The sequence below is a fragment of the Streptomyces sp. NPDC046203 genome, from assembly GCF_040646255.1.
Taxonomy (GTDB): Bacteria; Actinomycetota; Actinomycetes; order Streptomycetales; family Streptomycetaceae; genus Streptomyces.
Genome location: NZ_JBEYZX010000026.1, coordinates 1 through 57671, shown reverse-complemented (window position 1 = coordinate 57671; position 57671 = coordinate 1). Strand labels below are relative to the sequence as shown.

46 protein-coding genes (1 of these 46 running past the window's edge) are annotated in these 57671 nt (G+C 72.9%); 35 read left to right on the top strand and 11 right to left on the bottom strand.

What is annotated here, in order from left to right; translation table 11 throughout:
* From ABZ990_RS19585 to ABZ990_RS19570, 4 genes are all read left to right on the top strand, one after another.
* Positions 1-166 carry the final stretch of an ArsR family transcriptional regulator gene (locus tag ABZ990_RS19585; protein WP_361232705.1) on the top strand. The gene continues 815 nt to the left of window position 1, outside the view, so 166 of the gene's 981 nt are visible here — the last part of the coding sequence; the start codon falls outside the window, past its left edge; its stop codon occupies positions 164-166.
* 363 nt (positions 167-529) lie between these two features.
* On the top strand, positions 530-1630 hold the full coding sequence (locus ABZ990_RS19580) for a hypothetical protein (RefSeq protein WP_361232702.1): 1101 nt from the start codon (positions 530-532) through the stop codon (positions 1628-1630).
* 211 nt (positions 1631-1841) lie between these two features.
* Positions 1842-2642, top strand: coding sequence for a TIGR04222 domain-containing membrane protein (locus ABZ990_RS19575; RefSeq protein ID WP_361232794.1), 801 nt, complete (start codon positions 1842-1844; stop codon positions 2640-2642).
* A gap of 31 nt (positions 2643-2673) precedes the next feature.
* Positions 2674-3372, top strand: a complete 699-nt coding sequence (locus ABZ990_RS19570; protein ID WP_361232700.1) for a GNAT family N-acetyltransferase — start codon at positions 2674-2676, stop codon at positions 3370-3372.
* On the opposite strand, the gene ABZ990_RS19565 is transcribed toward ABZ990_RS19570, so the two are convergent.
* Positions 3320-4945: an AMP-binding protein gene (locus tag ABZ990_RS19565; RefSeq protein ID WP_361232697.1), complete on the bottom strand. Its 1626-nt coding sequence runs from the start codon at positions 4943-4945 to the stop codon at positions 3320-3322. The genes ABZ990_RS19570 and ABZ990_RS19565 overlap by 53 nt on opposite strands.
* A complete protein-coding gene (locus tag ABZ990_RS19560; RefSeq protein ID WP_361232694.1) occupies positions 4942-6645 on the bottom strand; it encodes an AMP-binding protein in 1704 nt (567 codons plus the stop codon). The genes ABZ990_RS19565 and ABZ990_RS19560 overlap by 4 nt, the downstream gene beginning before the upstream one ends.
* A gap of 121 nt (positions 6646-6766) precedes the next feature.
* On the opposite strand from ABZ990_RS19560, the gene ABZ990_RS19555 reads away from it, so the two are divergent.
* From ABZ990_RS19555 to ABZ990_RS19535, 5 genes are all read left to right on the top strand, one after another.
* On the top strand, positions 6767-7576 hold the full coding sequence (locus ABZ990_RS19555; RefSeq protein ID WP_361232692.1) for a LuxR C-terminal-related transcriptional regulator: 810 nt from the start codon (positions 6767-6769) through the stop codon (positions 7574-7576).
* Positions 7577-7838: 262 nt separating this feature from the next.
* Entirely contained in the window at positions 7839-8846 is a 1008-nt protein-coding gene (locus ABZ990_RS19550; RefSeq protein WP_361232689.1) for a hypothetical protein, read from the top strand.
* Positions 8847-8855: 9 nt separating this feature from the next.
* The gene (locus ABZ990_RS19545) at positions 8856-10559 is read left to right on the top strand and encodes a cytochrome P450 (protein ID WP_361232686.1); all 1704 of its coding nucleotides are present in this window, start codon (positions 8856-8858) and stop codon (positions 10557-10559) included.
* Positions 10556-12070: a cytochrome P450 gene (locus ABZ990_RS19540; RefSeq protein ID WP_361232683.1), complete on the top strand. Its 1515-nt coding sequence runs from the start codon at positions 10556-10558 to the stop codon at positions 12068-12070. The genes ABZ990_RS19545 and ABZ990_RS19540 overlap by 4 nt, the downstream gene beginning before the upstream one ends.
* 111 nt (positions 12071-12181) lie before the next feature.
* Entirely contained in the window at positions 12182-12727 is a 546-nt protein-coding gene (locus ABZ990_RS19535; RefSeq protein ID WP_361232680.1) for an EF-hand domain-containing protein, read from the top strand.
* Positions 12728-12878: 151 nt separating this feature from the next.
* Here the strand turns inward: ABZ990_RS19535 and ABZ990_RS19530 are convergent, their stop codons facing one another.
* Positions 12879-13856: a helix-turn-helix domain-containing protein gene (locus tag ABZ990_RS19530; RefSeq protein ID WP_361232677.1), complete on the bottom strand. Its 978-nt coding sequence runs from the start codon at positions 13854-13856 to the stop codon at positions 12879-12881.
* A 127-nt stretch (positions 13857-13983) separates the two neighbouring features.
* Between ABZ990_RS19530 and ABZ990_RS19525 the strand changes: the two genes are divergently transcribed.
* On the top strand, positions 13984-14952 hold the full coding sequence (locus ABZ990_RS19525) for an NADP-dependent oxidoreductase (RefSeq protein WP_361232674.1): 969 nt from the start codon (positions 13984-13986) through the stop codon (positions 14950-14952).
* Positions 14953-15047: 95 nt separating this feature from the next.
* Here the strand turns inward: ABZ990_RS19525 and ABZ990_RS19520 are convergent, their stop codons facing one another.
* On the bottom strand, positions 15048-15671 hold the full coding sequence (locus ABZ990_RS19520; RefSeq protein WP_361232671.1) for a histidine phosphatase family protein: 624 nt from the start codon (positions 15669-15671) through the stop codon (positions 15048-15050).
* Between the two features lie 106 nt (positions 15672-15777).
* The gene (locus ABZ990_RS19515) at positions 15778-16350 is read right to left on the bottom strand and encodes a hypothetical protein (protein WP_361232668.1); all 573 of its coding nucleotides are present in this window, start codon (positions 16348-16350) and stop codon (positions 15778-15780) included.
* Between the two features lie 228 nt (positions 16351-16578).
* Between ABZ990_RS19515 and helR the strand changes: the two genes are divergently transcribed.
* Both helR and ABZ990_RS19505 read left to right on the top strand, forming a co-directional pair.
* Positions 16579-18774 carry an RNA polymerase recycling motor ATPase HelR gene (gene helR, locus ABZ990_RS19510; RefSeq protein WP_361232666.1) on the top strand — a complete coding sequence of 732 codons (2196 nt, stop codon included), beginning with the start codon at positions 16579-16581 and terminating at the stop codon, positions 18772-18774.
* Positions 18775-19067: 293 nt separating this feature from the next.
* On the top strand, positions 19068-20060 hold the full coding sequence (locus ABZ990_RS19505; protein WP_361232663.1) for a DUF4157 domain-containing protein: 993 nt from the start codon (positions 19068-19070) through the stop codon (positions 20058-20060).
* A gap of 15 nt (positions 20061-20075) precedes the next feature.
* Here ABZ990_RS19505 and ABZ990_RS19500 read toward each other — a convergent pair whose 3' ends face one another.
* Positions 20076-21440 (bottom strand): hypothetical protein, encoded by a 1365-nt coding sequence (locus ABZ990_RS19500; protein WP_361232661.1) that lies wholly within the window; start codon positions 21438-21440, stop codon positions 20076-20078.
* A gap of 277 nt (positions 21441-21717) precedes the next feature.
* Between ABZ990_RS19500 and ABZ990_RS19495 the strand changes: the two genes are divergently transcribed.
* The 4 genes from ABZ990_RS19495 (at position 21718) to ABZ990_RS19480 (ending at position 27336) form a co-directional block, all read left to right on the top strand.
* Positions 21718-22347, top strand: a complete 630-nt coding sequence (locus ABZ990_RS19495; protein ID WP_361232658.1) for a response regulator transcription factor — start codon at positions 21718-21720, stop codon at positions 22345-22347.
* A gap of 276 nt (positions 22348-22623) precedes the next feature.
* Positions 22624-24615: an HYR domain-containing protein gene (locus ABZ990_RS19490; RefSeq protein WP_361232655.1), complete on the top strand. Its 1992-nt coding sequence runs from the start codon at positions 22624-22626 to the stop codon at positions 24613-24615.
* Positions 24616-24622: 7 nt separating this feature from the next.
* A complete protein-coding gene (locus ABZ990_RS19485) occupies positions 24623-25312 on the top strand; it encodes a DUF4255 domain-containing protein (protein ID WP_361232652.1) in 690 nt (229 codons plus the stop codon).
* A gap of 29 nt (positions 25313-25341) precedes the next feature.
* A complete protein-coding gene (locus tag ABZ990_RS19480; RefSeq protein WP_361232792.1) occupies positions 25342-27336 on the top strand; it encodes an AAA family ATPase in 1995 nt (664 codons plus the stop codon).
* Here ABZ990_RS19480 and ABZ990_RS19475 read toward each other — a convergent pair whose 3' ends face one another.
* Both ABZ990_RS19475 and ABZ990_RS19470 read right to left on the bottom strand, forming a co-directional pair.
* Positions 27337-28017, bottom strand: coding sequence for a hypothetical protein (locus ABZ990_RS19475; RefSeq protein WP_361232649.1), 681 nt, complete (start codon positions 28015-28017; stop codon positions 27337-27339).
* Between the two features lie 3 nt (positions 28018-28020).
* The gene (locus ABZ990_RS19470) at positions 28021-32031 is read right to left on the bottom strand and encodes a hypothetical protein (RefSeq protein ID WP_361232646.1); all 4011 of its coding nucleotides are present in this window, start codon (positions 32029-32031) and stop codon (positions 28021-28023) included.
* 400 nt (positions 32032-32431) lie between these two features.
* Here ABZ990_RS19470 and ABZ990_RS19465 point away from each other — a divergent pair, with 400 nt between their 5' ends.
* From ABZ990_RS19465 to ABZ990_RS19385, 17 genes are all read left to right on the top strand, one after another.
* Complete coding sequence (locus tag ABZ990_RS19465; protein WP_361232643.1) at positions 32432-34009, top strand: phage tail sheath subtilisin-like domain-containing protein; 1578 nt, start codon at positions 32432-32434, stop codon at positions 34007-34009.
* Between the two features lie 10 nt (positions 34010-34019).
* Positions 34020-34463 (top strand): phage tail protein, encoded by a 444-nt coding sequence (locus ABZ990_RS19460; RefSeq protein WP_361232641.1) that lies wholly within the window; start codon positions 34020-34022, stop codon positions 34461-34463.
* Positions 34463-35011 carry a hypothetical protein gene (locus ABZ990_RS19455; protein ID WP_361232638.1) on the top strand — a complete coding sequence of 183 codons (549 nt, stop codon included), beginning with the start codon at positions 34463-34465 and terminating at the stop codon, positions 35009-35011. Before ABZ990_RS19460 ends, ABZ990_RS19455 begins: the two co-directional genes overlap by 1 nt.
* A complete protein-coding gene (locus ABZ990_RS19450) occupies positions 35008-35151 on the top strand; it encodes a DUF6760 family protein (RefSeq protein WP_361232635.1) in 144 nt (47 codons plus the stop codon). Before ABZ990_RS19455 ends, ABZ990_RS19450 begins: the two co-directional genes overlap by 4 nt.
* An 18-nt stretch (positions 35152-35169) precedes the next feature.
* On the top strand, positions 35170-36897 hold the full coding sequence (locus tag ABZ990_RS19445; protein WP_361232632.1) for a hypothetical protein: 1728 nt from the start codon (positions 35170-35172) through the stop codon (positions 36895-36897).
* Between the two features lie 110 nt (positions 36898-37007).
* The gene (locus tag ABZ990_RS19440; RefSeq protein WP_361232629.1) at positions 37008-37448 is read left to right on the top strand and encodes a phage tail protein; all 441 of its coding nucleotides are present in this window, start codon (positions 37008-37010) and stop codon (positions 37446-37448) included.
* Positions 37449-37452: 4 nt separating this feature from the next.
* A complete protein-coding gene (locus ABZ990_RS19435) occupies positions 37453-38322 on the top strand; it encodes a LysM peptidoglycan-binding domain-containing protein (protein WP_361232626.1) in 870 nt (289 codons plus the stop codon).
* On the top strand, positions 38322-40172 hold the full coding sequence (locus ABZ990_RS19430; RefSeq protein WP_361232624.1) for a VgrG-related protein: 1851 nt from the start codon (positions 38322-38324) through the stop codon (positions 40170-40172). The genes ABZ990_RS19435 and ABZ990_RS19430 overlap by 1 nt, the downstream gene beginning before the upstream one ends.
* A 110-nt stretch (positions 40173-40282) precedes the next feature.
* Positions 40283-40570 carry a PAAR domain-containing protein gene (locus ABZ990_RS19425; protein WP_361232621.1) on the top strand — a complete coding sequence of 96 codons (288 nt, stop codon included), beginning with the start codon at positions 40283-40285 and terminating at the stop codon, positions 40568-40570.
* Between the two features lie 8 nt (positions 40571-40578).
* A complete protein-coding gene (locus ABZ990_RS19420) occupies positions 40579-40983 on the top strand; it encodes a GPW/gp25 family protein (RefSeq protein ID WP_361232619.1) in 405 nt (134 codons plus the stop codon).
* Positions 40980-43136 carry a putative baseplate assembly protein gene (locus ABZ990_RS19415; RefSeq protein ID WP_361232616.1) on the top strand — a complete coding sequence of 719 codons (2157 nt, stop codon included), beginning with the start codon at positions 40980-40982 and terminating at the stop codon, positions 43134-43136. Before ABZ990_RS19420 ends, ABZ990_RS19415 begins: the two co-directional genes overlap by 4 nt.
* A 5-nt stretch (positions 43137-43141) precedes the next feature.
* The gene (locus tag ABZ990_RS19410) at positions 43142-43702 is read left to right on the top strand and encodes a phage tail protein (RefSeq protein ID WP_361232614.1); all 561 of its coding nucleotides are present in this window, start codon (positions 43142-43144) and stop codon (positions 43700-43702) included.
* 506 nt (positions 43703-44208) lie between these two features.
* The gene (locus tag ABZ990_RS19405; protein WP_361232611.1) at positions 44209-45000 is read left to right on the top strand and encodes a discoidin domain-containing protein; all 792 of its coding nucleotides are present in this window, start codon (positions 44209-44211) and stop codon (positions 44998-45000) included.
* Between the two features lie 448 nt (positions 45001-45448).
* Complete coding sequence (locus ABZ990_RS19400; RefSeq protein WP_361232608.1) at positions 45449-45808, top strand: hypothetical protein; 360 nt, start codon at positions 45449-45451, stop codon at positions 45806-45808.
* Between the two features lie 226 nt (positions 45809-46034).
* Positions 46035-47072: a questin oxidase family protein gene (locus tag ABZ990_RS19395; protein WP_361232606.1), complete on the top strand. Its 1038-nt coding sequence runs from the start codon at positions 46035-46037 to the stop codon at positions 47070-47072.
* Positions 47073-47332: 260 nt separating this feature from the next.
* Complete coding sequence (locus ABZ990_RS19390; protein ID WP_361232603.1) at positions 47333-47674, top strand: STAS domain-containing protein; 342 nt, start codon at positions 47333-47335, stop codon at positions 47672-47674.
* Positions 47675-47937: 263 nt separating this feature from the next.
* Positions 47938-48279, top strand: a complete 342-nt coding sequence (locus ABZ990_RS19385) for an STAS domain-containing protein (protein ID WP_361232789.1) — start codon at positions 47938-47940, stop codon at positions 48277-48279.
* Positions 48280-48837: 558 nt separating this feature from the next.
* On the opposite strand, the gene ABZ990_RS19380 is transcribed toward ABZ990_RS19385, so the two are convergent.
* The gene (locus ABZ990_RS19380) at positions 48838-49839 is read right to left on the bottom strand and encodes a SigB/SigF/SigG family RNA polymerase sigma factor (RefSeq protein WP_361232600.1); all 1002 of its coding nucleotides are present in this window, start codon (positions 49837-49839) and stop codon (positions 48838-48840) included.
* A 237-nt stretch (positions 49840-50076) separates the two neighbouring features.
* Here ABZ990_RS19380 and ABZ990_RS19375 point away from each other — a divergent pair, with 237 nt between their 5' ends.
* Together ABZ990_RS19375 and ABZ990_RS19370 are read left to right on the top strand one after the other, a co-directional pair.
* Positions 50077-50772: an ATP-binding protein gene (locus ABZ990_RS19375; RefSeq protein WP_361232597.1), complete on the top strand. Its 696-nt coding sequence runs from the start codon at positions 50077-50079 to the stop codon at positions 50770-50772.
* A gap of 148 nt (positions 50773-50920) precedes the next feature.
* Positions 50921-54103 (top strand): HAMP domain-containing protein, encoded by a 3183-nt coding sequence (locus ABZ990_RS19370; RefSeq protein ID WP_361232594.1) that lies wholly within the window; start codon positions 50921-50923, stop codon positions 54101-54103.
* 126 nt (positions 54104-54229) lie between these two features.
* Here the strand turns inward: ABZ990_RS19370 and ABZ990_RS19365 are convergent, their stop codons facing one another.
* Both ABZ990_RS19365 and ABZ990_RS19360 read right to left on the bottom strand, forming a co-directional pair.
* Complete coding sequence (locus ABZ990_RS19365) at positions 54230-56740, bottom strand: SpoIIE family protein phosphatase (protein ID WP_361232591.1); 2511 nt, start codon at positions 56738-56740, stop codon at positions 54230-54232.
* A 255-nt stretch (positions 56741-56995) separates the two neighbouring features.
* A partial coding sequence (locus ABZ990_RS19360) for a rhodanese-like domain-containing protein (RefSeq protein WP_361232588.1) occupies positions 56996-57671 on the bottom strand: 676 nt, incomplete at its 5' end.

The window sequence follows — 57671 nt, the reverse complement described above, 5'->3', positions numbered from 1 at the left end:
TCAGCTGGTGGCCCTGACCGGGCAGGGGCTCGGGTCGGTGGGACGGCATCTGAAGGTGCTGCTCGACGCCGGTCTGGTACGGCGGCGCCGGGCGGGCCGCTCGGTCCTGTACGACCGGACCGAGGCGGGCACCGTACTCGTCCGGGCGGCGTCGGGCGACTTCTGACATCCCGCCCGCACTGGGGAACGGGCGGCCCGGAGCGACCGGATCGCGGCGGGCGCGTGGCCGGGCTCGGTGATGTCGCCGATTCCGGCGACTCCACCCTCCGGAAGCTGCGTTCCGTGATACGGAAGCACTGGGAATAGGGTGCCGAAGCGGCGTCAAGAGACGGCCCCGGCGGGCGGGTGAACCCGCGAAGCTCCCCGCACCCGGCACCCCCGGCCCCGTCCGGGCCGCACCCGGTGCCGCGTGATGGCCGAACTCGCCCCCTCACGGGCCCGGATTGGTGGACGATGGGAACGCACGTCGCGAAGGGGGTTTGGTGTGGGTGAATCGGTCCAGGTGCACTGTCCGGAATGCCTTCGCACGGTGGTGTACGCGGCTGTCGCCTTCCCCTGCGCGTGCGGCGCGCCGGTCGCGCCCGCGCTGATCGGAGGCGTCACGGCCGCGGCGATCACGCACCGCACCTGGTCGGACGAATGGGTCACCGTGCGCTGCGCGCTCTGCTCCCGTGCCTCCGACTGGCCGCACCCGGAGGTGGGCTGCCCGTGCGGGGCGGTCCTGCGGGTGCCGGTCCGGGGCGCGGCGGAACCGGGCGCGCGCGAGGACGGACCGCCGGATCCCGGGGCGTACGGACCGGAGGCGGACGCGCCGGTCATCCGCGCCCCCGGCGCGTACCCGGCCGAGACGCACCCGTCGGACGCCTGCGCCCCGGGCGCGTACCCGCCCGACGGACGCGAACCCGATGGATGCGAAACGGACGGGTGCGAACCGGACGGGTACGCGCCGGGAGCGGCTCGGCCCCGGGCCTTCCCGGGGGCCTTCGCGCCGGGGATGTCCGGGCCCTGCGAGTACGGACCGGACGCGCGCGAGAGCGGGCCCTCCGGGCGGGCGGCTGACGCCGGTGGCCGGACCCCCGAGTCCACGGCCGAAACCGATACCGATGTCAACGCCGACACCCACGCCGACGCCGAGCGCGCGTCGGCGGCCGGTCCGGGTGCCGGCGCCGGCGGCTCCGGGGCGACCGGCCCGGACGCGCCGGAGCTCGACGGCTTCGCCGCGGAGGACGACGGCGCCGCCGGTCCGCGCGCGGTGTTCCGGCCGGTGACGATCCGGACCGCGCGGGACGCGGTCGCCGCCTCCGCCGGATATCTGCGCTGGCTCGGCTTCCGCGAGGTCGTCCAGCCGGAGGAGCGCGCGACCACGGCCGTGGACCTGCGCGGCCCGGGCCTCGTCGCGCAGGTGGACCCGAGCACCCGCCCGACCGGGCTGCGCGCGGTGGAGTGCCTGTGGCTCAACGGGCTCAGCAACTCGGCCGTGAGCGTCTGCTTCGCCCTGGCCGGCTACACCCCCGAGGCACACGAACGCGCCGAGAGCCTCGGCGTCCCGCTGTTCGTCCTCGACCTCACGGGCACCCCGCAACCCGTCACCACCCACGCCGGGGAACTCGTCTCCACCGGAGCCCCGTGACCTGCCCCATGACCTGCCACGTGACCTGCCCCGACCGTTCCCCCGACCGGTTCCTCAGGCGGTTCATCGGCCGGCTCCTCAGCCGATCCCCCGACTGATCCGCCGCCCCACCCAACCCGTCCCGAACCCCCGTACCTCCCTGAGGATTTCGGCCATTCACGGGTGACGACCGGCCCTCCCCCGGGCACAACACCATCGGGGGGTGAACACCATGACAACGGGGATGTGGTGGTTCCTTGGCGCGGCTCTGGTTCAACTGGTCCTGGCGGCCCTGCTTTTGCGTACCCGCAGCCCGGAGCGGCCGGAGCTGCCACCGGAAGCACTGGCGATGCTGCGCGGCGGCCCCCGCGCGGCCGTGACCGTGGCCCTGGTCGCCCTGCACCAGCGGGGCGCGGTGGCGGCCGGCCGCCGGGGGACGATTCGCGCCAACGGTGGGGCCGGCCGCACCCGCGACCCGCTCCAGCTCGGGGTCCACCGCTCGCTGCACCGCGCCCTCGCCCTACGGGTTCTGGCCACCCGCCCCAAGGCCCGGCAGGCGCTCGACGCGCTGAGCACCGAGCTCGGCAGAACGGGTCTGCTGCGCTCGCCGGGACGGCTGCGCGCGGCCCGTGTCCTACTGTCCTGCGTGCCGGTCACGGTGGGTGCGGGCATCCTCGTCACGGTGCCGCCGAACCGCGCGGCGGGTCCTGCGCTCGCGCTCGGCGCCCTGCTGGTGGCCCTGGCCGCCGCCCTGCTCTGCGTACCGCCCACCACCCGGGCCGCCCGCCGGCTGCTGAGCGGCCTGCGGGACCGCTACCCGCTGCCGGAGCACCGGCGCGAGGTGCCGGACGCGCGGGACGTGCTGCTGTACGTGGCACTGTACGGGGACCCGGCGCTGGCCCTGTTCCTGCCGCATTTCTCCCGCGACAGCGGCCTCCTGGGGCGCCGGGACGGGAGCGAGGACGGATACGCCGGCGGGCTCGGCTGGAACCCGGAGAACGGGCCCTCCTGTACGGGCGGCACGCCGGACTGAGGGCGGCCCGCGCGGCGCGCCATACTGACGTATGCGCATCCGAGCGGCCGAAGCGGCCGAACTGACCGTCCTCCAGGACATCGAACGCGCCGCCGGCGAGGCTTTCCGCCCGCTCGGCATGGCCGCCATCGCCGATGACGACCCCCTGCCGCTGGACGTCCTCGCGGGCTATCGCGACGAGGGCCGGGCCTGGGTGGCGGTGGACGGAGCCGACCGGCCCGTCGGGTATCTGCTCACGGACACCGTGGACGGCGCCGCCCACATCGAGCAGGTGTCGGTGCACCCGGACGCCGCCCGGCGGGGCGTCGGCCGGGCGCTGATCGACCATCTCGCGGGCGCCGCCCGGGAGCAGGGCCTGACGGCGCTGACGCTGACGACCTTCACCGAAGTCCCGTGGAACGCCCCGTACTACGCCCGGCTCGGCTTCCGCCGGGTCGGCGAGGGCGATCCCGCGCTCACCGACGGTCTGCGGGCGATCAGCCAGGCCGAGGCCGCGCACGGACTGGCCGTCTGGCCCCGGGTCTGCATGCGCCGCGAGATCGCGGCCCAGCGCACGGAGACCGCGCCCGGGACCGTCGCCACCGCCACCACTGGGAAACCGGCCGGCCCCGGAGCCGCCACGGTCTCCGCCGTCGTCCCCGGTGCCGCCACACCCCCCGCCACCGTCACCGCCCGCGTCACCCCGCCGCGTACCGCTCCCGCAGTTCCACCTTCCGCACCTTCCCGCTGACCGTCATCGGAAACTCCGGCAGGATCTCCAGACGTCTGGGGATCTTGTAGTGGGCGAGGCGGCCTCGGCAGAAGTCCGTGATCTCGTCGAGCGTGGGCGGATCGGCCGGGTCGCGCGGGATCACGCAGGCCAGGATCTCCTCGCCGTACCGGTCGTCGGCGACCCCGACGACCTGCACGTCGGCGATCTTGGCGTGTCCGTAGAGGAACTCCTCGATCTCGCGCGGGTACACGTTCTCGCCGCCCCGGATGATCATGTCCTTGATCCGGCCGACGATCCGCACACAGCCGTCCTCGCGCATCTCCGCGAGGTCCCCGGTGTGCATCCAGCGGCCCTCGTCGACGACCTCGGCGGTCTTCGCCGGTTCGTCCCAGTAGCCGAGCATCACGCTGTAGCCGCGGGTGCGCAGTTCGCCCGCCGTCCCGCGCGGCACGGTCAGCCCGGTGGCCGGGTCGACGACCTTCACCTCGACGTGCGGCATGACCCGGCCGACGGTGCCGGTGCGCCGTTCCAGGTCGTCGTCCCGGCGGGTCTGGGTGGAGACCGGCGAGGTCTCCGTCATGCCGTAACAGATCGACACCTCGGCCATGTTCATCTCGGCGACGACCCGCTTCATCACCTCCTCGGGGCACGGTGAGCCCGCCATGATGCCGGTGCGCAGGGTGGACAGGTCGTAGGAGGCGAAGTCGGGCAGGTTCAGCTCGGCGATGAACATCGTCGGCACCCCGTAGAGCGAGGTGCACTGCTCGTCCTGGACGGCGCGCAGGGTCGCGGCGGGGTCGAAGGACGGGGCGGGGATGACCATGCAGGCGCCGTGCGAGGTGATGGCGAGGTTGCCCATCACCATGCCGAAGCAGTGGTAGAAGGGCACCGGGAGGCAGACCCGGTCCTGCTCGGTGTAGGCGATCATCTCGCCTACGAAATAACCGTTGTTGAGGATGTTGTGGTGGGAGAGGGTGGCGCCCTTCGGGAAGCCGGTCGTCCCCGAGGTGTACTGGATGTTGACCGGTTCGTCGCAGGACAGTCCCTCCGGCTTCACGCCGTCCGGGGCCCGGCGGGTGAGGAACGCGTCCCAGGTCGGGTCGCCGAAGTAGACGGTCTCGCGCAACTCCGGGCAGGCCGGGCCGACTTCACCGACCATGGCCCGGTAGTCGCTGGTCTTGTGGGTGAGCGAGGCGAACAGCAGCGAGATCCCTGCCTGCCGCAGGACGAACTCCAGCTCGTGGGCGCGGTAGGCGGGGTTGACGGTGACCATCACGGCGCCGATGCGGGCCGTGGCGTATTGAACCAGGACCCACTCGGCGCAGTTGACGGCCCAGATGCCGACCCGGTCGCCCTTGCGTACGCCGCTGCCGAGCAGCGCGCCGGCCAGCCGGTCGACGTCGGCGCCGAAGGCCGCGTACGTCCAGCGGCGCCCCGAGGCCACCTCGACCAGGGCCTCGCGCTCGGGCCAGGCGGCGACGGCGCGGTCGAGGTTGGCGCCGATGGTGTCGCCGAGCAGGGGTGTGGTGGACACCCCGTGCGCGTACGAGAGTTCGGCCGGCGCGGCTCCCCGTACTCCTGCGGCGCTCATACGACGTCTCCCTCGGCGTACTCGGTGCCGGTGGTCCCGTCGGCGGTGAGCTTGCGCAACTCGACCCGGCGGATCTTGCCGGAGACCGTCTTCGGCAGATCGGCGAACTCGATCCGTCGGATCCGCTTGTACGGGGCGAGGACCTCGCGCGAGTGCGCGAAGAGCGCCTTCGCCGTCTCGGGGCCGGGCTCCCAGCCGGCCGCGAGGACGACGTAAGCCTTGGGTACGGCGAGCCGCAGCGGGTCGGGCGCGGGCACGACCGCGGCCTCGACGACGGCCTCGTGCTCCAGCAGGGCGCTCTCCAGCTCGAACGGGCTGATCTTGTAGTCGCTCGCCTTGAAGACGTCGTCCGCCCGCCCGATGTACGTGATGTAGCCGTCGGCGTCCCGGGCGCCGATGTCGCCGGTGCGGTAGTAGCCGACGGCCATGGCCTCGGCCGTACGCTCCGGGTCGCCGTGGTAGCCGGTCATCAGGCCCACCGGACCGGCCGACAGGTCCAGGCAGATCTCGCCCTCCCCGACGTCGGCCCGGCCGCTGACCGGGTCGACCAGGGTGACCCGGTAGCCGGGGCTGGGCCGGCCCATCGAGCCCTCCTTGAGCGGCTGGCCGGGGCTGTTGGAGACCTGGACGGCGGTCTCGGTCTGGCCGAAGCCGTCGCGGATGGTGCGGCCCCAGGCGCGCCGTACCGTCTCGATGACCTCGGGGTTGAGCGGTTCGCCGGCCGCGACGACCTCGCGCGGCGGGGTGGCGAGCTGGGCGAGGTCGGCCTGGATCAGCATGCGCCAGACGGTCGGCGGGGCGCAGAAGCTGGTGACGCCGTGCCGGGACATCTCGGCCATCAGCCGGGCCGGGTCGAAGCGCGTGTAGTTGTGGATGAAGACGGTCGCCTCGGCGTTCCAGGGGGCGAAGAGGTTCGACCAGGCGTGCTTGGCCCAGCCGGGCGAGGAGATGTTGAGGTGGACGTCGCCGGGCTTCAGGCCGATCCAGTACATGGTGGCGAGGTGGCCGACGGGGTACGAGGTGTGGGTGTGCTCGACCAGCTTGGGGCGGGCGGTGGTGCCGGAGGTGAAGTAGAGCATCAGCGTGTCGTCCGCGCGGGTGACACCGTCCGGCGTGAACTCCGCGGCCGCGCCGTACGCCTCCTCGTAGCGCAGCCAGTCCGCCTCCGGGTCCTTCAGGCCCACGGCGATCCGGGTGTAGGCGCCGGGCACGTCGTCGAACTTGGCGGTGTCCTCGGCGCGGACCAGGACGTGCCGGGCCTGGCCGCGGTCCACCCGGTCGCGCAGATCGACGGGGCCGAGCAGCGGTGTGGCGGGGATGACGACGGCGCGCAGCTTCATCGCGGCGAGCATGGTCTCCCACAGTTCGGTCTGGTTGCCGAGCATGACGATCATCCGGTCGCCGGCCCGGACGCCCTGGGCCCGCAGCCAGTTCGCGACCCGGTTCGAGCGCTCGGACATCGCGGCGAAGGACACCTTCGTCTCGGTGCCGTCCTCCTCGACGATGTGCAGGGCGGTGCGGTCGTTGCCCGCGGCGATGACGTCGAACCATTCGAGCGCCCAGTTGAACCGGTCGGGGCGGGGCCAGGCGAAGCCCGCGTACGCCGTCGCGTAGTCCTCGCGGTGCTCGAGGAGGAAGTCACGGGCGGCCCGGAACCTCTCCGTCGCCTCCGTGGGCTCCGCCGCGCTCGTTGCCGTCATGTGTCCTCCTCGTTGCGGGACCGATCCCGGACATCGTGTAATCAGTGACCCAGGTCTCACCACCCCCGTTCGGGGGTGGTCCGGCGGCCGGCTCCGGCCGGCCGGGGAGAAGGAGCGCACGGTGCCCGAGCAGGTCGAATCGGCGGAGGTGCGCGCCGCGCTGCTGCGGCTGCGCCGCTCCACGGGCCTCCAGGTGGTGTTCGGGGGGCTGTCGCAGGACGGGCGCGTGATCCGGATCGCGGAACTGAGCGGCGCGGTGACGCCCGCGCTGCGCGGGCTGGCCGTGTCCACCGGTTCCGGTCTCGGCGGGAAGTGTCTGGCGCTGTCGCGGCCGTGCGCGGTCACGGACTACGCCTCCGCCCGGCACATCACCCACGAGTACGACCGTCCGGTCCTGGTGGAGGGCCTGCGGTCGGTGATGGCGGTGCCCCTCGTCGTCCGCCGTGAGGTGCGCGGGGTCCTGTACGGCGCGCTGCGCGACGCCCTGCCGATCGGCGAGCGGGTCTTCGACGCGGCGGTGGCGGCGGCCCGGGACGTGGAGCAGGCGCTGGCGGTACGGGACGAGGCGCGGCGGCGGGTGGCGGAGCGCGAGGAGATGCGGCTGGCCTACGGCGAACTGCGCGAGCTGGCGCCCAGGGTGGGCGATCCGGAGCTGCGGGCGCGGCTGTGGGCGGTGTGCGGCCGGCTCGAATCGGCCTCCGGCACTCGGCCGGAGCCCGGGGGCGAGGCTCCGGCGGTGGCCCTGACCCCGCGCGAGACGGATGTCCTCGCGATGGTCGCCGCGGGGGCGACGAACGCGGTCGCGGCCGGGCGGCTCGGCCTCAGCCCGGAGACGGTGAAGGGGTATCTGCGCTCGGCGATGCGCAAGCTGGGCGCCCACACCCGACTGGAGGCGGTGGTCTCGGCACGTCGCGCGGGTCTGCTGCCCTAAGCTGTGACTTTTCGGGCCCTTCCGGGTCCGGCCCGGTGCGGGAGCCTCGCGTCACCCCGGACGGCGGCGTCCGGCCCGTGATCCGGGGATTCCGGTTCCGCTTTCTTTCCGACCTGCATGTTCACCCGAAAAGCAGACCGGCGTCATTTATGCGCACTCAATCTCGCTCGATCGGGTGGACTCGTCGGCGTGGCGTTGCGGTAGGGCTCTCCGACTGAAGAGTCTTCACGGTGCAGTGTTCTCCGGATGAAGGGCTCGGGCCGTGACGTACGAGGGCGTGGTCTTCACCACCCCGTGGCCGCTGCGGAGCAATCCGCACCTGGAACAAGCGCGAGAGCGCGCGATCGACTGGATGCGGGACTTCGGACTGCTCCAGGGCGAGGGCGCGGTCGACGACTTCGTCGCATGGCGGCTCCCGGAGGTGGCGGGCTTCTTCTACCCGCACGCCGGCGCCGACGACGCCGCGACCGCCGCGCAGATGATGGGCTGGTACTTCCTCCCCTTCGACGACCAGCTCGACGGAGAGCTGGGCCGCGACCCACGCCGCGTCGCGGCCGTCTGCGGCGCGCTCATCGACACCGTGCACGGCCTCCCCGACGGGGAACGTCATCCGGCGCCCACCGTACGGGCGTTCGCGGATCTGTGGCCCCGGATGACGCACGGCATGTCCGCCGGGCTGCGCAACCGGGTGGCCTACCACTGGAGCGCGTACTTCTCCTCGCAGCTCACCGAGGCCGTCGACCGCGCCGACGGCCGCGTCCTTTCGGACCTCGACACCTACTTCCCGCTGCGCGCGGCCACGACCTGCGCCTTCGGCCAGAACGACCTGGGCGAGCACTGGGGCGGCGCCGAGGTCGCCCCGGCCGTCTGGCACGACCCCGTGCTGCACCGGATGCGCCGGCTCGGGGCCGATCTCGTCGCGTTACGGAACGACTCGATGTCACTGCGGCACGAGGACGTCACCGGCGGCCACAACGCCATCCACGTCATCGAGCGCACCCGCTCCTGCTCCCGGAGCGAGGCGCTGGCATACGGCTCCCGGCTCGCCCAGCGCAAGGTCGACGAGCTCGTCGAACTGGAGGAAACGGACCTGCGACGGCTCGCCCGCGCCCTCGAACCCGCCCAGTGCGAGGCGGTGTTGGGGTACGCGGAAATCATTCACGACTGGATCGTCGGCGACTACGAGTGGGAGGGGATCTCCGCCCGGCACCACGAGCACCGTGTGCTGCCGGACTGGGCGAACGACCTGCTGGTCGGGGCGGAGAACTGAGGTACGGACATGGCGACGACGACCGACACCACCACCGCGGCGGCCTCCGGAGGAGGGGCCGCCCCCGCGATCCCGAAGGTGCCCGGCGCCCTGCCGCTCCTGGGGCATCTGCGACAACTCCTCACCGACCCCACCGGGTTCCTGAACTCCCTTCCCGCGCACGGCGATCTGGTGGAGATCCGGCTCGGACCGCGCCGTACGTACGTGGTCTGCACCCCCGAACTGGTCGCCCCGGTCCTGCTCACCGGACGGCAGGAGTTCGACAAGGGCGGCCCCTTCTTCGAGAACATCGCCGTCTTCTTCGGCGACGGACTCGCCACCTGCCCGCACGCCAAGCACCCCCGGCTCCGCCGCTTCACCCAACCCGCCTTCCACCCGCACAAGTTGGTCGACTACGCGGAGCTGGCCGGCCGGGAGATCGAGGCGGTCACGGCGGCCTGGCGCGAGGGCGAGGTCCTCGACGTGTACCGGGTGATGCAGGAACTCGCGCTGCGCATCACCGTGTCGACCATGTTCGCCTCCTGGTTCAGCGAGGAGGACACCGCGGACGGCGGTGCCGAGGCCAGCGCCGAGGGCGCGGGGGCTGTCGGCGGTGCGGGGACGGCGGGCGAGGGCGCACCGGCGATGGGCGGCACGGGGGCCGAGGAACGGATCCGGGACACCCTGCGCGATGTGGACACCCTGGTGAGCGGGGCGTTCCTGCGGATGGTCGCGCCCGGCATCCGGCATGTGCCGCTGCTGCCCACCAACCGCCGCTACGAGAAGGCGCGCCGCTCGTTCTACGCGCGGATCGACGCCACCATCGCCGCGTACCGGAGCGACGGCCGCGACCGGGGCGACCTGCTGTCGATGCTCCTCACCCCGGACGAGGAGGGCGCGTCCCTCACCGACACCGAGGTGCGGGAGCAGGTGATGACGATGTTCATCGCGGGCATCGGCACCACGGCGGCCATGCTCTCCTGGTCCCTGCACCATCTCGCGGTCCACCCCGAGCTGGACGCGGCCGTCGCCGCCGAGGCACGGGCCGTCCGCGGCGGGGCCACCACGCGCCACGAGCAACTGTCCCGGCTCACGACCCTGTCCCATGTCGTCACCGAGAGCTTCCGGATCACCCCGGCGGCCTGGCTGTTCAGCCGGACCACGATCCACGACACCGAGCTGGGCGGCCATCGCGTCCCGGCCGGCGCGGACATCCTGATCAGCCCGTACCTTCTCCACCACCGCCCCGACCTGTTCCCCGACCCGGAGCGCTTCGACCCCGAGCGGTGGAGCGGCGACCCGCAGAGCTGGGTGAAGGCCGAACGGGCCCTGACGATGATCCCGTTCGGCACCGGCTTCCGTAAGTGCGTCGGCCGGGACTTCTCCGTCAACAACATCACCCTGGCGCTCGCCACCATGCTCGCCGACTGGCGGCTCACCCCCGAGGACGCGACCCCGGTGACGATCAGCGGCCGCAGCATCATCGAGCCGCGCAACCTGCGGCTGCGGGTGCGGGCCCGCCCCGCAGCCGAGACCGGGCGCGAAAGCAGAGCCGGGGACGGGGCGGGAGCGGGGGCCGTGGCCAAGGCCGCTGCCGGGGACGGGACTTGTCCTCGGGCCGGTTCGGCCACGGGCACGGACGCTTCCGCCTCCGGCACTGCCGACGAAGGCTCCGGTACCGCTACCGGCAGCGTGCGCGAGGACGGGACGGCCGCCATGGAGGAGGCCCGGTGACCGCCACCCCGGACGGGCCACCGGACGCGGCCCCGTCACCGGGCGCGGTGGCGAAGGGCACGCCCGTCCCCACCGCGCCGGGCGCCCTGCCGCTGCTCGGTCACGCCCTCCCGCTGCTGCGCGACCCCGTCGGCCTGTTGCAGTCGATCCGCGCGTACGGCGACATCGTCCGGGTCCGGATCGGACCGGCGCAGGTGTACGTGCTCAACTCCCCCGCCCTGGTCCGGCAGGTGCTGGCCGCGGACGTGGAGACGTACCGCAAGGGCACCTTCAACGAGCGGTTCCGCCCCTACCAGGGGGACAGCCTCTTCACCATCGACGGCCCCGGCCACCGGCGCCGCCGCCGGGTCGTCCAGCCCGCCTTCCACCGGGACCGGCTGAAGACGTACGCCGAGGTCATGCGGGAGGTCGCCGCCACCCGCTGCGCGGGCTGGACCGAGGGGCGGCCGATCGATGTCGGCGCCGAGATGTACGCGCTGACCAGCGAGGTCGTGGCGCGTGTGCTGTTCGGCGGCGAGATCGGCAGCGAGCGGATCGCCCGGATCCAGCGCTGGCTCCCGGTGTTCGTCCGGGGCATGGGCCGCAAGGTCGTCACCCCCGCGGGCTGGCTCGACCGGCTGCCGATCCCGGCCAACCGGCGCTTCGACGCGGCCCAGCACGGGCTGCGCACGCTGGTCGACGGGCTGGTGCGCGAACAGATCGCGGCCCGGGGCCCGGTGAGGGAGTCCGGGAAGGCGGGCGAGGCAGGCGAGGCGGGAGGCGAGGGACGGCAGGGCGGGCGGGGTGGCCGCGAGCGGGGCGATCTGCTGTCCCTGCTCGTCGGCTCGCGGGACCCCGAGAGCGGCCGGCCGCTGAGCGCCACCCAACTGCGCGACGAGACCATGACCTTCATGACGGCGGGCATCGAGACGGTGGCCACCACGCTCACCTGGCTGCACCACGAACTCGCGGTCCATCCCGAGGTGCGCACCCGCCTCCTCGCCGAGGTCGACACGGCGCTCGGTGGCCGGCCCGCCGGTTTCGACGACCTGCCGTCCCTGCCGTACACCCGCAGCGTCGTCCGCGAGACGCTGCGGCTGCACAGCCCGGCGTGGATGCTGACACGCCGCCCCACCGCCCCGGTCAGACTCGGTACGGCGCTGCTGCCCGCCGGGGCCGAGCTGCTGTTCAGCCCGGCCACGCTGCACCGGGATCCGGCGATCTATCCCCGGCCGGCCGAGTTCCTGCCCGGCCGTGAGCACGAAGAGTCCGGCACTGCCCCGTGCGGCCACGGCGGCGACCGGCCCGCGGACGCCGCGCGCCCGCCGTATCTGCCCTTCAGCACCGGCCCGTACAAATGCGTCGGCGACCACTTCGCCCTCACCCAGCTCGCCCTCACCGTGGCGACCCTCGCCCAGCGGTGGCGGCTGGAATCCGCCTCCGCCCGCGCGCCCCGTGAGATCGCCGGCGCCGCGCTCTCCCCCGACCGTGTGGTGATGACCCCGCGGCAACGGGATCACCAAGCCGTCTGATCCCTGTTCCTCCCCCCGCCCCACACAGAGGCCGACCGACCCGCCCGAAATCCGGAATCCCGGATTCAGATCGGGACTCTAGAAAGACCCTCGAATGCAAAGGAACACCAAGTGCTCGGACAGGTACAGAAGTCCAACATCGACCGGGTCTTCGACACTCTCGACATCTCCCGTGACGGGGTCCTCGGCGCCGACGACTTCCGGACCATGGCCCAGCGGATGAGCGCGCTGCGCGAACACATGGAGCCGCGCCTGCTCGCCGAGATCCAGGGGACTTTCGCGGCATGGTGGGAGACCATCCGCCATGCCGCAGACGTCGAAGGCAATGGCCAGATCACCCGTGAGGAGTTCACCGCCGCGTCCGCCCGCGGCCTCGACCAGGATCCCGAGTACGTGGACAAGATGATCCGGGTCTCGGAGGTGACGTTCCGCGCGGCCGACGAGGAGGGGGACGGCCTGCTCACCCGTGCGCAGGTGGAGCGGATCTACCAGGCCTTCGGTGTCGACGAGGCGCTCAGCGCCGAGACCTTCCGCCGTATCGACCTCAACGGTGACGGGTCCGTCAGCATCGAGGAGTTCGTGAGCGCCGCTCGCGACGTCTGGACCAGCAACGACCCCAAGGCGCCCGGAACGGCCATGTTCGGCTCCGTCGCCTGACGTCCCGTCGATTCACCTTCCGGCGCTCCGGCGCCGGCTCTCTCAGGTGGCCCCGACACCCTCCTGGTGCCGGGGCCACCGCCCTGTCCTCCGGCTGCGCGAGCACGGACCGCCGCCTGGTTCGGCACGGCCATCTGACCCGGTACTCGCTTCAGACGGCTGGGGCCGTGGTGGCAGGGCGGAAGGTGCGGCGGTATGCCTGCGGGGTGACCCCGACAACGGCGTGGAGGTGCCGGCGCAGGGAGACGCCGGTGCCGAACCCGGCGCGGTGCGCTACGAGGTCGACGGGCCAGTCGGTGGTCTCCAGGTAGCGGCGCGCCAGGTCGACGCGTTGGCGGATCAGCCATTGGCCGGGGGTGATGCCGGTCTCGTCCCGGAAGCGGCGCGTGAAGGTGCGCACGCTCATGTGGGCGTGTGCGGCCAGGTCGGCCAGGGTGAGGGATTCGGCGAGGCGTTCCATGGCCCACGCCTGGGTGGGGGCGGTGCCGGTGGCCGTCGGGTCGGGGACGGGGCGCTGGATGTACTGGGCCTGTCCGCCGTCCCGCCAGGGCGGCACCACGCAGGAGCGGGCGACGTCGTTGGCGATCCGGCTGCCGTGGTCGCGGCGGACGAGGTGCAGGCACAGGTCGATCCCGGCGGCGACGCCGGCGGAGGTGAGAACGTCGCCGTCGTCGACGAACAGTACGTCGGGGTCGATGCGGACGGTGGTGAACATCCGCTGGAGGCGCTCCGCTTCGCGCCAGTGCGTGGTGGCGGGACGGTGGTCGAGGAGCCCCGCGGCGGCAAGGACGTAGGCGGCGGTGCAGATGCCCACGATCCGGGTGCCGGGGCGGATGGCGGCCAGGGCGTCGCGCAGTGCCGCGGGCAGGCGGCCTTCCTCGCGGATGGCACCAAGGGCGTGGGAGGGCGGGATGACGACGGTGTCCACGCCGGCCAGCAAGGAGGCGTCATGCGTGACGGTGAGGCCGTAGTCGGCTTCGACCCGTACCGGGCCACCGTCGAGGCTGCATGTGGTCACGGTGTAGAGGGGGTTGCCCGCCCGGTCGCGGGCGGCCCCGAAGATACGGGCGGGGATACCGAGCTCGAAGGGTACGACGCCTTCCAGTGCCAGAACGCCAACGTGGTGCATGGCCGGATCCTTTCAGCCCATGGCCATCACGCCACTACTGGGGGCCCTTGGGTCCCGGCAGTCTGACGACATGCCCGAGAGAACCGGCACGGACCACAAGAAAAGCACTCGGAAAGAGAACGTCGTCATGCCCCAGACCACCACCGCCCCCACCATGCGCGCTGTCTCCCAGGACACCGCCGGAGCCTCCGACGTCCTCAAGGTCGTCGAGACCGAGCGCCCGGAGCCGGGCCGGGGTGAGATCCTGGTCCGGGTGCACGCGGCAGGTGTGAACCCGGCCGACTGGAAAACCCGGGAGCGAGGGGTGTTCGCCGACGGGACGCGGCTTCCCTTCACCCTGGGATTCGACGTCTCCGGTGTGGTCGAGGAGACCGGCGACGGTGTGACCCTCTTCCAGCCGGGCGACGAGGTCTTCGGGATGCCACACTTCCCGCACCCGGCCGGCGCCTACGCCGAGTACGTCACCGCCCCGACCCGCCACTTCGCTCCCCGCCCCGAGGGCCTGAGCCACATCGAGTCGGGCGCCCTGCCGCTGGCCTCGCTCACCGCCTGGCAGGCCCTCGTCGACACCGCGGACGTTCGACCCGGCCACCGCGTCCTCGTCCACGCCGCCGCGGGCGGCGTCGGCCACCTGGCCGTCCAGATCGCCAAGGCCCGCGGCGCCCATGTGATCGGCACGGCCGGCGCCGCCAAACACGACCTGCTGCGCTCCCTCGGCGCGGACGAACTGATCGACTACCGCACCCGGAACTTCGCCGAGACCGTCCGTGACGTCGACGTCGTCCTGGACACCCTCGGCGGCGCCAACTGGGCCCGGTCCCTGCGCACCCTGCGCCCAGGCGGCAGGCTGGTCTCGATCCTGCCTCTGGACGACACCTTCCCCTGGAAGGAGGCCGAAGCAGCCGGGGTACGGGCGGAGTTCATGCTGGTCGAGCCCGACCGGCAGGGCCTGCGGGAGATCACCAAGCTGGTCGAGGGCGGCCGCCTGCGGGTGATCGTCGACGCGGTCTTCCCGCTGGAGGACGCCGCCGGCGCCCATGCGCGGGGCGAGACCGGCCGTACTACCGGAAAGATCGTCCTTTCCGTGACTTCGTGACGGCCGTCCTCACCCTCCACCTCGCCTGCTCGAACTGAGGTGGGAAAGGGCTCCGTGTCAGGGATTTCTTTCGGATCTCGCCGGGCGCTCGCGGGTCAGACGTGGAGTTCCGGCGGGAATCCCGTCCAGCGCAGCTCGGCGGGGAGATGGCCTGAGTCGTTGAAGAGCAGGACCGAGGAGGGCCGGCCGGGCGCGTAACGGATCACGGTCAGGGCCGCGTTGGCGTGGTCGACCCCCATCCAGCGCCAGCGCGGGGCGTCGAGCGCGGCCCGGACGAGCCAGCCGACGAGGAAGTTGTGGGTGACGACCAGTTCATGGCGCGGCTCGTCTCCGGCGACGGGCCCCGTGAACGCGGCGAGCGCCGCCGCCGCGAGCCCGGGTCCCCGCTCCTTCTCCTCGGCCGGGACCCGCGCCAGAAAGGCCAGCAGGGCGTCGGCCGCTTCCGGCGGCAGCTCTGCCCGCGCCGGTGTGTACGGGACGTAGTCCCCGGCCACCTCGGAACGGCGCAGAGGTACGCCGTCGAGCTGCTCGCCGACCAGCCGTGCGGTCTGCTCGGCGCGGGCGAGCGGCCCGTGGTGGACCGCCGCCAGCGGGACCCCGCGCAGCCGCTCCCCGAGCAGGACGGCCTGCCGGCGGCCCGCCTCCGTCAGTCCGCTCTCGTCCGGCGTCGCCTCGGCGTGCCGGGCGAGATAGAGGTAGCGGGCGGCCGTACGGGGCATGGGCGGATCCTTCGGCGGCGTCGGTCGTGGGGACGCACGGAGGGACGCGGGCTCGGGAGGGACGGTTCCGCTGGAGTGGGAGGGACGGGGGTTCCGCCGGCCCTCGTCAGGCAGGTGCCGGGGCGGTGGGTGCCGGGCCGGTGGGCGCCTCCCCAGCCGGCTCCTCCCCGGCGGGCGCCTCCCCGGCGGGAACAGGAGGCCGGTGGACGAGCCGGCGGGCTTCGGCGACGACGGCGGCGTCGAGCTCCGCCGGCGCGGCATCGCCGTACTCGATCCAGCCGTAGCGGTCGTTCAGCTCGGCGAGCCGACGGGCCAGGGGCAGCCCATGACCGCAGAGCCGGTGGACGCGAAACGCCAGTTCATCGGGGCTGAACTCGCCGGCGAGCATCCGGGTGGCCAGGGCCCGTACGGCGGCTTCCCGCCCGGAGAGACTGTCCCTGGGGTGGAAGGCGAGACCCAGTTCCTCCAGTGCCGGGGGAAGCAGGTCCGGGACGTCGTAGTCGGCTTCGCCACGGGTACAGGCGGCGAGGGCACGCAGGGCGGGACTGTCGAGTCCGGCGACGAGCGCGTCGCAGGCGGCGTCGACGAGGTCGCCGGAGCGGATCTCGCCGATGCTCCACAGGACGGCACGGTCCTGGAGGGTGTCCGCCGCAGAGGCGGTCGATACGGCCGGGGTCATCCGGCCATGATCCGGGGACCGGGGGGCCTGGGCCAGGCGTTTTCCACGCCGCCCTCGTCCGTCCCCGGGAAGCTCTGGGGAAGTACCCGGGCAAACGAAAGGCGAGCAGGTGCCCTCACCTCTCGCCGTGCTCAACGTATAGCATGAGGGGGGCCTTGCCGCAAGGCCCCCCTCGTCCCGCAGAATCGCACGCCGAGGCCCGACCTGCGGATCACGGGAGTTTCCCCCTTGCCTGTCACCACTTCCTTCGCCCTGTCCGACCAGCTGTCCCCCAAGGCCGACCCGGCGCTGATCGGCGACGACGAGCGTCATTTCACGGCCCTCGCGTCCTGTCTGGACGAGAGCGTCGCCGAGGTGTCCGACCGCCTCGACCTGCTGCGCAAGGCGCCCGGCGGGGCCGGGCGGGAGGCCCTGGAGCGCGACCAGGAGATCCACCGGCTGACCGCGCGGCTGCGTACGCTGCACCGTTTCGGGCTGGATCTGTGCCTGGGCCGGATGGTTCCCGCCGACGGTTCCGGCACGGTGTACGTCGGGCGGATCGGGCTCACCGACAGCACCGGGCGGCGGCTGCTGCTCGACTGGCGCGCCCCGGCCGCCGAGCCGTTCTTCGCGGCGACCCACGCCCGGCCGATGGGGCTGGCCAGCCGCCGCCGGTACCGCTGGAGCGGCGGCCTGGTCGGCGACTACTGGGACGAGGTGTTCACCGCCGACGGGCTCGACGGGCACGCGGCGCTCGACGACCAGTCCGCGTTCATCGCGAGCCTCGGCGGCAATCGCTCGGAGCGGATGCGGGACGTGCTCGCCACCATCCAGGCCGATCAGGACGCGATCATCCGGGCCGGTTCGCGCGGTGCGCTGGTGGTGGACGGCGGCCCCGGCACGGGCAAGACCGTCGTCGCCCTGCACCGCTCGGCGTACCTCCTGCACGCCGATCCGCGGCTCGGGCAGCGGCGCGGCGGTGTGCTGTTCGTCGGCCCGCACCAGCCGTATCTGGCGTACGTCTCCGATGTCCTGCCCGGTCTCGGCGAGGACGGGGTGCGCACCTGCACGGTGCGGGACCTCGTCGCCGAGGGCGCGGTGGCGGTGCCCGAGTCCGACCCGGAGGTGGCCCGGCTGAAGGCGTCGCCGGAGCTGGTGCGCGGCATCGAGAAGGCCGTCCGCTTCTACGAGGAGCCGCCGGGCGAGGACATGACGGTCACCACCCCGTGGGGCGCGGTGACGCTGGCGGCCTGGGACTGGGCCGAGGCGTTCGACGCCCCCGATCCCGGCACGCCGCACAACGAGGCCCGGGGCCGGATCTGGGACGAGCTGGTCGCGATCCTGCGGGACAAGCTGGACGCCCGCGCCGCCGACCGCCCGTACGACGGCTCCGAGGACGGCGAGGACGAGGCCGAGGGCGGCGTTCCGGAGGCTCTGCTGCGGCGGGCGCTGCTGCATGACAGGGCGCTGGTCGGCACGTTCGACCGGGCCTGGCCGCTGCTGGAGGCCGCCGATCTGGTCGGCGATCTGTGGTCGGTGCCCGCCTATCTGCGGCTGTGCGCGCCCTGGCTCGCCCCGGAGGAGGTCCGTGCGCTCCAGCGCACAGACCCGCAGGCGTGGACGGTGTCCGACCTGCCGTTCCTCGACGCGGCCCGGCAGCGGCTCGGCGACCCCAAGGCGTCGCGGCGGCAGCGGCTGCGCGAGGCGGAGGCCGCGGCCGAACGCGCCCGGGTGGCGCGGGTCATCGACGAGATCGTGCGGGCCGACCCCGACGGCGAGGGTGCGGTGACCATGCTGCACGGCCGGGACCTCCAGGAGAGCCTGATCGACCAGGCGGCCCTCACGAGCGACCGACTGCGGCCGCTGGACGGGCCGTTCGGACACATCGTGGTGGACGAGGCACAGGAACTCACCGACGCGGAGTGGCAGATGCTGATGCGGCGCTGCCCGTCCCGCAGCTTCACCATCGTCGGCGACCGCGCCCAGGCCCGGCAGGGTTTCACGGAGTCGTGGCGGGAGCGGCTGGAGCGGCTCGGCTTCGACCGGATCGAGCAGACGTCGCTGAGCATCAACTACCGCACTCCGGAAGAGGTGATGGCCGAGGCCGAGCCGGTCATCCGGGCCGCGCTGCCGGACGCGAACGTGCCGGCGTCGGTGCGCGCCTCGGGCATTCCTGTGCTCCGCGGTCCGGTGGCGGACCTGGAGTCGGTCCTCGACGGCTGGCTGGCCGAGCATGCCGAGGGGGTCGCCTGTGTCATCGGCGCTCCGGAATTCCGTGAGCGGCCCCGGGTCCGGTCGCTGAGCCCGAGGCTGGCCAAGGGACTGGAGTTCGATCTGGTCGTCCTGGTCGAGCCGGAGCGGTTCGGCACGGGGGTCGCGGGCGCGGTGGACCGCTATGTGGCGATGACCCGGGCCACCCGGCAGCTGGTGATCCTGGCCTCCTGACGCCCTGGCGTCCTCACGCCCTGACGTCCTGGCCTCCTGCCGCCCCGACCCGTCGGCCGGGGGAATGCCCGGGCGGGGCCGGACCGGACCGGACGGGAACGTCCGGTCCGGAGGCGTACAGGCCGGGGCGCCTCCCGCCGCACCCCGCCCCGGCCTGCCCGAACGGGCAGCGCTTCGTGCACCCGGCGGTCGGGGGCCGGGCTGGACGGGGCACCGGCCGGGTGGCCAGGCTGGGGTGCGGGGTGGCCGCGCAGCCGCCCGGAGTGCCGTCCGTCACCCTCGGGGAGCCGACGATGAGCGCGTACGACCAGGACCACCCGCACGACCACGATCACGAGCACCACGATCACGAGCACGAGCAGTACGACCACGGGCAGCACGGCCACGACCCGGGCCACGGCCTCCAGGCCGAGCGGGAGCGCGACGCCGGCCGGGGGCCGGACGGGGACCTCGACACCGGCGGCACCCGCGACGACGGGCCCAGGACCGCCCGGCTCTTCGAGGCCGCCGCAGCGGGCCGTACGGATGTCGTCGGGGCGTCCGGCCTCGGCGTACTCCAGCGTGCCGCGGGCAACGGGGCGGTCGGCGCCCTGGTGCAGCGCAGCCGTGCCACCGCCGCGGAGGAGACCGAGGGCGCCGAAGGCGCCGAGCCGGCCGGAACGCGGGGCGCGCGGTCGCCCGTGCACGACGTGCTGGCCTCGGGCGGCGGACGGCCGCTCGACGCGGACACCCGGGGGGACATGGAGGCGCGGATGGGCGCCGACTTCTCCGACGTACGGATCCACACCGACGCGGCGGCCGACGCGTCCGCCAAGGGCATCGGGGCGCACGCGTACACGGTCGGCAGCGATGTGGTGTTCCAGCGGGACGCGTACGATCCGGCGTCGCCGCAGGGGCGGACGACGCTGGCGCACGAGCTGACCCATGTGATCCAGCAGCGCGACGGGCCGGTCGACGGCACCGAGGCGCCGGGCGGGATCCGGGTGAGCGATCCATCGGACCGCTTCGAGCAGGAGGCCGTCGCCAACGCGGAGCGGGTGACGGCCGATCCGGCCCCCGTACAGGATTCCGCCGCCGTACCGGATTCCGCCGCCGCGCCCGATCAGGGTGCGGCGGCTTCCGGCCCCGCGCCGGTGTCCGCCGCCCCCGCCGTCCCCGCCGTCCCCGCCGTCCAGCGGGCGGCGACGGAGGACGAGGACGAGCAACCGGCCGATGTGCAGGGTTCGTTCGTTCAGCGGGCGGCGGAAGGCGGTGCCGAGGACGAGGAGGAGGCGCCGCCCTCGTGAACCGCCCCCGGAAGGTCAGGGCTTGACGTCCTGCATCGTGCCGCCGACGAACAGGGACTCGGAACAGCGGTCGGGCGCGGGGGCGTTGACCGGTCGGCCCACCTTGCGGCAGTCGACGGTCATGGTCACCCGGCCGCCGGCGGGCACCATGATCGGGGTGACGAAGTGGTAGTCGGAGTCACGGAAGTTCTCCAGGGCGAGGCTGAGGACACGGGCGCCGCGGTTGACGGTGACGACGACGGTTCCGGCGTCGCCCTGCGGGTTCTGGACCACGATGTCGGTCAGCTGGAAGGTCTTCCCGGCGGGCACGGTGAGCGCCGTGTCGCTGCTCGCCCCACCGCCGACGCCGTCCTTGACCTGTACCTCGGCGTTGGTCGGCGCGGGCGCCGGGAGCGCCCCGGCGGCGCCGGCGGAGGCGGAGGGCTTCGCCCCCGGGCCCGCCGACGCTCCGCCGCCGCCCGCGCCCCCGGTCTGCCCCGCGCCGCCCGTAGCGCCCGCAGCGCCCGCGCCGCCGGTCTGCCCCGTGCTCTGTCCGCCGCTCTGTCCGCCGTTCTTGCCGGGCTGGGGCGTGGCGGCGGAGGCGATGGCCTCCGGGGTGATGGCCTCGCGGGCGGCGGACTTCACGGCGGGGCGCAGCAGCCCGTACCAGAGGCCGACGAGCGCGAGGGCGAGGACGCAGGCGAGGATCAGGGCCCGGGGCAGCCAGCGCGGCAGGATCGCTTCCTGCTGGTAGGAGCCGTCGAGGAGGACCGGGGCGGGCGGTTCCTCGCCTTCAGGCGCGGGTGCCTGGACAACCGCCTGGAAGGTGTGGGTGACCGGGGTGCCGCGCCACAGGAGCCGGCCGGGCCTGACGCGCAGTCCGGCGAACGCGGCGCGGCCCGGCTCGACGCTCAGTTCGGGGCGGTCGAAGACGATCCGGGTGCGTTCGCTGCCGGAGCGGGCGGTAAGGCCCACGGTGAGCGGGGCGTTGCCCCGGTTGTCGACCGCGATCTTGTGGGCACCGCGGCGTACACCGTGCGAGCCGCGCGGCACCAGTTCGGCGGTGATCTCGGTGAACGGCGCGACCGTCACCCGGCCTTCGGGAACGACGGGTTCGGCGTGGTCGCTGGTGGGGACGACGCGGACGCCGAAGGGGAACTCCCCGGCGGGCACGGTCGAGTCGCGGGGCGGGCGGAAGGCGACGGAGACGGTCCCGCTGTCGCCGGGGTAGAGGGAGAGGGTCGCCGGTTCGACTATGGTCCAGGCGGCAGCGGCCCCGGCCACCTCGAAGCGGTATTCCTCCACGGTGGAGCCGGAGTTGCGGAGTTGGAGGGGCAGGCGCGTCTCTTCGCCTGGTACGGCGGTGACGGAGGTCGCGTCGAGGCTGGCCGTAAGACTCATGGGCGCACCGTAGGATCCGGGCCGCTCCACGGCATCGCCAGAGAAGGAACACATTCGGGCAGATTCGGTGCCCGAAACCGCGAGTGGCGTTTGCTGCGGATGGGGCAGGGCATCTCCAGACCGCCGAACGACGCAGGAGACCGGCGTTGTCGACGACTTCCACTGTTCTGAACGCCGGCGGCCGTGACGGGTTTGCCTGCCCGGTGTCGCATTCCGACCCGATGTGACACCCCATCAGCATGCGCGCGGCGGTCGCCTCCACCGGGGGAGCACGAGCATGGAACGAACGGCTGTGGCGCTGCGGGCCCAGGACCCCATCTCGCAGGCCGGAGTGACGAGTCAGCTGCGGGCCCGCCCGGAGATCGCGGTCACCGAATGGAGCGAGACGGCCGATCCGGCGCCCGAGGTCGTCGTCCTCGTCGTGGACACGGTCGACGAGGAGGTGCTGCGGCTGCTGCGGCACATCCGGCGGACCAGCTCGACGAGGGCCGTCCTGGTGACGACCGACATCGACGAGCAGCGGCTGGTGAGCGCGGCGGAGTGCGGGGTGGCCGGGGTGATCCGGCGCGCGGAGGCGACGCCGGAACATCTGGTGCAGGTGATCCGCACGGTCGCGAAGGGCGCCGGGCATCTGCCCTCCGACTTGGTGGGACGGCTCCTGGAGGAGGTCGGGCGGCTCCAGGGCCAGGTCCTCGGGCCGCACGGGCTGCACTTCACCGGTCTCGCGGCGCGCGAGGTGGACGTGCTGCGGCTGGTGGCGGAGGGCTACGACACGGCGGACATCGCGGCGAAGCTGTCGTACTCGGAGCGCACGATCAAGAACGTGCTGCACGCGGTCATCACCCGGCTGCAGTTGCGCAATCGCTCGCACGCGGTGGCGTACGCGATGCGGCAGGGGTTGATCTGACGGGGTTACGGGCGGCACGGGCGGCGCCACCGCTGTCGCCGCTGCTCCCGTTGCCGTCACTACTTCGGCCACTTCGGCCACTTCTTCAAGGAGCCGTGTGCGGCTGCCCGTTGGGGCACCCGACCCTTCCCCCGTGGAGGACTCGCCGTACGGGACGGTCCCGGCCGGGTACGGGATCCTCGGGCCGAAGACCGTCTGGGGCGAGGGGGTTGTTCCGTGCGTTGGTTCCAGTCGCCGGCCGGCGGGTCCAGGGGGTCCAGGGGGGCCAAGGGGCCGGTGCGGACCGCCCTCGCCGCCCTGCTGCTGCTCGCCGCGGGCACGATACCGGCGAGCACGCCCGCGACGGCACTGTCGGTGGCGGAGCCGGAACCGCCGGTCACACCGGCCAGCGTGAGCCGGGCGCTTGACCCGGGAGAGTCCCTCGCCGTCGACAAGCGGGTCCTGACCCCCGCGGTGCCGCCGCGGCCCGAGGTGGTGCTCCTCGTGGACGGGACGCGGAGCATGAACGAGGTCATCACGGACGTACGCCAGGGGCTGCCCGACATCATCGGCAAGGTGCGTTCGGCGCAGCCGGACGCCCGGTTCGCGGTGGCGACCTTCGGCGACCAGGAGGTCGACCCGGGAGCGGGCTTCAAGGTCACCGCGCCGCTCACCCAGGACGACACCCTGCTGCGCACGGGGGTGAACGCGCTCGACATCAAACTCGGCAACGGCAGCATGGGTCCGTCGGAGGACTGGATCAACGGCCTGTGGCAGATCGCGAACGGGGCCGGCGGGCAGACCGTCTTCCGTGAGGGGTCCAGCCCCGTCGTCGTCCTCGTCAGCGACGCCTCCAGCCACAACCCCAGCCTCGACCACAGCATCGGCGACACCATCAACGCGCTCCGGGACAAGAACGCGCGCGTCGTCGGTGTCGATGTGGCCACCACGATCGGCGACGGTCTGGACGGCACCGGGTACGCGGGCGACCCCGACCAGATCGAGGATCCGCGGACCGATCCCGGACAGGCCACCCGGATCATCGAGGCCACCGGCGGCACCATGCTCTCCTCGATCGATCCGAGCGGGGTGGCGGAGGCGATCGTCGAAGGGCTCGGCAATCTGCCCACCCGGGTCGGCTACCGGATGGACGACTGCGACCCGGGTCTCTCGGTGACCCTCGACCCGCCCACCCGCGATGTGACCAGCGGACAGACCGCCGCCTTCGCCGAGACCGTCGCCGTCGCACCGGACGCGCCGCAGGGCGCCACTCTGACGTGCACGGTGCAGTTCCTGCTCGGGACCCGCGCCCCCGACACGCCGGGCGTCTCGGCGACGGCGGCCGACGACCCCGCGTACCGGCAGCGGATCGCGATCACCGTCAACGACGTCTCCGCTCCGGTCGTCACCGTCGACGACCGCACGGCGCGCGGGACCGACGCGTCGGGGGCCCGGGTCTCCTACACGGCGACGGCCGTGGACGCCCAGGACGGCCCGCTGACACCCTCGTGCACGCCCGCGTCCGGCTCGCTCTTCCCGGTCGGCACGACCACGGTGACGTGCGAGGCGACCGACGCGGCGGGCAACACCGGCCGGGACACGGCCGTGTTCACGGTGCTGCCGCCGCCGGTGCCGCCCTCCGCCGACGTGGCCGTGTCCGTCACGATCTCCCCGTCCCGTACGTACACGGGCCGCGAGGTCACCGCCCGCTACACGCTCACCAACGCCGGCCCTGACCCCGCGCGCGCCGTCCTCACTGCGGCCTCCTGGCCGGGGCCGGCGGACTCCGCGCGCCGGACCCTGTCCCGGACCGGCCGGTGCACCGCCGCCGCGCCGTGTCTGATCCCGCCGGGCGGCCGGGTGGTCGTGACGCAGACGGCCACGTACCGGGCGGCGACGGCGGGCACGGTACGGGTCTCCGTACACGGCCTGCCCACCGACCCCGATCCGGGTGACAACACCGCGACCGCGTCGCTGCGGGTGCTCCAGCCCCGCCTGGAGGTCACCCCCCGGGTCGTACGGCCGGGCGAGCCCGTGATCGTGCGGGGCATCGACTTCCCGCCGGGCGAACGCGTGCGCCTCACCTGGTCGGTGGGCCTGACCGCGGACAGCGCCCCTCTGTCGGCGGGCCGGGACGGCCGTTTCGAGTCGCAGGTCCTCGTCCTGCGCAAGGACCGGCTGGGACCGCGCGACCTGCGCGCCGAGGTGCGGGGGCTGAAGCGGCTCGCCAAGCCCGTACTCGTCGTCCAACGCGCTTTGCAGCCACCGGACTTCGCGGGACGGGGGTGACGGGCGCGTGATCCACGAGGTGGACGACGTCCTGCGGGCCCTGATCCGCGCCGAGGTGCTGGAGGGCGCGCAGGTGGCGGTGGTCTTCGACGCGCCGACGCGCGAGTGGGCGGCGAAGGTCAACGCGCCGACGGTGAACCTGTACTTGTACGACATTCGCGAGGACATGCGGCGGCGCGAGCGCGGACTGCACAACGAGTACGACGAGCGGGGCGTGATCGTGGCCCGGCGCCGGCCGCCGCGCTACTTCAAACTCTCGTATCTGATCACCGCCTGGACCAAGCGCCCGGAGGACGAACACCGGCTGCTCTCCTCACTCCTGGCGTGTCTGCTCCGCTTCGAGGCGCTGCCGCCGGCGCGGCTCACGGGCACCCTCGCGGAGATCGGCACGGCCGTACCGATGTCGATCGCGCTGCCGCCGCCGGAGGACCGGTCGTTCGCCGATGTATGGAGCGCGCTGGGTGGGGAGTTGAAGCCGTCGCTCGACCTGGTGGTGAGCGTGCCGGTGACGGCGTCGCCGAGGTATGTGGTCGGGCCGCCGGTGGGCGAGGAGGGGCTCGGGGTGCGCTTCGGGGAGTTCGGCGGGGCGGAGGGGACGGGGCGGACGGGCTCGGCGGGTGGGGACGCCAGGTCCGGCAGGCCGGGCACGGAAGGCCCGGCTGGTGGGGCAGGCTCGTCCGGTGGGGCAGGCGCGTGACGGACGAACTACTTTCTCTGGCACGGGAGATGGAGGTGCGGGTCCGGCGGGCGGTGGACGCGCGCCGGGAGGTGGATCCGGATCCGGACGACGCCTTCCGCGGCCTGTACCTGACGGACGAGGCGGTGGACCGACTGCTGGACGGGCACCGCACCTTCCCCGGCGTCCACCCGCTTGCCGCACCTGGACCGGAGTCCCGACTCGGTTCACTGGTACGGGAGTTCTCGCTTTCGGCCCTGGACGTGGAGATCCTGCTGGTCGCGCTGCTGCCGGATTTGGACGACCGGTTCGAGGCGTTCTACGGCTACCTCAACGACGACGTGACCCGGCGCCGGCCGACGATCGGGCTGGCGCTCGGACTGTGCGGGGTGCCGCACGCGGACCGCGAGTCCCGGGCGCGGCTGGGCGAGCGGGCACCGCTGCGCGCGGGCGGCCTGCTGCTGGTGGAGGACCGCGAACGGCCTTTCCTGGGGCGGGCGCTCCGGGTCCCGGACCGGGTCACCGCGTTCCTGCTGCGCGACGACGCCCCGGACGCGCGGCTGGCGGACGTACGGGCGCCGTGGGAGGCCGTACGAGGGGTGGGCGACCCGGCGCCGCTGGCCCGGCTGCTCGCCGACGAGACGACGGGCCTGGTGTACCTGCGGGAGGAGCAGGGGGGCGCGGGCACGGCGCTGGCCGCGGCGGCACTGGAGGCGGCGGGGCGGGCGGTCCTCGGTGTCGACCTGACGCGGCTCGCGGAGGACCCGGCGCCGGCGGAGGCGGTGCGGTGCCTGGTGCGGGAGGCGCGGCTGACGGGCGCGGGGCTGGTGTGCGCGCCGGTCGACGCGGTGGCGCGGGAGCGGGCGGGCCTGCTGCGGATGGTCACGGACGTGCCGGTCCCGGTGGCGCTGGTGGGCCGGGTGCCGTGGGACGCGGCGTGGTCGGGCCGGCCGCCGCTGCTGGTCCGGGCGCCCCGGGTGGGCCCGGAGGCGCGGGCGGAGTCGTGGCGGGCGAGCGCGGGTGTGCCCGTCGACCTGGACCTCCCTTCCCTGCTCTCCCCGTTCCTGCTCACCCCGGAACAGATCGTGCGGTCGGCGCGGGCGGCGGTGCAGTCGGCGCGGCTGGAGTCCGGCCCGGTGACCGCCGAGCACGTCCGGCAGGGTGCCCGCGCCCAGAACGCGGCGGGGCTGGACCGGCTGGCCCGCCGTATCGAACCGGCCGTCGGCTGGGACGACTTGGTCCTCCCGCCGGACACCGCGGTCCAGCTCCGCGAGCTGACCGCCCGCGCCAGGCACCGCGACCATGTCCTCGGCGCCTGGTCGATGCGCCCGGGCGGCGGTCGGGGGCGGGGGGTCGCCGCTCTGTTCGCCGGTGACTCCGGTACGGGCAAGACGATGTCGGCGGAGGTCGTCGCGGCGGACCTGGGGCTCGATCTGTACACGGTCGACCTGGCGACGGTCATCGACAAGTACGTGGGCGAGACCGAGAAGAACCTGGAGCGGATCTTCTCGGAGGCGGCGGGGGTGAACGGCGTCCTTCTCTTCGACGAGGCGGACGCCATCTTCGGCAAGCGGTCCGACGTGAAGGACGCGCACGACCGCTACGCGAACGTCGAGTCGGCCTATCTGCTCCAGCGCATGGAGTCCTTCGACGGCCTCGCCATCCTGGCCACCAACCTCCGCGCCAACCTGGACGACGCCTTCACCCGCCGCCTCGACCTCGTCATCGACTTCCCGGTCCCGGACCCCGCCCAGCGCCGCCTACTGTGGGACCGGACACTGGGCCCCCACCTCCCCCGGGCGGCCGGCCTCGACCTGGACTTCTGCGCCGAGGCCTTCGAACTGTCCGGCGGCAACATCCGCTCGATCGCGGTGACGTCGGCTTACCTGGCGGCGGAGGCGGGCGGACCGCTGACGATGCCGATGCTCATCCACGCGGTGCAGCGGGAGTACCAGAAGCTGGGGCGGCTGACGCTGGCTTCGGAGTTCGGGCCTTACGCCAAGCTGCTGGCGCGAGACAGCGGCAGCCCCTTCACCCCTCTGTAGTCAGACCTGTGGCGGCCACAGACGGCCCTCGTCCTCGAACAGTGCTGCCACCTCGCCTGGAGAGCGTGCGATCAGGGATTCCAGCTCCTCAGGTTGGACGAATGGGTGATCCCCTTCCGGGTTCGCCGTCAACGCCAGCCCCGGGCGACTGAGCTGATAGCCCATACTGGACCGATAGTAGGAGAACGGGAGACCAATCGCATGCAATCTACGCGTGAGGCCGATTTCCATCTCACCCGAACTTTTCACATGAACACCACGAGCCCGCAGCTCGGGAAGAATCACCCGAACCGTCTCTTCACTCAGCGGATTCCCCGTCACATCAAGCTGCTCGAGATTCTCGATACCAGATACAGGACCGATCTCCTGGAGAAAATTCCGTCGCACCCCCAGCGTGTGCAGGGAAAATTTTCCGACGCCCTCCAGGCTCTCCAGCGAGCTGTCCTCGATTTCTAGAGATCCAAGCTTTTCAAAAAATGGAAGAGAAGAGACTGTCACAATCTCACACCCCACAAGGATGAGTGACCTCAACTCCGGGAGAATACTAAGACCCTGAAGATCTCTGACGTGCGCGACATGCAACACTTCAATCGTGGACAGCAGACCCTCGTTCCATCCGGAGGGGTCTCCGATCCGTCGCGATACTGCCGATTCGATGGCGGAGTCAAGCAATTTCTTCACCTTTCAGGATCCGACACTGCGCGAGCCATTCCGAAAATCATTCAGGATAGTCCTGTAATTCTCTCGCTGCTGCTCCCCCAACTCCGCTACGGTCATTTCCTTTTTCTCCCCGCTGGGGAGATGGTAGAGGGCACCGATGGGGGATTCTTGAATCACCATCGGCAGACCGCTCACATCTCCGTCCCAGACGAGATCCGACAGCTTCCCCTGAAGCGCTGAAAGGAACCGTTCAGGCCCGGCATCCCTATTGGCGTTGAATATGGATCGAAGCTCGTCATGGAAGTCGCCAGTTCCGTTGGTGAGCGTGGACTTGTACTTCGTCTCCCCCTTCTTGTTCTTGTACGCCTCATAGAACGAACCGACATGCCCGCCAGGGTCCACCTTTCCGCCCCCGGGTCCGACAATCCTCCACAGGACCGTATTAGTGGACGACCGAAGAGTGTGATGCAGGTACACCCACTTGAGGCCTTCATCGAGATTGCCGCGGTTCTTTTCACCGATGGCCGCCTCGAGTACTTCTCTCAGGTAGTTCGTAGGGATCCATTCATGCTTCCCCGAATCAAGATCCCGGAAACGATCCTTGAGCCAGTTGACCGAATCGCTGTGAGTTCTCCATAATTCGTTGAACCGAGACCAATCGATCACCGGGCCGTCAGGGCTGGACCTATCACCCGATTCTCCGAACTCGACCATGTTGTGAAGAAAGGCGAGCAGCGGACGGAGGGTGCCTCGCCTTGATGCGAGAACGGCAGCCTTCAAGTCGGGATCCGGGTCGGTCTTCCCGTCCGGGAAGGGCTTGAACGCCCCGTAGAGATCGCCATCCCACAGGAAGTTCATCGCCTCCAGTCGGCCCCTTGCCTCCTGGTCTTGCCCTGACTTCTCCAGCCCCTTCGCACGCAGAACGTCGACCGCCCGCCCTTCACCAAGCGCTTTCAGAAGAGCTTCCCGGAACACGGATCCCTTGCTGAACACCTTCTCCTTGTAGGAGTTCCCTTTGCTCGGGAAATTCTGCTCCCCATCAAAATGGGCCTCGTACACGGCCTTGACGGTTTGCGGGTTCCTCAGATATTCACGCGCCGAACCCACCGTCTCCCTCAGAACGTCATCCTCATACAGCTTCGTCCTGTTGATCTGCCGAGAGAGCCAACGCGAATGCGAGGGTTCGATGATGAATCGATTTCCGTACAAGGGGAGATACCGCTTCACCATCTCGTGTCGAGGGTGAAGGGCTGGCGTAACCTCTGTTCTCTCGGGGTTGATTCGCCCCCGAACGGCCCACCGCTCTCCGTCCGGAACAGACACCAACTCTTTCAGTCGGTACCGTGTCCGGATCGCCGCCAGAACGGGGCGCAGAACTGCGGACGCCACTGGCTTGCCGGCATATTTGTCCATGGCTCGGACGGCTGCGGCCATCGCCTTTCCGAGGCGCTCATTCTTTGCTTCCAGGGAATCTGCCTCGCGCTCTCCATCCTTCCCACCCTTCTTCCCGTTCTTCCCGCTCTTCTCGCCCTTCTTTCCCTTGAGCTTCTGCCAGAGGGCTTTGCCCTTCTGGACGATGAAGCCCACGATCTTGTCGATGGCGCGGTTGACCGGGCGGGAGACCGTGTGGAAGACCGACTTGACCTTGTTCGCCAGGCTGCCGATGCCCAGCAGGGAGGCGAGGAAGCCGATGAGGAGGGGGATGCTCGCGGCGAGCGCCGTCTCGACCATCTTGGGGACGCCGGCCTGGCCGCCGTTCGCGATCTGGACGACCGCGTCCAGGACGGCGTTGACGAACTCCACGATCTGGGCGCCTTGGTTCACGATGAACGTGACGATGTCGATGATGCCCTTGACCGCGCGGACGAAGGCCGAGGCGGGGTTGAGGAGCGACAGGATCCAGGTGATGCCCGCGACGACCACCGTGGGGACCAGATACTCGGTCAGCTTCGACAGGATCGTGGACTTGAGGTCGCCCGCCTCCTCCTCGATCTCCTTGACCGCGCCCGCCGGGCCCTCCCGGGCCAGCTTCCCCGCTATGGGAACGGAGGATTCGACGGCGCTCAGCGCCTGTTCGGGGACTCCCTTGCGGGTGATGCGGACGCGGATGCTCTCCCAGGTCAGACCGAGGAGGGACGCGAGCATCCGGATGATGCCCTTGATGTCGAACTTCTGGGGGATGTCGAGGCCGGCCTGGGGCGCGGTGCCCAGGAGCCAGGAGACCAGGCCCTTCTTCAGGTGGTCGGCGACGTTGGTGATGAAGAGGTGCAGGCCGCCGCCGACCGCCTTGACCAGTTTGCCGAGGAAGCCGATCGGGTCCTTGATGATCTTCACGATCGCCGAGGCGGCCTTGGCCAGGATGCCGAGCAGCAGGTTCTTCAGCTCGTTGATCGTCTTGACGGCGCCTACGATCGCGTCCTTCGCCTTGGCCATGATGCCCTTGTTGGCCTCCTGGAGCTTCGTGATCTCCTCGTCGATTTTCTTGAGGGCGGCCGTATAAAAATTTGCCAAGTCCTGGACGAGTTGCTCCGACTTCTCGTCGATGGTGGCTTCCAGGTCCTCGAACTTCCCGGCGAAATCCTTCGCCGCTTCCTCGCCGTACTGCCGGAGATCGGCGGGGAGTTTGTCGACCTCCGCCTTCAGCTCCGTCCGCCCCTTGGCGATCCGTGCCTTGGCCTTGCCCAGCTCGACACCGATCAGGTCGGCGATGGACGAGATGACCGTCCGCATCCGGGCCACGTACAACTCGCGCGACTTCTGATAGAGCTGGTTGGCCTCCTCCGGCAGACCGGCGAACTTGTCCTTCAACCACCGGCCCTTGCCCCAGAACCCCGAATACCGCTTGTCCTTGTACGTCTTCATCCGGGCTTTCTGGTCCGCCATGAACGCGTCCCGGGCGCCCTTCTCCCCCTTCGCGAAGGCGACGTCGACCTTCTTGTCGAGGTCGCCGAGGATTTTCTCGACGTCTCGCTTCGTCGTGTCGAAGACGTTCTGGAGCTTCGCCGTGACGGCGGCCCGCCTCTTCTCGTCCTTCGACTTCGTCTCGCCCTTGCCCCCGTCGACGGACTTACCCGCCGCCGTACGGGTGGCGGCGAGCGCGCTGACCGCCTTGGTGCCCGAGGCCGCGGCGCCCGCCTTCGCTTCCGCGAGTTGCCGGTCCTCGGCCGCCCTGCCCTTGGCAGGGGCCTTCGCGGAGTCGGCCTCCGCCGTCTTCTTCTCCTTCAGGGCGTGGTCGAATGCCGGCTCGTTGCCCCTGGCCAGCTGCTCTTCGGTGACATCGGCGTCCGCCATCGCCTTGTCGTTGCCGGCCGGCCCCTGGGAGAAGTCGGTCACCGAGGCCGGCTGCTTGGCCGGGATCGCGTCGGCGGCCGACGGCGCGCCCGGGTTGCCCGGCGGGTGGTCCGGGGTCATCGGGGTGACCGGCTTGTCCTTGGCCGCCGAGGTGTCCGGCGCGGCCTTGGTCGCCGTGTCGATGTCTTTGGCGGACGCGTCCTTGCCGTCGGAGACCTTGCCGTCGACCTCGCCCTTGACCTTGTCGGCCTTGCCGGAGTCGGCGAACTTGTCGGCCTCGTCGAGGTTCTTCGGCGCCTGTGCCTCGATCGCCTTGTCGACGGCGGCGACGAACGCTTCCTTGTCGAACTCCCCCGGCTTCGCCGCGTTCATCTTCTCGGCGTTCGCGGCCTTCCCCTGCGCCTCCTTGTCGTCGGGGGGCGCGACCGCCGCGTCCTGCGCGGACTTCGACTCGGCGGCGGCCGGGGCATGTACGGACAGCCGGGTCTTCTTCGCCGCGACGTCCGCCTTCACCCGGCGGAATCCGGGGGCCTGGGCCGCGGACGTCTTCACCGGCGCCGTGTAGCGCTGGGCCACCAGGCGTGCCACCGCCGCGTTGCCGGCCGCGCCTTGCAGCCGCTGCACGGCGTGCGGTGCCAGTCCCCCCGTCCGTCCACGAGAATCCGCACCGCCCGACCGCTGCACGGCCCGGTCCGTGGCCCTGTCCATGGCCCGGCCCGCGGCCCGGTCCGGCGACTCCTTCATCCGTCGCCTCCCCGGAGCGGCAGCGAGCGAGAGCGGTGCACGAGAGCGTGAGGGGTGTGCAGGTGCGAGGGCGGTACGCCAAGGTGCGAGCGTCCGATGGTGCGGCGGTGCGCGGTACGGCGGTGCGCGGGCGGAGGTACGTACAGACGAACGTGCGCGGCGGAGATGGCCGTCGGCCGGGCCGTACGGCCAGCCTGCCCGGGCCCGCACCCCGTACCGAGGGAAACGGGGGCCGATCCGGACCCCGGCCGCGCTGCCCCATCGGGCAGCCCACGGTGCCCAGGGGGGCGGCCGATCATCCGTTCCCGGTGATCGGCACGGTGGCGAGAATGGCGCCGGTTCCCCGCTCGAGGAGTCTCGAAGAGTGACGTGACGTGACATCGAGGAGAGAGAGCACCACATGCCGTCGTATCTGTCCCCCGGCGTCTATGTCGAAGAGGTCGAGTCGGGCTCTCGCCCCATCGAGGGGGTGGGCACCTCCGTCGCCGCCTTCATCGGTTTCGCGCGGAAAGGGCCCTTCGACGAACCGACGCTGATCACCAACTGGAGCCAGTTCACGGCCCGGTTCGGCGACTTCGTCGAGGGGACGTATCTCGCCGCCGCGGTGTACGGCTTCTTCTCCAACGGCGGCGGGACCTGTTACGTCGTACGGGTCGACGACGGAACCGCTCCCCCGGACGGCGCGGGAGCGGAGCCGGAAGCGGGTGCGGGTGCGGGTGCGGGCCTGCCGGCAGCGGCCGAGCCCACCGCCATCGGCGCGTACTCCGTCGTCGCCCGGCCCGGCGTCACCGGCACGATCACCGTCGAGATCGCGGACGCCGAGGGCGACGACCCGCCGACCGACGCCTTCCGGGTGATCGTCCGGCGCGACGGCGAGCAGGTCGAGGAGTACGCGTCGGTCACGACCAAGCGGAGCAAGGAGAACGTCGCCACCCGCGTCAACGCCTCCTCCGCGCTGATCGAGATCACCGAGCCCGGCACCGGCGCCGCGCCCGCCCGCCCCGAGCCGCAGACCGTCACCCTGGCCGCGGCGGCGCCCGCGCCCGGCGGATCCGGGACGCCGGCCCTCGGCCCCGAGGTGTACGTCGGGAACGCGGACCGCCGGTCCGGCATCGGCGGCCTGGAGGCCGTCGAGGAGATCACCACGGTCGCCGTCCCGGACCTGATGAGCGCGTACGAGCGCGGGCTGCTCGATCTCGACGGCGTGATCGCGGTCCAGCAGGCCCTGATCACCCACTGCGAGCTGATGGGCGACCGGGTCGCCGTACTCGACCCGCCGCCCGGCCTCAGCCCGCAGGAGGTGGGCGACTGGCGTACGGACAGGGCGGGTTACGACTCGAAGTACGCGGCGCTCTACTACCCGTGGATCAGGGTCGCCGACCCGTCGTCCACCAGCCGGATCACCCTCGTGCCGCCCAGCGGTCACATCGCCGGGATATGGGCCCGCAACGACGACCAGCGCGGGGTGCACAAGGCGCCGGCGAACGAGGTGGTCCGGGGCGCGGTGGCGCTCGCGACCCAGCTGACCAAGGGCGAGCACGACCGGCTGAACCCGGCCGGGGTCAACTGCATCCGCGCCTTCCCGGGCCGGGGCATCCGGGTGTGGGGCGCGCGGACGCTCGCCTCGGATCCGGCCTGGCGCTACCTCAATGTCCGCCGGCTCTTCAATTACCTGGAGGAGTCGATTCTCGCGGGCACCCAGTGGGTGGTGTTCGAGCCGAACGACGACGCGTTGTGGGCACGGATCCGCCGCACCGTCGCCGCCTTCCTGGTCAACGAGTGGCGCAGGGGTGCGCTGTTCGGCCTCACGCCCGACGAGGCGTTCTACGTGAAGTGCGACCGCGAGACGAACCCTCCGGAGAGCGTCGACGGGGGCCAGGTGATCTGCGAGATCGGTGTCGCGCCGGTCCGGCCGGCCGAGTTCGTGGTCTTCCGCCTGTCACAGCTGACCAGCGGCACCGGTGCCGTGGACGAGTGAGGAGTCGACCGTGCCCCTGCCCAATCTCGACAGTTCCGTCGGACACTCCTTCGGCCTGGAGTTCGACAGCGTGCTCATCAAGCAGATCACCGAGGTCAGCGGTCTGAAGATGGAACAGGACGTCATCGAGCTCAAGCAGAACACCGCCGACGGCAAGTACGCCATCAAGAAGCTGCCCGGCCGGCCCAAGGCGGGCGAGGTGACGGTCAGCCGCGGTCTGACCGAGGACAACAGCTTCGAGCGGTGGGTCAAGGAATCGCGGTTCGGGCAGATGACGAGCGCCCGCCGCAACGGCGCCATCATCGTCTACGACTACGAGGGCCTGCCCATCAAACGCTACAAGCTCATCAACGCCTGGCCGAAGTCCCTGGAGATCGGCACCCTGAAGGCCGGTGACACCTCCGTGCTCACGGAGAAACTGGTGATCACCTACGAGAGCATGGAAGTCGACTGATGCGGCGTTCGGGGGCGGCCGTGCCGCGCCGGGCGGAGGGCTTCGACCCGGATGCGGCACCGGCGACGGCTGCGGGAACGGGTCCGGGGCCAGGGACGGGGGCGGGATTCGGTCCGGGGCTCGGTCCGGGGTCCGGTCCCGGCTTCGCTGCGGGTTCCGGCGCGGATCCCGGGGTGGGGCTGCGCACCGAATTCCCGTTCCGGCTGCCGCGCGGGTACGTGGACGAGCGGGGCGTCGTGCACCGCGACGGGGTGATGCGTCTCGCGACCGCCCGCGACGAGCTGGTGCCGCTGCGGGACGACCGGGTCCGGGAGAACCCCGCCTATCTGTCGGTGGTCCTCATCTCCCGGGTCGTCACCCGGATCGGCGGCGTCGACGACATCCATCCGGGGATCGTCGAGGACCTGTTCGCCTCGGACCTGGCCTTCCTCCAGGACTTCTACCGGCGCGTCAACGCCGAGGGCCACACCCGGGCCGCCGTCACCTGTCCGTCCTGCCAGGAGGAGTTCGCGGTGGATCTCGCCGGTGGCCGCCTGGGGGAATCGTGACGTACGCGGCCGACCGGCTCTACGAGGAAGTCGCGTACCTCGCCTATCACTTCCACTGGCCACTGGATCAGCTCCTCGACCTGGAGCACGCGGAACGGCTGAGGTTCGTCGCCCAGGCGACCCGCCTCGGCGGAGGATGACGGGGAGGGGCCGGAACGATGGGACTGCTGTCCTGGCTGCGCGGTACGAGGCCCGGCGCGGCGGCGCCGGAGTCGGCTCCCCGCTCCGGGCCCGCCCCCGAGCCGACGCCGGCGGCGACCCGCGAGGACCGGCTCGACCTGCCCGAACTCCCGCCGCTCCAGCGCGTCTTGGACACCCCGCCGCTTCTCACCGATCCGTCCGGCTTCGAGGGCGGGCTGTCGACCCGGCGGTCCACCGCCCTGACCTCGCCCCTCGGGCATCTGGTGAGCGCCGAGGCGCCGAGCGGGGTGGCCGGAGGCGTGACGGCACCGGTCCAGCGGTCGGTGGTCGACTTTCCGGTACGGGCGCTCCCGGCACCCGCGCTCCAGGAGACGGCGGGCGGGGCGGGGCCTGGCGAACGGGACGGCTTCGACGGCCCCGGTGCGATGGAGGGCCCGGTCGCCAGCCGTACCCTCACCGGGGCGGATCCCGTCACGACTGTCGTACGTCCGACCGGCCCACGCTCCTCGCCGTCACCCTCACCCTCACCCTCACCCTCGCCCTCGATGTCGCCGTCACCGTCGTCGTCGCCGTTCGAGGGAAACACCGCCGGAATTCCGGTCCAGCGCGAGACCGAGCTGCCCGCCGTCTCCGGCTCCGTACCGGATGAGCCCTCGGCGGCGGATCCGGCATCCGTGCCCGGTGATGTGCCGGACGGCGAACCCGCCTCTCCCGTAAGGCCGTTGGTCGGCGAGCGGACGCCGATGGAACTGCCCGGGGAAGCTCCGGCGTCGCCTCCGCCCGGCGTCCAGCGGTCCGCCGACCAGCCGGGGCCGTCGGTCTCGTCGGCCCCATCGGCCTCGTCGGTCCCCTCCCCCGCGCCGCGCCGTGCGCCCGGTCTCGGGGCGCCGCTGCCGGGGCTGCCGCCCACGGCCCAGCGGACGGCCTCGGCGTCCGCCCCACCTTCGTCGCCCCTTCCAACAGCGCGGGAAAGTACGACCGTTGCCGCACTCACCCCCGTACGCGAGGAGCCCGCTGCCCTCCCCGACGCGGCGCCCCCACTCCCGCCCGTGCCCGAGCCCGCACCGGAGCCGGTGGCGCCGCTGCTCGCCGACCGGCCGCTCCAGCTGCGTACCGTCACTGAAGAGCAGGCCGAGCGGACCGTGGCGCCCGCTCCCGCCGTCCAGGCCGTGCGCTGGGAGACCGCACCCGTGCAGCGCGCGACGCGGGCGCCCGTCCCGGCCACCGTCGCCGTACAGCGGCTGCGGCCCGGGGCCGAGCCGCCCGCCGCGCCGTCCGTCTCCCCGGCGCCCGGGGCCGCCGCGCCCCACGCGCCGCGTGATGCCGGGGACGTGGCGGTGGCCGCCGGGATCGCGCAGCGGATGGCCGACGGGAGCGTGGTGTTCTCGCCGCCCCCTCGGGCGGTGCCGTCCGTGCCGCCCGCCCCCGGGTTCTTCGTCCAACGGGAGACGGTCACCGAGGAGCCCCCGCCGCCCGATCCCGTACCCGAGCCCGCCGCCGGCGCCCCGGAACCGCCTCCCGAACCGACGCCCGAGCCCGAGCCGGCACCGGAGCCCGGTCCCGAGGCCACCGCGCCCCCGGGCTCTCCCGCCGCCGGCCCGCCCGGCTCCCCGGGAGCGCCCGGCACCCCGCCCGTCACCGACGAGTTCGTCCGCGCCCTCTATCCGCCGCTCGCCCGCCTCCTCAAGGCCGATCTGCGGCTCGACCGCGAACGCGCCGGCCGGCTTCTCGACACCCGCCCCTGAACCCCCACTCCTGACAGACCGCGCCCCTGACAGCCCACGCCCCTGACAGCCCGCGATCCCCCGATCACCCGCCCCCACCCCTGACCCGCGTCCGAGAGGAGTGAGCTCCCGTGGCCACCGCCGCCAAGAACGACGAGCCCGCCGTCAGCGTCTGCTTCGTCGTCACCGTCGACGACATCGAACTCGGGTCGTTCAACACCTGTGAGGGACTGGGCTGCGAGGTCGTCCTGGAGACCCGGGAGGAGGGCGGGAACAACGGGCATGTGTGGCAGCTGCCGACCCGGCTGAAGTACTCCAACGTCAAGCTGTCCAGGCCGCTCACCCGGGACACCGAGAAGGTGGCGCGCTGGTTCGCCAGTATGACGACCGGGTTCACCCGCAAGACCGCGCACATCGAGGCGCGGACCGGGGACGGGCGGACGGTCGCCCAGTGGGGGCTGCTCGAAGTGGTGCCGGTGCGGTGGACGGGGCCGTCGTTCACGCCCGAGTCGCCGAAGGTGGCGACGGAGACGATCGAGATCGCCCATCACGGCTATGTGATGGAGGGCTGAGTCCATGGCCCCACCGCCTCCCGGCGGCCCGATCGCCTTCAGTGCGGCCGGCACCTCCGGTGTCACGGCCGCGTCCGGGAAGGGCGCGTCCGCGCGGCCGAAGCTGGAGCACGCGTATCTGGAGCTGCGCACCCCGCCGTCGGGCGGCGGCCTCACTCCGGGCGGTCCGTGCGGCCGGATCGAATTCCAGTTCAATCCGAAGGAGTTGAGCCTGACGAAGGCGGCGGCGTGGAAGCGGACTCCGGCGAAGGGCGCGAAGAGCGCCGGGCCGCCGGAGTACCAGGGGCCGCAGCCCAGCAAGTTGACGGTGGAGATGTTCTTCGACGCGGGTGACACCCAGGACAACCGGGTGGTGACGGCGGTGGAGCAGCTCTTCGCGTGCTGTGTGCCGACGAGCGAGACCCGGCAGCAGCAGCGTTCGTCGCCGCCGTGGGTGGTGTTCCACTGGGGCGGGCTCACCGGATTCCCCGGCTATGTCAGTCAAGTGCAGGCGAAATACACCCTGTTCACCACGTCCGGGGTGCCGATCCGGGCGGTCTGCCAGGTCACGATGGAGGAGATCAGTGGCGAGACCCCGGGGCAGAATCCGACCTCCGGGGCGCTCACCGCGCGGCGGACGCACCGGGTGGCGGCCGGGGATTCGCTGCCGTCGCTGGCGCAGCGCGAGTACGGGGATCCGGCGGCCTGGCGGGTGATCGCGGAGGCGAACGGCATCGACGATCCGCTGCGGCTCGCCCCCGGACGGCAGTTGCTGCTGCCCGCGCCCGACGAGCTGGGCCGGCTGCGAGACGGAGCGCGGCCGGACGACAGGTGGCGGGACGGTGGATACGCCACCGGCGGCGGGCGCACGACCGACGGCCGGGGGGAGCGCTGATGGCGCCGCCCGGCGTCGCGTCGGCGCTCGTCGTGGAGGTGGCGGGCCGGCCGCTGCCGGCCCGGCTGATGAACACCCTGGTCGAGGGGTACGTCGACGACAGTCGGACGCTGCCCGATCTGTTCCTGCTGCGGTTCCGCGACCCGGACCGGACCCTGCTCGCGCAGGGCGGGATCGCGGTCGGCGCGGAGATCCGGCTGCTGGCCCGGGGCGGGGGCGGCACGGAGCCGCGTCCGCTGCTCGACGGGATGGTGACGGCGCTCGAACTGGAGCTGGACGAGTCGGGCACGTTCACGGTGGTCCGCGGGCTCGACGAGACCTGCCGGCTGCTGCGCGGGGCGCGGGTGGCGGGCTACCAGAACATGACGCTCTCCGACATCGTCGCCCAGGTCGCCCGGCGCGCCGGGCTGAAGCCGGGCACGGTGGACGTGGCGGGTCCGGTGCTCGACCATGTCGTCCAATCCAACGTCACGGACTGGGAGTTCGTACGCGGCCTGGCCGAGGAGGCGGGCGCGCAGGCGTATGTCCAAGGCGGGCGGCTGCATGTGGCGAAGCCGCCGGCGGCGGGCGGCGCGCCGGACGCGTCGGCGCGCGCGGAACGCGACCCTCTGGTCCTGGAGTTGGGGGCCAATCTGTTGCGCTGCCGGGCGTCGGTGTCGGCGGCCGAGCAGGTCTCCGAGGTGGAGGTGCGCGGCTGGGACGTGCGGGGCAAGCGGGCGCTGGTGGGCCGGGCCCCGGCGGGCAGTTCACCGTCGCTCGCGCTCGGGGTGACGGCGGCCGAGGTGACGGCGCCGTTCGGGGAGGCCCGCCATGTGGTGACGGACGGCGGGTACGGGACGCAGGAGCGGGTCGACCGGGCGGCGAAGGCGCTGGCCGAGCGGATCGCGGGCGCGTTCGCGGAGCTGGAGGCGGTGATCCGGGGCAATCCGGAGGTGCGGGCGGGTTCGGCGGTGGCGCTGAACGCGGTCGGGGAGCCGTTCGAGGGCCGGTACACGGTCACGTCGTCACGGCATGTCTTCGACGCGCTGCGCGGCTACGAGACCTGGCTGACGGTGTCGGGGCAGCAGGAGCGCTCGCTGTACGGCCTGACGGGCGGCGGAGCGTCCGGCCGGTCCCCGAACACCGGCGGCGGCGGTCTGGTGAACGCGACGGTGACGGACACCCAGGACCCGGAGGGCTCGGGCCGGGTGAAGGTGGCTTTCCCGTGGCTGTCGGACGAGTACGCGAGCGACTGGGCGCGTACGGCACAGGCGTCCGGCACCGGAGGCGGCGAGCCGTACATCCCGGAGGTCGGCGACGAGGTGGTGGTCGGTTTCGATTTGGGACGGCTCGATCGTCCGTACGTCCTGGGCGGGTTGTACAACGGGCAGGACCGGCCGTCGGGCGGCGGGCAGGTCGATCCGACCTCGGGGGCGGTGGACCGGCGTGCTTTCGCGTCCAAGGGCGGGCACCGGCTCGAACTGCTCGACGCGGCGGGCGGGGCGCAGGGCGTGAAGCTGCGGACCGGCGACGGGAAGCTGACGATCGACCTGGACCAGTCGGGGACGACGGTCACCATCGGCAGCGACGGCGCGGTGCGGATCAGCGCGAAGGAGAAGGTGTCGATCACGGCCTCGGGCGGGGTGAGCGTCGACGCCGAGCACGGTGCGCTCGAACTGCGCGGTGACAGCGTGACCTTGACTGGACGTCAGGGTGTGAGTGTCGACGGCGGGCAGGGCGCGGTACGGCTGGCGACCGGCGGCGCGGTGGACGTCCAGGGCGCCTCGGTCACGGTGGACGGCACGCAGCGTACGGAACTCAAGGGCGGGACGACGCTGTCGGTCAGCGCGCCCCTGGTCAAGATCAACTGATCGTCGCGGGCGGATGCCCGGCAAGGCGGCGAAACGGCGAAGCGACGACTCGGCGAGTCGGTGATTCGGTGAGTCGGTGAGTCGGTGAATCGGCAGGAACGGAGCGGGAGATGGCACAGACAGCGGCGGCCGCGGCGCGGGTCGGCGATCCCACCGCGCATCCAGGGGTGATCGGCCCGCCCGGCGTGCCGTCGGTCCTGATCGGCGGGCGGCCCGCGGCGACGGTCGGCACCGCGCACCAGTGCCAGTCCCCGGTCGGCCATCCGCCGTCCGTGCTCGTACCGCCCGGCTCGGCGACGGTCCTCATCGGGGGCCGGCCGGCGGCCCGGGCGGGCGATCTGTCGGGCTGCGGTTCGACGGTCGTGTCGGGGTGCGCATCGGTACTGATCGGAGGCTGAGGAGCGGCATGGGACAGGAGTTCATCGGCGCGGGCTGGGCGTTCCCGCCGCGTACCGACGCCACCGGGTCGATCGCCCTCGTCCGGGGCGAGCGCGAGCTGGAGGAGTCGATCCGGCTGATCCTGGCGACCTCGCCCGGGGAGCGGCCGATGCGTCCGGAGTTCGGCTGCGCCGTCAACGACTACGTCTTCGCGCCGGCCGACGCGGGCACGGCGGGGCAACTCGCCTACGAGGTACGGCTCGCGCTGGAACGGTGGGAGCCGCGCATCGAGGTGACCGAGGTCGCGGTCCGCTTCGACGAGGCCGACAACGGAGTGTTGTACATCGACATCGGCTACACCGTGCGCGGCGCCAACGACCCGCGCAATCTCGTCTTCCCGTTCTATGTGATCCCCCAGGAGGACCGGGCATGACCCTGCCGAGCCCGAATCTGGACGACCGGCGTTTCCAGGGCCTGGTGGACGAGGCCAAGCGGTACGTCCAGCGGCGCTGCCCGGAGTGGACGGACCACAATGTGTCGGACCCCGGGGTCACGCTCATCGAGGCGTTCGCGACCATGGTGGACCAGCTCGTCTACCGGGTGAACCGGGTGCCGGAGAAGAGCTATCTGACGTTCCTCGACCTGATCGGGGTGCGGCTGCATCCGCCGACGGCGGCGGGGACGGACGTGACGTTCCGGCTGTCGGCGCCGCAGCCGGAGCCGGTGGTGGTGCGGGCGGGGACGGAGGTGGCGACGGTCCGTACCGAGACCGAGCCCGCGGTGGTGTTCACGACCACCCGCGATCTGACGATCCCGCCGTGCGCGTTCGCGGCCCTCGCGACCTGGCCGGCGGCGGACGGCGACGACCAGAGGGGCGGGCAGAGAGGCGGGCAGGGGGGCCGGCAGGAGAGCGGACCGGGGGGCGGTCCGAGTTCACCGGCCGGCGGAGCCGGGGCGCCGCCGGCCGGGGGCGGTCCGAGGATGGCGAAGGGCGGCGGCGGGCGCGGCGCCGCGGACCGCACCGAGGAGCTGGCCCTCGGCCGCGAGGTGCCCTGTTTCTCGCCCTCCCCCACCCCCGGCGACGCGCTGTACGTGGGCCTCACGGCGGCCGTCCCGGCCGGGGTCGTGGTGCTCCGGCTGGACTGCGACGTCCAGGGCGTCGGGGTCGACCCGCTGCGGCCGCCCCTGGTGTGGGAGGCATGGGACGGGAGCCGCTGGTCGGCGTGCGAGGTGGAGAAGGACGACACGGGCGGCTTCAACCGGTCCGGCGAGCTGATCCTGCATCTGCCCGCCACGCACACCCCGGGGCGGATCGTCCGGCGCACCGGCGGCTGGCTGCGCTGCCGGCTCGTCGCGGCGGCGCCCGACCAGCCGACGTATGTGGCACCGCCGGTGGTCCGGGGCGTCACCGCGTTCACGATCGGCGCGACCGTCGGCGCGGAGCACGCGGAACGGATCGCGGACGAGCTTCTCGGCGCGGCGGAGGGCGTACCGGGCCAGTCGTTCACGATCGCCCGACCGCCGGTGGTGCCGGGCGAGTTCGCCCTGGAGGTGACCCCTCGGGAGCCCACCGGGGCCGCGATCCCGGCCATGACCACGACCACGGCTACGACCACGGCCGTGGGTGGCGGGGCGGCGCCCGCCGAAGTGTGGACGCGGGTCGACGACTTCGCCCACTCCGGCCCGGACGACCGCCACTTCACCCTCGACGAGGGCACGGGCCGGGTCGAGTTCGGTCCGGCGGTACGGGAACGGGACGGCACCGTACGGCACTTCGGTGCGGTCCCCGCCAAGGGAGCCGCCGTGCGGGTCCGTTCGTACCGTACGGGCGGCGGGGCAAACGGCAACGTGGCGCGCGGGACGCTGCGGGTGCTGCGCGGCACGGTGCCGTTCGTGGCGCGGGTGGAGAACCGGCGGCCCGCGATCGGCGGGGTCGACGGCGAGAGCGTGGACAGTGCCCGGATCCGGGGCCCGCTGACCCTCCGTACTCTCCAACGGGCCGTCGTACCAAGGGATTACGAGCTTCTCGCCCACGAGGTGGCACCGGACGCGGCCCGGGTGCACTGCGTACCCGACGACGGCGAGGCCGGGGTACGGCTGCTCGTCGTGCCGTCGGGGCGCGGCGGTGCCGACGGCCGGATCGCCTTCGACGACCTGATCCCGCCCGCGGGCACCCTGGAACGGATCGCCGGCCATCTGGACGCCCGCCGCCCGATCGGGGCGCGCCTCGCCGTCGAGCCGCCGTACTACCAGGGCGTCACCTTCGTGGCGACCGTGCAGGCGGGGCGCGGCGCCTCGGCCGAGCGGGTCCGCGAGACGGCGCTCGCCGCGCTGAACGGCTACTTCGACCCGCTCACCGGCGGTCCGTCCGGCGACGGCTGGCCGTTCGGGCGGCCGGTGCAGACGGGCGAGGCGTACGCCGTGCTCCAGCGGGTCGCGGGCGTCGACCTGGTCGACGACGTACGGCTCTACCGGGCCGATCCGGTGACCGGGCAGCGCACCGAGGTGCCCGGCGGACGGATCGTGCTCGACCCGCACGCGCTGGTCTTCTCGTACGAGCACCAGCTGCGGGTCCGGGAGGTCTGACCGCCGTGCGCAGCGACGTCCCCGGGCTGCCGAGCCCGCATCCATTGATCGACCTGCTGCCGGCGGTCTATCTGGAACACGACTTCCTGGCGCGGTTCCTGGCGGCGCTCGACGAGGTCCTCGCCCCGGTGCTGCTGAACATCGACAATCTGCCCGCGCACCTCGACCCCCGGCACGCGCCCGAGGACTTCCTGGAATGGCTGGCGGGCTGGGTGGCGGCGCCGCCGCCCGGCGAGCCGGGCGCGGTCCCGGTGGAGCGGCGGCGCGCCGAGGTACGGGGCGCGGTGGCCCGGCACCGGGCGCGCGGGACGGTGGCCGGGCTCGCGGAGGCGCTGCGGGTCGAGACGGGCGGGGTGGAGCCGCTGATCACGGAGAGCGGCGGCACGGTCTGGTCCGCTACTCCGGGCACTCCGCTGCCGGGCGGCGGGCGGCCGTGGGTGACGGTGCGGCTGCCGATGGCCGATCCGGGGCGGGTGCGCCGGACCCGGATCGAGGAGCTGATCCGGGGGGAGATCCCGGCGCATGTGGGGTTCACGCTGGAACTGTCGCCGGGGGGCGCGGGATGAGCGGTACGGACGGGCGGGGCGGCGGCCCGGGTGGTGGCCCGGGTGGCATGGTGTGCCCGGCGTGCGGGCGGCGGAACGAGGCGGGGACGCCGTTCTGTTCGTCGTGCGGGACATTCCTGGACTGGGACGAGGAAAGGGAAGAGGACGGGGGGCCTGGGGGTGGAGGGCCCGGGGGTGGGAGCGGGGATGGTGCCGGGCGGGAGGTGCGGGCCGAGGCAGGGGAGGCGCCGAGGGCGGGAGCGCCCGTGCTCGCACCGCCCGTACCGCCGGTGGTCCCCGCGCCGGCCCCCGCTGCCGCTCCCGTAGCGCCTCCGGCCCCGCCTCCCCCTCCCGTACCTCCTGCCCACCCTGCGTCGCCCGTGTCGTCCGCGCCTTCACCCTCTCCTGCCCCGGCCGCCCCACCCGCCCCACTTGCACCGCCCCGCCCCCCATCCGCGCCCACCACCAGGGCCGGGACCGAAGCCGGGCCCGGGCTGCGGCGGCCGGGGGCCGAGCGCGGTCCGGCCGTGCCGGGGCCGCCCCCGGAGCGGGAGGAGGCACCGCCCGAGCCCGCACGGCAGACGCCGGCCGCGACCGTGCGCTGCCCCAACTGCCGTACCGAGAACACGGCCGACCGCACCCTGTGCGTCCGGTGCGCCCTGCTCCTGGACCCCGGGCCGCCGCCTGCCGTCCGGCCGCCGTGGTGGCGCCGGCTGCTGCGCCGCGAGCGGCGGGCGGCCCCCGTCGCGGGCACCCGCCCGCGCCCGGCCTGGCGCCGTCCCCGGGTGGCGCTGCCGGTGATACTGCTGCTCCTCGCCGTGGGCGTCTGGTTCGCCCTGCCGCACGTGGGGAGTTGGCTGGGGCTCGCGCGCGACGAGACGGGGACGCCCGAGTCGCTGCCGCCGGCCGCCGTCCGGGCGTCCAGCGCACTGAAGGGCCATCCGGCGGACGCGGCCTTCGACGGCTTCACCAACCGCTACTGGGCGCCCGTCACGCAGGACGGCGCGACGCTGGAGGCCGACTTCGAAGCGCCCGGGGTACGGGTGACGAAGCTGGTGGTGTTCGGGGGGACGTCGGCGAAGAAGGACGAGTTCCTCACCCAGGCCCGCCCGGCCCGGATCCGGGTCGAACTGATCGCGGCGGACGGCAACACGTCGACTCACCACATCACCCTCAAGGATCAACCCGGCCAGCAGACCTTCGACATACGCGGCAAGGACGTGGTCCGGGCCCGGCTCGCCCCGGAGACCTGGTACGGGGCCGAGCACGGGCATCGACTCGCGCTGGCCGAGGTCGAGTTCTTCGGCCACCGCTCATGAGGCGGGCCACGGCCGAGGGGCGGACCCTCCCCGGGCGGGTCCGAAGACCGGGCGCTCCCACGTCCCCACCAAGCGGTCCATGGTCATGCCCCGGGCCGTCAACAGGCCACACACCCCCGATCCCACAGTGTGCTCCAGATCACACCCATGCATTACCGTCGTCAGTCCGCCCGCCCGCCCGCCCACGGAAGGCCAGGAGGTCTCGTTGTCCTCGGCACCGCCCTCTCCCAGCAACGACCCGAGCCCGGCCCCGGACCCGCAATCGCCCGCGAGCCCGACCACGGACCCGAGTCCGAGTCCGAGTCCGACCACCGACTCGGGGTCCAGGCCGGCGGCTTCGCCGCCTCGGCCATCGGGCCTGCGCCGGGCACGGGCGTGGTTCGGCGGCCTGTCCGAGGCGGGCAAGGTCGGTCTGGTCACGGCCGCGCTCACGACCATCGGCGGAGGGGTGTTCGGCCTGGCCAACGCCGCTCTGAGCGACAGCCCGGCCGGCGCGGAGACGCCGGCGGCCGGTCCGCCCGCGCAGACCGCCTCTTGCGAGGTCCGGGGCGAGTTCATGCACTGCACCGTCGCCAAGGCGGAGATCAAGGTGTACCGCGACCGTGCGTACGACTCCGGGAGCGCCCGCACCCTCACCGCCGGTGAGACCGTCCGGTTCCGGTGCTGGGGGCACGGCGACGCCCAGCCGGGAGGCGGCGACATCTGGTACTGGACTCAGTTCAAGGACCAGGATTACAAGGGCAATGTCGCCGCGGTGGACCTGAACACGGGCAGCGTCGCCCCCGCCGGCCTCAACGAGTGCGGCTGACGTTCCGCCCGAGCCGCCCCGGGCGAAGCGAAGGTTCCCGCCGGGAGTTCCGGCGGAGGCCGCCTCGCCGACGGGCGGGCCGCTGCCGGTGCCACCACCGGCACCCGGACACCGCCGGACAGTCACATGACCAGGTCCGACGGACCTAGACCTCCGGAACCGGGCCCCCGGGTCTAGGGCCTCCGACCGTTCCGCGCCGGGCGACCGCGCCCCTACCGGCCCCGGCATGACGAACGCTCACATCGACACGTCCGGCGTCCTCGACGAGGCCCTCCAGCGCCTGCACATCACCGGCCCCGAGCATCACGGCCGGCTCAGCAACCACGCTCCGATGGCCGTCGAGGCGCTCGCCGCGCACGGCCGGGCCGCAGCGGTGCACCGCTGGCTCGACCGCTACGCGCCGAAGCTCGACGAGTTCCCATCCCGTGTCGCCCCGGTCACGACCGCCACCTGGGCGGACGCACTCGGGGACATCCGCCGCGCCGCCGACTGGATCGACTTCTTCGACCGCGAACTCGCCGGCCGGCCGTGGCGCGCGGTGCTCGCCGAGTGGTGGCCCCGGCTGCTGCCGGGTCTGTACGGCGCGGCCACGCACCCGGTGATCCGGGTCGGCCACGCCGTCCGTACCCTGCTGGCCACCGAGGACGCCGCCGCGGAGATCACCGCGCCACGGCTGGCCGAACTCGGCCAGGCCCTCGGCTACTGGGCCGCCCGCCATCTCCCCGTCACCGGCGTCGCCCCGCTCCCCGGGGCCGGGCGGGCCGCCGACGCGCTCGACGCGGTGCCCCCGCTCACCGAGCAGCGCGGCATCTTCCCGGACCGGCTCGCCCGGGTGACCGGCCTGCCGGTGTGGGCGGACGGGGTCACCGACCCCGAGACGGTACGGGCGCGCCTGACCGAACTCGTCCGCGCCGCCACCCACCGGTACGCGACCCACGGCCACGGCGAGGCGACGATGCTGGTCCACTCGGCCACGGCTCCCAACGCCGTCCTGCGGGTCCTGCCCGCCCTCCCCCGCGCCCAGTGGGCGCCGAGCCTGGCGGCCGCGTGGACCGCCGCGGCGGCCGTGACCGCGATGTACGGCCCGGCCGCCCCGCGTCCGGCGACCGCACCCGGCTCGCTCACGGCGGAGGAACTCCTCGCGCTCGCCCTCGCACACGGGGACGAACACGTCATCAAGCTCACGGACACGGCTCTGGACGTCGGCGACGGCCCCGCGTTCTCGGCGGCCCTCCGCGCGATCGAACTCAGCGCCCGCCCCTGACCACCGCTCGCGGCCCATCTCCCTCGCCCGCCCCGCCCGGCCCGGAATGACGCGCATGCCCGGCGCCGGACGGGGCAGCCGCTCCGTAGAGGAACACGGGGACGCCCCGGACGACCGAGGCGACCTCGACGGCAAGGGCAACGAAGAAGCGGGAAGGAACGAGACGAAGGGGGCACGGAGGTCGCGGAGGTACGGAGATGGATCCCGTACGGTGTCGCCGCTCCGCCCACCGCGCGGTACCCGGACCACGGACGTACCGGATGCCGAACGGAGCGGCCTGGGTGGTCCGCGAGCCGTCGCCGTGGCCCGGCACGGTCGTGCTCTCCGCGACCGGCGAGTTCGATCTGCACACCGTCGGGTGTCTGCGCCAGGCACTCGCCGAGGCGCGGCACGACGACGACGGGCACACCGTGCTCGACATCTCGCAGGTGTGCTTCGGCGACTCGGCTTTCCTGCACGCGCTGGTGGCGGCGCGCTCGGCCGACCCGGGGATCGTCCTGGCCGGTCCGGTGCCCCGGCAGTTGCGGCAGCTGTTCGCGCTGAGCGGGACGCGGCGCCTGTTCACCTTCGCCAAGGACCGCGCCGCCCTCGGGTTCGGCTGAGTCGCGGCGCGGGGGCGCGGCGGAGAAGGCGGAGAACAACGGGAGGGAAGGCACGGAAGGGAGGCCGCGCGCGCATGGGCGGCATGAACGACATGAACGGCAACGGCACGGTGGATACGAACGCGACGCACGGCACAGGCAGCACAGGCGGCACAGGCAGCGCCGGCGGTACGGACCGCCGGGAGGCGCCGGCCGGACGTACCGAGCGCCTGGCCGTCCGCACCCTGACCCCGCCGCCGGGCGCCGCCGGGGCCGCCGGATCCCTGGACGAGACCGTCGTCCTCGCCCTGACCGGCGAACTCGACCACGACACCGCGGCCCCGCTCAAGGAGGCCCTGGCCACGCACACCGGCCCCCGGCGGCGGATCGTGGTGGACTGCGCGGGCCTGCGGTTCTGCGACTCCACCGGCCTGAACGTGCTGCTCCGCGCCCGCCTGCGGATGCTGGACGAGGGCGGCCGGCTCGACCTCGCCGGGCTGGGGCCGCCGGTGGACCGGATGTTCGAGATCACGGGCGCGCTGTCCGTCTTCCGGGTGTACGAGAACACGGCCGCCGCCCTCGCGGACTGCCCCGCGGCCGGCGTACCCGCGCCGGAGGGGTCGTGAGCGCGCCCGGTGCCGGTACCCCCGGCGCGCGAGGCCCGGCCGCCGCGCCGGCACCGGCCCCGGCCACCGCGCAGAGCAGCGCCCCGGCCACGCCGAAGGAGCAGGTCCGGCGGCTCGTCCTCGGCGGGGCCGGCGGCGCCGTGACCCGGTGTCGCGACTTCACCGCCGCGGCGCTCGCCGAGTGGGGCTGGCTCCCGGCGACGACCCCGGAGGGCCGCGAACGCGCGGAGGACACGCTGCTCCTGGTCTCGGAGGTGGTGACCAACGCCTGTCTGCACGCGGACGGGCCCGAGGAACTGGTGCTGCGCCACAGCGGGCACGAAGACGGAAACGAAGCCCCGGACGGCGAGAGGCACCGGGCCGGGGACGGGCCTTACCCGGGTGCCCGGCTGCGGATCGAGGTGTCCGACGCGAACCCCGTACCCCCGCGTCCGCGTGCCCCGCGCTCCCCCGCCCTGCCCGGTGGACACGGTCTGATGGTGCTCGACCGGCTGGCGGGCGCCTGGGGCTCGGCGGCCAAGGCCGACGGCAGCCCCGGCAAGGTGGTGTGGCTGGAGATCAGCCGCCCGTCCCCGCCGCCCGGGCCCCTCGATTACCGTGATCGCCGTGATCGCCGTGATCGTCGCGGGGACCACCCGGGTCCTCAGCGGGATCACTCCGGTCGCCGGCCCGACCATCCTGGCCATCCCGAGCATCCCGATCGTCCCGGTCTGCGAGAAGCCCCGCCCTGAGCTCGTCGAGGATGCGGGCGAGCAGCCGGGAGACGTGCATCTGGGACAGCCCGAGCCGGTCGCCGATCTGCGCCTGGGTGAGTTCCGCACCGAAGCGCAGCGAGAGGATGTGCCGGTCCCGTTCGTCGAGACCCGCGATGAGCGGCCGGAGCGAGGTCAGGTCCTCGATCAGCTCGTACGCGGCCTCCGGCGCGGCCAGCAGGCGTAGATACGTGCGCGGGGTCTCCGCGTCCTCGTCGAGGGCGCTCTCCAGGGAGCGGGCGGTATAGCCGCGGGCCGCCAGTTCGCCCTCGGCGATCCGCTCCTCGCTCAGATGCAGACACGCGGCGAGTTCGGCGCGGGTCGGCCGGTGGCCGAGCCGCTGTTCGAGCAGGTCGGCCGTCCTGGCGAGGTCGATCCGCAGTTCCTGGAGCCGGCGCGGCACCCGGACGGCCCAGCTGGTGTCCCGGAAGAACCGTTTCATCTCGCCGATCACGGTCGGTAGCGCAAACGCCGAGAACTCGATGCCCCGGCCCGGGTCGAAGCGGTCGATCGCCTTGATCAGGCCGATGGTGCCGACCTGGACGATGTCCTCCACCTCCTCGGGGCGGTGCCGGAAGCGCCGCGCGGCGAACCGGACCAGGCTCAGGTTCAGCTCCACCAGGGTGTTGCGGACGTAGGCGTGCTCGGGCGTGCCCGGTTCCAGGTCCCGCAGCCGGACCAGCAGCGCGACGGACAGCGTCTGCGCCCGGTGGGTGGAGACGCTCGTGGGGCGGGCGATCTCGGGCAGACCCGCCAAGGCCGCGCGCCGCACGGTGGCGGGCGCACGGGCAGCCGTCACAGTGGCCATGTCGCTCCTTCGACGGAGGCGGTGGGCCTGCGCCGCGCGGTCGGCGGGCTGTCCCCGGGCTGCGGCGCCCGGTACTGCCGTACCCCGGCCACTGGCGTGCGGCCGGGGTCGCGCGGAGTGGTCGCGCGGCGGGGTCCGTCGGTCGAGCGTCCCGTGAGGAACGTCCATGGAGGAGGATTCCCGCACGGCTGTCCTTTGACACGGTTTGATCCGCCCGGGAGTGGATAGCCGCAGCGTATGGCCATAGGGACGGAACCCGGGGCGCGGCCCCCGGAGGCGGACGGGATCCCCGCCGGTCCCGGGATCCTCTCCGGTCCGGCGGGCCGCGACTGCCTGCGCCGCGCGCTGTCGGACGGGCCCGAGGTGATCGCTGAGTGCCGCGATCTGACCCGGCGGGCGCTACGGGACTGGTTCGGGCCGGACGGGGACCCCGAGCGGATCCCCGTGGCGGACGCGCTGCTGCTCGTCTCCGAGGTCGTCACGAACGCCCGCACGCACGGGGGAGCCCCGTACGAGATCCGTCTCGACCGCGCCGGGCGGACGCTGCGGGTCCGGGTCAGCGACACCAGCCCCGTCCCGCCCCGCGCGCACGGCCCGCACCGGCCGGACCGCGCCTCGGGACACGGACTCTTCCTGCTGCGGCGGCTCGCGACCCGGTGGGGTTCGGTGCCCCGGGGCAGCGGGGGCAAGACGGTGTGGTTCGAGGTGGAGGTGCCACCGATGGAGGTGGCGCGCGCGGAGGCCGTGCCACTGCCGGAGGCCGTACCGCTACCGGAGACCGCGTCGCCCGGGAAGCCCGCGCCACCGCTGGAGGCCGTACCGCCGCCCGGTTCCGCGCCGCCCACGGAAGCCGTACCGGCGCCGCCCGAGCCCGTACCACCGGGCACGGACGCACCATCGTTGTCCGGTACGGGACCGGCCGGCGGTTCCTGACCGGCCCACCCCGCCGCCGGCGCGCGCCCGAAAGGCCCGGCGCCGGGCCCGGCCCTAGAGTGGACGAAGGGCAGGCACCGTCCCTCCGTACGAGCACGTCACGGCGTCCGGCATCCCGGCAACGGCGTCATGGCGTACGAGGTCCTTCATGGCACAGCGCAGAGCAGCGCCCGGCGGCGATCAGGGCTCCGCACGCCCCTCACCCGAAGAACCCCACGAGCCGCACGAACCCCACGAACCGCACGAGCCCGGTGAGCCCGGCAACGCGTCCGACCCGCCCGGCACCCCCGCCCCGACCCACACGGCACCGGCCGCACCCGACGCCCCCGACGAGCGGGCGCTGCGGCGGCTGCTCGGCGGGCTGACCGCCGTACGGGACGGAGATCTGTCCGTACGGCTACCGGAAGGCGCCGACGGTGTCCTGGCGGACATCGCGGCCGTCTACAACGACATGGTCGACCGGTTGTCGCTGCTCACCTCCGAGGTCACCCGGGTGGCCGGCGAGGTCGGCGGGCAGGGGCTGCTGGGCGGCCGGGTGCACGAGCCGAGGGCGCGCGGGGCGTGGCAGGAGCTGACCACCGGTGTGAACACCATGGCCGACAACCTCACCTCGCAGGTGCGCTCGATCGCGCAGGTCGCCACCGCCGTCGCGCGCGGCGACCTCACCCAGAAGATCCGGGTGGAGGCGCGGGGCGAGATCCTGGAGCTGAAGGAGACCATCAACACGATGGTCGACCGGCTGTCGTCGTTCGCCGAGGAGGTCACCCGGGTGGCCCGCGAGGTCGGCACCGAGGGCAAGCTCGGCGGCCAGGCGCGGGTGCGCGGGGTGTCCGGCACCTGGAAGGACCTCACCGACAACGTCAACTCGATGGCGGACAACCTCACCAACCAGGTCCGCAACATCGCCCAGGTGACCACGTCCGTCGCCCAGGGCGATCTGACCCGGCAGATCGACGTGTCGGCGCGCGGCGAGATCCTGGAGCTCAAGACCACGATCAACACGATGGTCGACCAGCTGTCGTCGTTCGCCGCCGAGGTGACCCGGGTGGCGCGCGAGGTCGGCACCGAGGGCAAGCTCGGCGGGCAGGCGGAGGTCGAGGGCGTGTCCGGCACCTGGATGCGGCTCACCGAGAACGTCAACACGCTGGCCGGAAACCTGACCCGCCAGGTGCGGGCGATCGCCGAGGTCACCAGTGCGGTCGCCGAAGGCGATCTGACCCGCTCCATCACCATGGACGCCCCCGGCGAGGTCGGCGAGCTGCGCGACAACATCAACGCGATGGTCGAGTCGCTGCGCGCCACCACCCGCGCGAACGAGGAGCAGGACTGGCTGCAGACCAACCTCGCCCGGATCACGGCACTGCTCCAGGGCACCCGCGGGGTCTCCGAGATCGCCGAGCTGATCATGGCGGAGGTGCCGCCGCTGGTGTCGGCGCAGTACGGGGCGTTCTTCATCCTGGAGGAGGGGCCGTACGGGCCGGTCCTGACCATGTCGGCGGCGTACGGGCTCGCCACCCCGGGCCCCGGCCGGCACGCGCGCCGTTTCAAGATCGGCGAGGGGCTGGTGGGGCAGGCGGCCCGGGACCGGCGCGCCCTGCTCGTCGACCCGCTGCCCGAGGGATACGCCACGATCTCCTCGGCCGTCGGCTCGGGCGGCCCGGCGGCCCTCGTCGTGCTGCCGATCGTGGTCGAGGACCAGGTGCTCGGCGCCGTCGAACTCGCCTCCCTCCAGCCCTTCGGCGCCCTCCAACGCGACTTCCTGGACCGGTTCGTGGTCAGCGCGGGGGCCGTCCTCAGCTCGCTTGTGGCCAATCTGCGCACCGATGAACTGCTCGCCCAGTCCCGCAGCCTCGCCGACGAACTACGCTCCCGCACCCAGGAGTTGCAGGCCCGACAGCGTGAACTCCAGCGCTCCAACGCCGAACTCCAGGAGCAAGCGGAGCTGCTCGCCGACCGCAACAAGGACATCGAGTCGAAGAACCGGGTCATCGAGCAGGCCCGGCAGGAGCTGGAGACCCGGGCGCAGCAGCTGTCGCGGACGTCGATGTACAAGTCCGAGTTCCTCGCCAACATGAGCCACGAGCTGCGCACCCCGCTCAACAGCCTGCTGATCCTCGCCCGGTTGCTCGCCCAGAACCCGGAGGGGAATCTGACGGAGAAGCAGATCGACTACGCGGAGGTCATCCACTCGGCCGGCTCCGATCTGCTCCAGCTCATCAACGACATCCTCGACTTGTCGAAGGTCGAGGCGGGCAAACTGGAGGTACGGCGCGAGCCCTTCGCGCTGACCCAGCTGCTCGAATACCTGGAGGCGGCGTTCGGTCCGGTGGCCGACGAACAGGGCCTCGACTTCACCGTCACCGTCGCCCCGGACGTACCGGCCCATCTGACCAGCGACGAGGCACGGTTGCGTCAGGTGCTGCGCAATCTGCTGTCCAACGCGCTGAAGTTCACCGAACGCGGCCGGGTCTCGCTCACCGTCGAGCACACCCCGCCCGACGAGATTCCCGCCGCCCTGCGCGAGGCGGCCGAGGGCGAGGGCCGCCCGGTGCTCGCCTTCCGGGTCGCGGACACCGGCATCGGGATCCCGGGCGACCGACTGCGGCACATCTTCGACGCCTTCCACCAAGGGGACGGGACCACGGCGCGCGAGTACGGCGGTACCGGCCTCGGACTGTCGATCAGCCGGGAGCTGGCCGCGCTGCTCGGCGGGGTCATCGAGGTCGAGAGCGCCCCGGGCGAGGGCAGCGTCTTCACGTTCCACCTGCCCGAACGGGCGGTGGAGGGAGGTGTCGAGAGCGGCGAAGCGGGTGCCGCGGGCACCACGGCGGACGCGGCGCGGGCGGCGGCGGGCGCCGCGACGGAGACCGGTGCGGAAGTCGGGACGGAAACCGGAACGGAAGCCGGGCCCGCGGACGCCCCGCACGACCGGGGCGCCGCGCCCGCCACCTCCACCACCACCCCCGCCACCGTGCTCGTGGTCGACGACGACACCCGCAACGTCTTCGCCCTCACCCAGGTCCTGGAGTCACACGGGCTGCGCGTCCTCACCGCCGACGGCGGTCTGCGCGCCCTCGATCTGCTCACCGGGGACACCCATGTCGATCTGGTCCTGATGGACGTGATGATGGCCGGCATGGACGGCTACCGGACCATCGAGGAGATCCGCCGGCTGCCCTCCCGCGCCGGGCTTCCGGTGATCGCGGTCACCGCGAAGGCCATGCCGGGCGACCGGCTGCGCGCTCTGGAGGCGGGCGCCGACGACTATCTCGCCAAGCCGGTCGACGAGGACGAGCTGATGGTCAAGATCGGTCACCGGCTGGGGAGTTGACGCCGATCCCGCAGGGGGCCGAGCCCGCACCCCGGCCCGCGCACGTGTCCGTACCGGGCCCGTCGCCCAGGGGCCGGCCACTCAGGGGCCAGGCAGGCACAGCACGGCTCCTCACAGCCCTGCCCCTCAAATCCCGGTCGCCTCGCCCTCCCCCGGCCCGGCATCCGCCGCCTCTCCCTCCGCCGCACCCGGGTCACCAGCACCCGGCTCACCGGCAGTCGGTTCACCGGGGTGCCGCACCCGGACCGCGACGATGCTCGTGTCGTCGTCCGTGTCCCCCATCTCCGTCCCGAGCAGCCCGTCCACCAGCCGTTCCGTGCTCCCGCCCGCCGCGAGCCGCCCCGCCGCCGCGACCAGCCGGGCGATCCCGGCCCCGAGGCCGTCGTGGCGGCGCTCCACCAGGCCGTCGGTGTAGAGCAGCAGGATGTCCCCGGGGCGCAGGGCGGTGCGCCGTTCCTCGTAGGTGTACGCGGGGACCGCGCCCAGCAGGATGTCCTGGGGCGGTTCGAGCAGCCGGGCCCGGCCGTCGCGGACGAGGAGCAGGGGCAGGTGGCCGGCGCTGGACCAGACGAGTTCGCCGTCCTCCGGGTCGTACAGCGCGCACACGGCCGTGGCGGTGGACCCGTCGCCGGTGCGCAGGGTGACCTCGTTGAGCCAGCTCATCAGCTGCCCCGGCGGGCGGCCGGTGAAGGCGAGCGCGCGCTGCGCGTTGCGCAGGGCGACCATGCCGGTGACGGAGTCGATGCCGTGCCCCGCGATGTCGCCGACGGTCACCAGGACCTTGCCGGACGGCAGCGGCAGGACGTCGTACCAGTCGCCGCCCACCTGGTACTCCTCGGCGGCCGGACGGTAGCGGGCCGCGACGGTCAGTCCGCCGGGCAGCTCGCGCAGGGCGGTCGCCTCGGGGACGATCGCCTGCTGGAGCTGGAGCGCGAGCTGGTGGCGGAGCTCGGCCTGGTCGCGGACGGCGGTGAGGTGGTCGAAGGTCGCGGTGAGGGCGAGTTCGGTGCGCCGGGTGGCGGAGACGTCCTGGTAGACGCCGACGAAGCCGGTGACCGTGTCCCCTTCGAGCAGTGGCTCGGCCGCGACCCGGACATGCCGGACGGATCCGTCGGGCAGCACGGTCCGCAGTACCGCCTGGGCGCCCGAGCGGCCGTCGGTCAGGGTGCGCAGGAGCACGGTGAGCGCGTCGCCGTCCTCGCGGTGGATCCGGCCGCGCAGCGCGAGCAGCGGCACCGGCGCCTCGTCGCGGGACATGCCGAAAATTGCGTACGCCTGCTCGGACCACACCGTGTCGCCGCTGGTCAGACTGTCCTGGAAGGTCGCGACGCTCTGCAGCCGGGCCACCGCGCGGCCGGCGGCGAGACCCGGGTCGCTCATGGTGTGCCACAGCACGACGGCCCGCTCGGCCCCCGCGCGCAGCACGCGGACGTCGAGCAGGGGGCCCGGGGGCGGCGCCGCGTGGCCGCGCGGCAGATGCGGGGCGTGCTGCGGGTGCCGGGTGTGGCGGGCGCGCAGCACCAGCCGGGCCAGTTCTCCGTGGGCCTGCGGGAAGACGCGTTCGAGCGAGCGGTTCTCGGCGGGCGGGATGCCGCCGAGGGCGGTCAGGGCGGCCTCGTTGGCGTGTTCGAGTACGGGCTCGCCGGTCACGGTGTCGGTGCGCAGCAACGCCCCTGGATGTGCCAGCGCGTCCAGGACGTCGACCAGGACCGGCGCGCCGGACTCCTCGCCGTCCGGCCGATCGAGCACCGCCGAGGCCACGTCCATCAGACCTCCGACGGCGCGCCGCAGCGCGGGCCCGAACGCGACCGGCCCCGGCCAGCCCACCACGGCCACTCCGACGGTGACCCCGCGCCTCCGCAACGGCAGCAGCGCCCGGGCCGCGCCTGGCCTGGCCCCGGGGAGTGGGACCGGGTCGGCGGGTTCGGCGGACCCGACGGCCGGACCGGCGGCCTGGCCGGCGGCCTGACTGGTGGCCTGACTGGTGGGCGGACCGACGGGCGAGACCTCGGGGATCTCCGGGGCATCCGGCGTGGCGGGTGCCGTCGGTGTCGTCACGGTGGCACCGGGCGTGGCGGCGCCCTCCACCCATACGGCGGTGTTGTCGACGAGGGCGCTGTGGAACGGCCCCGGGGCCGCCGGCGGAATCCACTGCCAGGCCATCGCCTCCGCCGCGCCGACACCCGCGTGCCCGGCGAGCCGGAGACAGCCGTCGACCGTACGCCACAACCACAGGCTGTCGGCGCCGAGCGGTACCAGACCGCCCTCCAGGAGGGTGCGGACACCGTCCCCGGCGTCCTCGGCGGTCTCGGCGGCGACGGCGGTACGGCGCAGCCGCCGGGCCAGGCCGGGCGGCAGCGGTTCGGGCGGGGTGACCCGGGGGTCGCCGGGAGCGCCGACGGCGTTCACGACGTCGGCGGCGAGGTCTTCGGGGGACAGTCCGGTCGCGTCGGCGAGGGCGACGAGATGGTCGTACGCCTCGATCGTGGACAGACCGACCTGGGCGGCGAGCACGCCGGTGGCGAGGTCCAGCAGTCGGCGGCGGGCGGCTTCGGCCCGCAGCCGCCGATTCTCGGCGGCGAGCCCGGCGAAACCGGACTCGGCCCGTGGGGCGGACGCTCCCGCGGGATCGGCCACGTCGACACCTCCGCGTCGGCCTCCGGAGCGGTGCTCGTACCCCTACGGGAGTCTACTCGCGGGGCCTCGCCGGGGCCGTCCGAGCGGCGCCGGACGGGGGCTGCGCAGGGTCGCCGGGCGGGCCCGGACGGGGCTACCCGGCAGGTCATGGGGTAGACGGACCGGAACCCGGCCGTGCGGGGGTCACGACCGGGTTCCGGTGGCTGATCGGCCCCCTACAAGGGGGCGGGTGCCGGGTGGGGGTCCGGCAGGGGCTCAGGCTTCCGACGCTTCGAGCAGGGCCCAGGCCGCGTACCCGCCCAGAACATCGGACACATCCGTAAAGCCCTGATGACGCAGGTAACTGGCCGCGATCGAGGACCGATGGCCGCCCGCGCAGTGCAGAACCAGCGGCCGGTCACGAGGAATCTCCTCCAGACGCGTCGGCAGCTCACCCAGCGAAATGTGCAGAGCCGAGTCGATGAACCCGACACTGCCCCGCTCACCACAGTTACGCACGTCCACAACCAGCGGCGGGGTGTCCCCCGCCAGTTCCTCACGCAGCTGCGCGGCCGTCAGCCGGCTCGCCGGCGTAACCTCGCCGGCCAGGGCGACCAGCGCATCCTCCGGCGAACGGAGGTAGCCGGTCACCCGGTCGAAACCGATCCGCGCCAGACGCGTGACGATCTCCTCCTCACGATTCTGCGGCGCCAGAACCAGCAGCTCGTCCTTCGGCGCAAGCACCGTGCCCGCCTGTTCGGCGAACCGGCCATCGGCCGGCACATTGACCGCACCACGCAGATGACCCGCCGCGAACTCGTGCGGATCACGCGCGTCGACCACCACCGCACCCGCCCCACGCCGCGCGGTGAACTCCTCCACCGTCAACGGCTTCGGCGCCGCCGCCGGATCGAACAGGCCACGCTCACGCCGGTTCAGATCGGCGTCGTAG

Bases quoted from the DNA above. Each gene is read 5' to 3' on its own strand.
- ABZ990_RS19370 (WP_361232594.1), top strand. From the start codon at position 50,921: ATGGCACAGCGCAGAGCAGCGCCCGGCGGCGATCAGGGCTCCGCACGC.
- ABZ990_RS19565 (WP_361232697.1), bottom strand. From the start codon at position 4,945: ATGAGCGCCGCAGGAGTACGGGGAGCCGCGCCGGCCGAACTCTCGTAC.
- ABZ990_RS19480 (WP_361232792.1), top strand. From the start codon at position 25,342: ATGGAGGTGCGGGTCCGGCGGGCGGTGGACGCGCGCCGGGAGGTGGAT.
- ABZ990_RS19530 (WP_361232677.1), bottom strand. From the start codon at position 13,856: ATGCACCACGTTGGCGTTCTGGCACTGGAAGGCGTCGTACCCTTCGAG.
- ABZ990_RS19520 (WP_361232671.1), bottom strand. From the start codon at position 15,671: ATGCCCCGTACGGCCGCCCGCTACCTCTATCTCGCCCGGCACGCCGAG.
- ABZ990_RS19435 (WP_361232626.1), top strand. From the start codon at position 37,453: ATGGCCCCACCGCCTCCCGGCGGCCCGATCGCCTTCAGTGCGGCCGGC.
- ABZ990_RS19495 (WP_361232658.1), top strand. From the start codon at position 21,718: ATGGAACGAACGGCTGTGGCGCTGCGGGCCCAGGACCCCATCTCGCAG.
- ABZ990_RS19445 (WP_361232632.1), top strand. From the start codon at position 35,170: ATGGGACTGCTGTCCTGGCTGCGCGGTACGAGGCCCGGCGCGGCGGCG.
- ABZ990_RS19455 (WP_361232638.1), top strand. From the start codon at position 34,463: ATGCGGCGTTCGGGGGCGGCCGTGCCGCGCCGGGCGGAGGGCTTCGAC.
- ABZ990_RS19415 (WP_361232616.1), top strand. From the start codon at position 40,980: ATGACCCTGCCGAGCCCGAATCTGGACGACCGGCGTTTCCAGGGCCTG.
- ABZ990_RS19375 (WP_361232597.1), top strand. From the start codon at position 50,077: ATGGCCATAGGGACGGAACCCGGGGCGCGGCCCCCGGAGGCGGACGGG.
- ABZ990_RS19430 (WP_361232624.1), top strand. From the start codon at position 38,322: ATGGCGCCGCCCGGCGTCGCGTCGGCGCTCGTCGTGGAGGTGGCGGGC.
- ABZ990_RS19380 (WP_361232600.1), bottom strand. From the start codon at position 49,839: ATGGCCACTGTGACGGCTGCCCGTGCGCCCGCCACCGTGCGGCGCGCG.
- ABZ990_RS19470 (WP_361232646.1), bottom strand. From the start codon at position 32,031: ATGAAGGAGTCGCCGGACCGGGCCGCGGGCCGGGCCATGGACAGGGCC.
- ABZ990_RS19525 (WP_361232674.1), top strand. From the start codon at position 13,984: ATGCCCCAGACCACCACCGCCCCCACCATGCGCGCTGTCTCCCAGGAC.
- ABZ990_RS19395 (WP_361232606.1), top strand. From the start codon at position 46,035: ATGACGAACGCTCACATCGACACGTCCGGCGTCCTCGACGAGGCCCTC.
- ABZ990_RS19560 (WP_361232694.1), bottom strand. From the start codon at position 6,645: ATGACGGCAACGAGCGCGGCGGAGCCCACGGAGGCGACGGAGAGGTTC.
- ABZ990_RS19500 (WP_361232661.1), bottom strand. From the start codon at position 21,440: ATGAGTCTTACGGCCAGCCTCGACGCGACCTCCGTCACCGCCGTACCA.
- ABZ990_RS19505 (WP_361232663.1), top strand. From the start codon at position 19,068: ATGAGCGCGTACGACCAGGACCACCCGCACGACCACGATCACGAGCAC.
- ABZ990_RS19420 (WP_361232619.1), top strand. From the start codon at position 40,579: ATGGGACAGGAGTTCATCGGCGCGGGCTGGGCGTTCCCGCCGCGTACC.
- ABZ990_RS19515 (WP_361232668.1), bottom strand. From the start codon at position 16,350: ATGACCCCGGCCGTATCGACCGCCTCTGCGGCGGACACCCTCCAGGAC.
- ABZ990_RS19465 (WP_361232643.1), top strand. From the start codon at position 32,432: ATGCCGTCGTATCTGTCCCCCGGCGTCTATGTCGAAGAGGTCGAGTCG.
- ABZ990_RS19570 (WP_361232700.1), top strand. From the start codon at position 2,674: ATGCGCATCCGAGCGGCCGAAGCGGCCGAACTGACCGTCCTCCAGGAC.
- ABZ990_RS19575 (WP_361232794.1), top strand. From the start codon at position 1,842: ATGACAACGGGGATGTGGTGGTTCCTTGGCGCGGCTCTGGTTCAACTG.
- ABZ990_RS19390 (WP_361232603.1), top strand. From the start codon at position 47,333: ATGCCGAACGGAGCGGCCTGGGTGGTCCGCGAGCCGTCGCCGTGGCCC.
- ABZ990_RS19425 (WP_361232621.1), top strand. From the start codon at position 40,283: ATGGCACAGACAGCGGCGGCCGCGGCGCGGGTCGGCGATCCCACCGCG.
- ABZ990_RS19545 (WP_361232686.1), top strand. From the start codon at position 8,856: ATGGCGACGACGACCGACACCACCACCGCGGCGGCCTCCGGAGGAGGG.